The 53,920-nt window shown below is 62.5% G+C and carries 61 protein-coding genes and 1 tRNA gene (2 of these 62 running past the window's edge); 29 read left to right on the top strand and 33 right to left on the bottom strand.

All coding sequences use genetic code 11. The annotated features are described in order from the left end of the window. The 4 genes in view from EK373_RS03475 to trpA are tightly spaced (at most 2 nt apart) and all read left to right on the top strand, a layout consistent with a single transcriptional unit that may run on beyond the window. A protein-coding gene (locus EK373_RS03475; RefSeq protein ID WP_129641341.1) for an indole-3-glycerol phosphate synthase TrpC crosses the window boundary here: on the top strand, positions 1–682 show its 3' portion. 191 nt of this gene lie to the left of the window's left edge; 682 of the gene's 873 nt are visible here — the last part of the coding sequence; its start codon lies beyond the left edge, outside the window; the stop codon is at positions 680–682. A 2-nt stretch (positions 683–684) separates the two neighbouring features. Beyond that, positions 685–1,284 carry a phosphoribosylanthranilate isomerase gene (locus EK373_RS03470; protein ID WP_129641340.1) on the top strand — a complete coding sequence of 200 codons (600 nt, stop codon included), beginning with the start codon at positions 685–687 and terminating at the stop codon, positions 1,282–1,284. Then, entirely contained in the window at positions 1,281–2,525 is a 1,245-nt protein-coding gene (gene trpB, locus EK373_RS03465; protein WP_129641339.1) for a tryptophan synthase subunit beta, read from the top strand. Before EK373_RS03470 ends, trpB begins: the two co-directional genes overlap by 4 nt. Next, the gene (gene trpA, locus EK373_RS03460; protein ID WP_129641338.1) at positions 2,525–3,295 is read left to right on the top strand and encodes a tryptophan synthase subunit alpha; all 771 of its coding nucleotides are present in this window, start codon (positions 2,525–2,527) and stop codon (positions 3,293–3,295) included. The genes trpB and trpA overlap by 1 nt, the downstream gene beginning before the upstream one ends. A gap of 532 nt (positions 3,296–3,827) precedes the next feature. Here trpA and EK373_RS03455 read toward each other — a convergent pair. Next, a complete protein-coding gene (locus EK373_RS03455) occupies positions 3,828–5,324 on the bottom strand; it encodes a putative bifunctional diguanylate cyclase/phosphodiesterase (protein ID WP_198683046.1) in 1,497 nt (498 codons plus the stop codon). Positions 5,325–5,513: 189 nt separating this feature from the next. On the opposite strand from EK373_RS03455, the gene EK373_RS03450 reads away from it, so the two are divergent. The 3 genes from EK373_RS03450 (at position 5,514) to EK373_RS03440 (ending at position 7,215) form a co-directional block, all read left to right on the top strand. Continuing rightward, positions 5,514–6,074, top strand: coding sequence for a TIGR00730 family Rossman fold protein (locus EK373_RS03450; protein ID WP_129641336.1), 561 nt, complete (start codon positions 5,514–5,516; stop codon positions 6,072–6,074). Positions 6,075–6,177: 103 nt separating this feature from the next. After that, on the top strand, positions 6,178–6,549 hold the full coding sequence (panD, locus tag EK373_RS03445) for an aspartate 1-decarboxylase (protein ID WP_129641335.1): 372 nt from the start codon (positions 6,178–6,180) through the stop codon (positions 6,547–6,549). 12 nt (positions 6,550–6,561) lie between these two features. Next, entirely contained in the window at positions 6,562–7,215 is a 654-nt protein-coding gene (locus tag EK373_RS03440) for a DedA family protein (RefSeq protein WP_129641334.1), read from the top strand. Between the two features lie 83 nt (positions 7,216–7,298). Here EK373_RS03440 and ubiB read toward each other — a convergent pair whose 3' ends face one another. Genes ubiB through dapF form a run of 9 tightly spaced genes read right to left on the bottom strand, consistent with a single transcriptional unit; the run spans position 7,299 to position 15,198 of the window. Further along, entirely contained in the window at positions 7,299–8,936 is a 1,638-nt protein-coding gene (gene ubiB, locus EK373_RS03435) for a ubiquinone biosynthesis regulatory protein kinase UbiB (RefSeq protein ID WP_198683045.1), read from the bottom strand. A 3-nt stretch (positions 8,937–8,939) separates the two neighbouring features. Beyond that, the gene (locus tag EK373_RS03430) at positions 8,940–9,533 is read right to left on the bottom strand and encodes a ubiquinone biosynthesis accessory factor UbiJ (protein ID WP_129641333.1); all 594 of its coding nucleotides are present in this window, start codon (positions 9,531–9,533) and stop codon (positions 8,940–8,942) included. 1 nt (position 9,534) lies between these two features. Continuing rightward, positions 9,535–10,302 (bottom strand): bifunctional demethylmenaquinone methyltransferase/2-methoxy-6-polyprenyl-1,4-benzoquinol methylase UbiE, encoded by a 768-nt coding sequence (gene ubiE, locus EK373_RS03425; protein ID WP_129641332.1) that lies wholly within the window; start codon positions 10,300–10,302, stop codon positions 9,535–9,537. A 42-nt stretch (positions 10,303–10,344) separates the two neighbouring features. Then, a complete protein-coding gene (locus EK373_RS03420; protein ID WP_129641331.1) occupies positions 10,345–10,746 on the bottom strand; it encodes a gamma-butyrobetaine hydroxylase-like domain-containing protein in 402 nt (133 codons plus the stop codon). A 25-nt stretch (positions 10,747–10,771) separates the two neighbouring features. Then, positions 10,772–12,100 (bottom strand): ATP-dependent protease ATPase subunit HslU, encoded by a 1,329-nt coding sequence (hslU, locus tag EK373_RS03415; protein WP_129641330.1) that lies wholly within the window; start codon positions 12,098–12,100, stop codon positions 10,772–10,774. A gap of 19 nt (positions 12,101–12,119) precedes the next feature. After that, positions 12,120–12,656, bottom strand: coding sequence for an ATP-dependent protease subunit HslV (gene hslV, locus EK373_RS03410; RefSeq protein ID WP_129641329.1), 537 nt, complete (start codon positions 12,654–12,656; stop codon positions 12,120–12,122). Positions 12,657–12,676: 20 nt separating this feature from the next. Further along, positions 12,677–13,579 carry a tyrosine recombinase XerC gene (gene xerC / locus EK373_RS03405; protein ID WP_129641328.1) on the bottom strand — a complete coding sequence of 301 codons (903 nt, stop codon included), beginning with the start codon at positions 13,577–13,579 and terminating at the stop codon, positions 12,677–12,679. Between the two features lie 24 nt (positions 13,580–13,603). Continuing rightward, the gene (locus EK373_RS03400; protein ID WP_129641327.1) at positions 13,604–14,344 is read right to left on the bottom strand and encodes a DUF484 family protein; all 741 of its coding nucleotides are present in this window, start codon (positions 14,342–14,344) and stop codon (positions 13,604–13,606) included. 35 nt (positions 14,345–14,379) lie between these two features. Continuing rightward, positions 14,380–15,198 carry a diaminopimelate epimerase gene (gene dapF / locus EK373_RS03395; RefSeq protein ID WP_198683304.1) on the bottom strand — a complete coding sequence of 273 codons (819 nt, stop codon included), beginning with the start codon at positions 15,196–15,198 and terminating at the stop codon, positions 14,380–14,382. Positions 15,199–15,303: 105 nt separating this feature from the next. On the opposite strand from dapF, the gene EK373_RS03390 reads away from it, so the two are divergent. Next, positions 15,304–15,945 (top strand): ParA family protein, encoded by a 642-nt coding sequence (locus EK373_RS03390; RefSeq protein WP_129641325.1) that lies wholly within the window; start codon positions 15,304–15,306, stop codon positions 15,943–15,945. On the opposite strand, the gene EK373_RS03385 is transcribed toward EK373_RS03390, so the two are convergent. Continuing rightward, positions 15,942–16,823, bottom strand: a complete 882-nt coding sequence (locus EK373_RS03385) for an SDR family oxidoreductase (protein WP_129641324.1) — start codon at positions 16,821–16,823, stop codon at positions 15,942–15,944. The genes EK373_RS03390 and EK373_RS03385 overlap by 4 nt on opposite strands. Positions 16,824–16,907: 84 nt before the next feature. Here EK373_RS03385 and EK373_RS03380 point away from each other — a divergent pair, with 84 nt between their 5' ends. Continuing rightward, positions 16,908–17,429: a GbsR/MarR family transcriptional regulator gene (locus EK373_RS03380; RefSeq protein WP_129641323.1), complete on the top strand. Its 522-nt coding sequence runs from the start codon at positions 16,908–16,910 to the stop codon at positions 17,427–17,429. Further along, complete coding sequence (locus tag EK373_RS03375; protein WP_129641322.1) at positions 17,426–18,400, top strand: TIGR01777 family oxidoreductase; 975 nt, start codon at positions 17,426–17,428, stop codon at positions 18,398–18,400. The genes EK373_RS03380 and EK373_RS03375 overlap by 4 nt, the downstream gene beginning before the upstream one ends. Here the strand turns inward: EK373_RS03375 and EK373_RS03370 are convergent. The 6 genes from EK373_RS03370 to EK373_RS03345 all read right to left on the bottom strand — a co-directional run bounded on the left by EK373_RS03370 (position 18,378) and on the right by EK373_RS03345 (position 24,688). Then, positions 18,378–19,457 (bottom strand): 2Fe-2S iron-sulfur cluster-binding protein, encoded by a 1,080-nt coding sequence (locus EK373_RS03370; RefSeq protein ID WP_129641321.1) that lies wholly within the window; start codon positions 19,455–19,457, stop codon positions 18,378–18,380. The genes EK373_RS03375 and EK373_RS03370 overlap by 23 nt on opposite strands. A gap of 9 nt (positions 19,458–19,466) precedes the next feature. Beyond that, positions 19,467–20,708, bottom strand: a complete 1,242-nt coding sequence (locus EK373_RS03365) for a heme biosynthesis HemY N-terminal domain-containing protein (RefSeq protein WP_129641320.1) — start codon at positions 20,706–20,708, stop codon at positions 19,467–19,469. A gap of 6 nt (positions 20,709–20,714) precedes the next feature. Continuing rightward, positions 20,715–21,689 (bottom strand): uroporphyrinogen-III C-methyltransferase, encoded by a 975-nt coding sequence (locus EK373_RS03360; RefSeq protein ID WP_157994200.1) that lies wholly within the window; start codon positions 21,687–21,689, stop codon positions 20,715–20,717. Between the two features lie 134 nt (positions 21,690–21,823). After that, positions 21,824–22,594 (bottom strand): uroporphyrinogen-III synthase, encoded by a 771-nt coding sequence (locus tag EK373_RS03355; protein WP_129641318.1) that lies wholly within the window; start codon positions 22,592–22,594, stop codon positions 21,824–21,826. Beyond that, a complete protein-coding gene (hemC, locus tag EK373_RS03350; RefSeq protein WP_198683303.1) occupies positions 22,591–23,526 on the bottom strand; it encodes a hydroxymethylbilane synthase in 936 nt (311 codons plus the stop codon). The genes EK373_RS03355 and hemC overlap by 4 nt, the downstream gene beginning before the upstream one ends. A 49-nt stretch (positions 23,527–23,575) precedes the next feature. Further along, entirely contained in the window at positions 23,576–24,688 is a 1,113-nt protein-coding gene (locus EK373_RS03345; RefSeq protein WP_129641316.1) for an AI-2E family transporter, read from the bottom strand. A gap of 113 nt (positions 24,689–24,801) precedes the next feature. Between EK373_RS03345 and EK373_RS03340 the strand changes: the two genes are divergently transcribed. Genes EK373_RS03340 through EK373_RS03330 form a run of 3 tightly spaced genes read left to right on the top strand, consistent with a single transcriptional unit; the run spans position 24,802 to position 25,867 of the window. Next, positions 24,802–25,113, top strand: coding sequence for a DUF883 family protein (locus EK373_RS03340; RefSeq protein ID WP_129641315.1), 312 nt, complete (start codon positions 24,802–24,804; stop codon positions 25,111–25,113). A gap of 26 nt (positions 25,114–25,139) precedes the next feature. After that, positions 25,140–25,577, top strand: a complete 438-nt coding sequence (locus EK373_RS03335) for a phage holin family protein (RefSeq protein ID WP_129641314.1) — start codon at positions 25,140–25,142, stop codon at positions 25,575–25,577. Beyond that, positions 25,574–25,867: a YqjK family protein gene (locus tag EK373_RS03330; RefSeq protein WP_129641313.1), complete on the top strand. Its 294-nt coding sequence runs from the start codon at positions 25,574–25,576 to the stop codon at positions 25,865–25,867. Before EK373_RS03335 ends, EK373_RS03330 begins: the two co-directional genes overlap by 4 nt. Here EK373_RS03330 and EK373_RS03325 read toward each other — a convergent pair. The 7 genes from EK373_RS03325 to EK373_RS03295 form a co-directional block, all read right to left on the bottom strand. Continuing rightward, positions 25,864–26,604 (bottom strand): LytR/AlgR family response regulator transcription factor, encoded by a 741-nt coding sequence (locus EK373_RS03325; RefSeq protein WP_129641312.1) that lies wholly within the window; start codon positions 26,602–26,604, stop codon positions 25,864–25,866. The genes EK373_RS03330 and EK373_RS03325 overlap by 4 nt on opposite strands. A gap of 23 nt (positions 26,605–26,627) precedes the next feature. Then, positions 26,628–27,743 (bottom strand): sensor histidine kinase, encoded by a 1,116-nt coding sequence (locus EK373_RS03320; RefSeq protein ID WP_129641311.1) that lies wholly within the window; start codon positions 27,741–27,743, stop codon positions 26,628–26,630. A gap of 12 nt (positions 27,744–27,755) precedes the next feature. Continuing rightward, positions 27,756–28,661 carry an NAD(P)-dependent oxidoreductase gene (locus EK373_RS03315; protein ID WP_232831006.1) on the bottom strand — a complete coding sequence of 302 codons (906 nt, stop codon included), beginning with the start codon at positions 28,659–28,661 and terminating at the stop codon, positions 27,756–27,758. Beyond that, positions 28,658–29,107 carry a DUF4124 domain-containing protein gene (locus EK373_RS03310; RefSeq protein WP_129641310.1) on the bottom strand — a complete coding sequence of 150 codons (450 nt, stop codon included), beginning with the start codon at positions 29,105–29,107 and terminating at the stop codon, positions 28,658–28,660. Before EK373_RS03310 ends, EK373_RS03315 begins: the two co-directional genes overlap by 4 nt. 24 nt (positions 29,108–29,131) lie before the next feature. Next, positions 29,132–29,470 (bottom strand): P-II family nitrogen regulator, encoded by a 339-nt coding sequence (locus EK373_RS03305; RefSeq protein WP_129641309.1) that lies wholly within the window; start codon positions 29,468–29,470, stop codon positions 29,132–29,134. Positions 29,471–29,651: 181 nt separating this feature from the next. Beyond that, positions 29,652–31,088 (bottom strand): ammonium transporter, encoded by a 1,437-nt coding sequence (locus EK373_RS03300; RefSeq protein ID WP_129643296.1) that lies wholly within the window; start codon positions 31,086–31,088, stop codon positions 29,652–29,654. A gap of 154 nt (positions 31,089–31,242) precedes the next feature. Continuing rightward, a complete protein-coding gene (locus EK373_RS03295; protein WP_116807584.1) occupies positions 31,243–31,581 on the bottom strand; it encodes a P-II family nitrogen regulator in 339 nt (112 codons plus the stop codon). Positions 31,582–31,863: 282 nt separating this feature from the next. Between EK373_RS03295 and ubiK the strand changes: the two genes are divergently transcribed. Then, entirely contained in the window at positions 31,864–32,142 is a 279-nt protein-coding gene (ubiK, locus tag EK373_RS03290) for a ubiquinone biosynthesis accessory factor UbiK (RefSeq protein WP_129641308.1), read from the top strand. A 115-nt stretch (positions 32,143–32,257) separates the two neighbouring features. Beyond that, positions 32,258–33,817: a YifB family Mg chelatase-like AAA ATPase gene (locus EK373_RS03285; RefSeq protein ID WP_129641307.1), complete on the top strand. Its 1,560-nt coding sequence runs from the start codon at positions 32,258–32,260 to the stop codon at positions 33,815–33,817. A 105-nt stretch (positions 33,818–33,922) separates the two neighbouring features. Here the strand turns inward: EK373_RS03285 and EK373_RS03280 are convergent, their stop codons facing one another. After that, on the bottom strand, positions 33,923–34,432 hold the full coding sequence (locus EK373_RS03280) for a c-type cytochrome (protein WP_198683043.1): 510 nt from the start codon (positions 34,430–34,432) through the stop codon (positions 33,923–33,925). 242 nt (positions 34,433–34,674) lie between these two features. Between EK373_RS03280 and EK373_RS03275 the strand changes: the two genes are divergently transcribed. Continuing rightward, a tRNA-Arg gene (locus EK373_RS03275) sits at positions 34,675–34,751 on the top strand. Between the two features lie 76 nt (positions 34,752–34,827). Here the strand turns inward: EK373_RS03275 and EK373_RS03270 are convergent. The 5 genes from EK373_RS03270 to EK373_RS03250 form a co-directional block, all read right to left on the bottom strand. Next, positions 34,828–35,199: a response regulator gene (locus EK373_RS03270; protein WP_129641306.1), complete on the bottom strand. Its 372-nt coding sequence runs from the start codon at positions 35,197–35,199 to the stop codon at positions 34,828–34,830. Positions 35,200–35,345: 146 nt separating this feature from the next. Then, the gene (locus EK373_RS03265; protein WP_129641305.1) at positions 35,346–35,870 is read right to left on the bottom strand and encodes a response regulator; all 525 of its coding nucleotides are present in this window, start codon (positions 35,868–35,870) and stop codon (positions 35,346–35,348) included. Positions 35,871–36,083: 213 nt separating this feature from the next. Further along, positions 36,084–36,503: a hypothetical protein gene (locus tag EK373_RS03260; RefSeq protein ID WP_129641304.1), complete on the bottom strand. Its 420-nt coding sequence runs from the start codon at positions 36,501–36,503 to the stop codon at positions 36,084–36,086. A gap of 9 nt (positions 36,504–36,512) precedes the next feature. Beyond that, positions 36,513–37,730 carry a hypothetical protein gene (locus tag EK373_RS03255; RefSeq protein ID WP_129641303.1) on the bottom strand — a complete coding sequence of 406 codons (1,218 nt, stop codon included), beginning with the start codon at positions 37,728–37,730 and terminating at the stop codon, positions 36,513–36,515. Between the two features lie 228 nt (positions 37,731–37,958). Then, a complete protein-coding gene (locus EK373_RS03250; RefSeq protein WP_129641302.1) occupies positions 37,959–38,855 on the bottom strand; it encodes a LysR family transcriptional regulator in 897 nt (298 codons plus the stop codon). A gap of 86 nt (positions 38,856–38,941) precedes the next feature. Here EK373_RS03250 and EK373_RS03245 point away from each other — a divergent pair, with 86 nt between their 5' ends. Together EK373_RS03245 and EK373_RS03240 are read left to right on the top strand one after the other, a co-directional pair. Continuing rightward, complete coding sequence (locus tag EK373_RS03245; RefSeq protein WP_129641301.1) at positions 38,942–39,724, top strand: NAD(P)H-dependent oxidoreductase; 783 nt, start codon at positions 38,942–38,944, stop codon at positions 39,722–39,724. 219 nt (positions 39,725–39,943) lie between these two features. After that, positions 39,944–40,312 (top strand): RidA family protein, encoded by a 369-nt coding sequence (locus tag EK373_RS03240; protein ID WP_129641300.1) that lies wholly within the window; start codon positions 39,944–39,946, stop codon positions 40,310–40,312. On the opposite strand, the gene EK373_RS03235 is transcribed toward EK373_RS03240, so the two are convergent. Further along, the gene (locus EK373_RS03235) at positions 40,309–40,725 is read right to left on the bottom strand and encodes an Lrp/AsnC family transcriptional regulator (RefSeq protein WP_129641299.1); all 417 of its coding nucleotides are present in this window, start codon (positions 40,723–40,725) and stop codon (positions 40,309–40,311) included. The genes EK373_RS03240 and EK373_RS03235 overlap by 4 nt on opposite strands. Between EK373_RS03235 and EK373_RS03230 the strand changes: the two genes are divergently transcribed. From EK373_RS03230 to EK373_RS03210, 5 genes are all read left to right on the top strand, one after another. Further along, complete coding sequence (locus EK373_RS03230) at positions 40,709–41,602, top strand: TolB-like translocation protein (RefSeq protein WP_198683042.1); 894 nt, start codon at positions 40,709–40,711, stop codon at positions 41,600–41,602. The two genes, EK373_RS03235 and EK373_RS03230, sit on opposite strands and share 17 nt — an antisense overlap. Positions 41,603–41,618: 16 nt before the next feature. Continuing rightward, positions 41,619–42,446 carry a uroporphyrinogen-III synthase gene (locus EK373_RS03225; RefSeq protein WP_129641297.1) on the top strand — a complete coding sequence of 276 codons (828 nt, stop codon included), beginning with the start codon at positions 41,619–41,621 and terminating at the stop codon, positions 42,444–42,446. Positions 42,447–42,636: 190 nt separating this feature from the next. Continuing rightward, on the top strand, positions 42,637–43,350 hold the full coding sequence (locus EK373_RS03220) for a response regulator (protein ID WP_129641296.1): 714 nt from the start codon (positions 42,637–42,639) through the stop codon (positions 43,348–43,350). Further along, on the top strand, positions 43,347–44,714 hold the full coding sequence (locus tag EK373_RS03215; RefSeq protein ID WP_198683041.1) for a sensor histidine kinase: 1,368 nt from the start codon (positions 43,347–43,349) through the stop codon (positions 44,712–44,714). Before EK373_RS03220 ends, EK373_RS03215 begins: the two co-directional genes overlap by 4 nt. A gap of 341 nt (positions 44,715–45,055) precedes the next feature. Next, positions 45,056–48,013, top strand: a complete 2,958-nt coding sequence (locus EK373_RS03210) for a TonB-dependent receptor domain-containing protein (RefSeq protein WP_129641295.1) — start codon at positions 45,056–45,058, stop codon at positions 48,011–48,013. A 57-nt stretch (positions 48,014–48,070) separates the two neighbouring features. Here EK373_RS03210 and EK373_RS03205 read toward each other — a convergent pair whose 3' ends face one another. Continuing rightward, positions 48,071–48,994, bottom strand: a complete 924-nt coding sequence (locus EK373_RS03205; protein ID WP_129641294.1) for a LysR family transcriptional regulator — start codon at positions 48,992–48,994, stop codon at positions 48,071–48,073. Positions 48,995–49,112: 118 nt separating this feature from the next. On the opposite strand from EK373_RS03205, the gene EK373_RS03200 reads away from it, so the two are divergent. Further along, positions 49,113–49,475: a rhodanese-like domain-containing protein gene (locus tag EK373_RS03200; RefSeq protein WP_129641293.1), complete on the top strand. Its 363-nt coding sequence runs from the start codon at positions 49,113–49,115 to the stop codon at positions 49,473–49,475. Between the two features lie 58 nt (positions 49,476–49,533). Further along, positions 49,534–49,950 (top strand): DoxX family protein, encoded by a 417-nt coding sequence (locus tag EK373_RS03195; RefSeq protein ID WP_129641292.1) that lies wholly within the window; start codon positions 49,534–49,536, stop codon positions 49,948–49,950. Between the two features lie 70 nt (positions 49,951–50,020). Here EK373_RS03195 and gcvA read toward each other — a convergent pair whose 3' ends face one another. Next, complete coding sequence (gene gcvA, locus EK373_RS03190) at positions 50,021–50,941, bottom strand: transcriptional regulator GcvA (protein ID WP_129641291.1); 921 nt, start codon at positions 50,939–50,941, stop codon at positions 50,021–50,023. Between the two features lie 143 nt (positions 50,942–51,084). On the opposite strand from gcvA, the gene EK373_RS03185 reads away from it, so the two are divergent. From EK373_RS03185 to EK373_RS03170, 4 genes are all read left to right on the top strand, one after another. Beyond that, positions 51,085–51,576, top strand: a complete 492-nt coding sequence (locus EK373_RS03185) for a GNAT family N-acetyltransferase (RefSeq protein ID WP_129641290.1) — start codon at positions 51,085–51,087, stop codon at positions 51,574–51,576. A gap of 145 nt (positions 51,577–51,721) precedes the next feature. Continuing rightward, complete coding sequence (locus EK373_RS03180) at positions 51,722–52,048, top strand: LysR family transcriptional regulator (protein WP_129641289.1); 327 nt, start codon at positions 51,722–51,724, stop codon at positions 52,046–52,048. A 65-nt stretch (positions 52,049–52,113) separates the two neighbouring features. Continuing rightward, positions 52,114–53,334, top strand: a complete 1,221-nt coding sequence (locus tag EK373_RS03175) for a cytochrome-c peroxidase (RefSeq protein ID WP_129641288.1) — start codon at positions 52,114–52,116, stop codon at positions 53,332–53,334. 1 nt (position 53,335) lies between these two features. Next, positions 53,336–53,920, top strand: the 5' portion of a protein-coding gene (locus tag EK373_RS03170) for a metallophosphoesterase family protein (RefSeq protein ID WP_129641287.1). Its footprint extends 489 nt past the window's final position; the window shows 585 of its 1,074 coding nt (coding positions 1–585); it begins with the start codon at positions 53,336–53,338; its stop codon lies off the right edge, out of view.

Raw genomic sequence — 53,920 nt, 5'->3', positions numbered from 1 at the left:
GTCCGCCAATACCAGCGATGTCGAAAGTCGCGTCACCGAATATGCATGTGGTGGTGCATGCGCCGTGTCGGTGCTCACCGAGCCGCTGCGCTTCGGGGGTCAGCTGGAACACCTGACGCAAGCAGCCCGCGTGCTCGCTCCTCACAACGTCCCGGTGATGCGCAAAGACTTTCTCGTCGATCCTTATCAGGTGATGGAAGGTCGCGCCGCAGGTGCAGGCGGTGTGCTGGTCATCGTGCGCATGCTCGACAAGAGCCGCATCACGGCGCTGCTCGACTGTGCGTGCATGTTGAAGATGTTTGTGTTGCTCGAAGCGTTCGACGCCGCCGATCTGCAGATCGCTCGCGAAGTGCTGGCGCTGCGTCGGGGCCACGACGAAACGATCCTGGTGGGGCTGAATTGCCGCGATCTCGACAAGCTCACCGTCGAGCTGTCGCGCTTGTCCGAACTGGCCGATAGCATGCCGCCGGGTTTTGCGCCGGTCGCCGAAAGCGGTGTGAATACGCTCGATGACGTGACGAAGATCGTCAGTCTGGGTTATCGCGTCGCCTTGATCGGCACGACGCTGATGAAGGCGCCGCAACCGCGAGAGCTGCTGGGCAAGATGCTTTCAGCCGGTCGCCAGACCGCGATGGGCATGGCCACTCGCAAGCTGCGCATAGCGAAGGGCGAAGTGAGCTGAGGATGATGTGGGTCAAAGTCTGTGGGCTGACCACAGCTGATGCCGTTGCGGCGGCGGTCGACGCCGGCGTGAACGCAGTCGGTTTCGTATTCGCCGAGTCGAAGCGGAAGGTCACGCCCGGCCAGGCGGCCGAGCTCGCCCGCGATGTGCCACGTGACATCTTGCGTGTCGCGGTGATGTTGCACCCGTCGCAGGCGCAGCTCGACCAGGTGTGGTCGCAGTTCAAGCCGGACGTTTTGCAAACGGACGTTGCCGATCTCGCGAGCTTGCAGGTGCCCGCCGGCTTGCAAGTGACGCCAGTGTTTCGCGCAGGTCGCGCGTTGCCGGCAACGTTGCCGACGAGGTTGCTGTTCGAAGGGCCGGTTAGCGGCACCGGCGAGACGACGGACTGGTCGGCGGCCGCCGAGCTCGCTGCACGAACGCAGTTGATTCTGGCGGGCGGACTGCAGCCCGCGAACGTCGCCGAGGCGATTTCGATCGCTCGCCCGTTCGGCGTCGACGTGAGCAGCGGCGTGGAAGCGCGGCCCGGTGTGAAGGATCCGCAGAAGATTTATGACTTTGTCCGTAACGCACGTGCGGCGGGCAACGGAGTAGTGAAATGAAACATTCCTTGAGCAAGAGCGAACAGCAGGCGCTGATCGCCAATGTCCAGCAGGACGCCTATCCCGACGAGCGCGGTCGCTTCGGGCCGTTCGGCGGCCGCTACATTCCAGAAACGCTGGTGCCGGCGCTCGATCGGCTGCAGGTCGGCGTCGACCGCTATCTGCGCGATCCGGACTTCCTGCGCGAGTTTCACGACGAGCTGCACAACTGGGTCGGTCGCGCGACGCCGCTGACTTTTGCGCGGACGCTGTCCGAAAAGTGGGGTGCGGAAATCTGGTTGAAGCGCGAAGATCTCGCGCACACCGGCGCGCACAAGATCAACAACTCCATCGGCCAGGTGCTGCTGGCGAAGAAGCTCGGTGCGAAGCGAGTGATCGCTGAAACCGGCGCGGGTCAACACGGTGTAGCGTCGGCTGCCGCCTGCGCGCGTCTGGGCATGCCTTGCACTGTATATATGGGCTCGGTCGACATGGAGCGCCAGGCGCCCAACGTCGGTCGCATGAAGTTGCTGGGCGCCACCGTCGTTCCTGTCACCAGCGGCGATAAGACACTGCGCGCTGCGGTCGATGAAGCGTTGCGCGACTGGGTGTCCGATCCCAATGGCACCTACTACTGCCTGGGCTCGGCAATCGGCCCGCATCCGTATCCTTACATCGTGCGCGAGTTGCAGTCGGTCATCGGCCGTGAAGCTCGCGTGCAGATTCTCGAGCGCACCGGCAAGCTGCCCGACCTGGTCGTCGCCTGCGTCGGCGGCGGCTCGAACGCGATCGGCATGTTCCATCCGTTCGTCAAAGACAAAGACGTGCAGATGCTGGGTCTCGAAGCCGGCGGCAGCGGTTCAGGGCTCGGTCAGAACGCGGCCTCGATTGCGTACGGCACACCCGGTGTTCTGCAAGGCTGCTTCTCGTTGTTGTTACAGGACGAGAATGGCCAGATCCAGGAAACGCATTCCGTGTCGGCCGGTCTCGACTATCCCGGTGTCGGTCCCGAGCATGCCTTGCTGGCAAGCATCGATCGGGTGAAGTACGAAGCCGTGAACGACGACGACGCGCTCGCTGCGCTGGCCGAGTGTTGTGCGGCCGAAGGCATTCTGCCGGCGATCGAATCGTCGCACGCGCTGGCCGGTGCGAAACGTTACGCGCTCGCCAATCCGGGCAAGCGCATCCTGATCGCGCTCTCGGGCCGCGGCGACAAAGACATGCCGACGCTGCAACGTACCCTGTTGAAGGATGTGCTCTGATGCCTGCTCGTGATCTCATCAGCACCGCGATTCGCAATCGGCGCGAGACCGGCCAACCGGCGCTGATCGCTTACATCACCGCGGGCTTTCCCAAGAAGGAAGGCTTCATTCGGCAACTGAACGCGGTCGGAGCCGTGGCCGATGTCGTCGAAGTCGGCGTGCCATTCACCGATCCCATGGCGGACGGCACGACGATTCAGCGTTCCAGCCGCGCAGCTCTGGAGCAAGGGGTGTCGTTGCGGTGGATTCTGCAGGAGCTGACGCGTGCGGAAGTGAAGCCTCGAGCGCCGTTGCTGTTGATGAGCTATCTGAACCCACTGCTCGCTTACGGCATCGACAAGCTCCCCGAGGATGCGGCCGGTGCCGGCATCTCGGGCTTCATCGTTCCCGACCTGCCGTTCGAGGAAAGTCACGAGCTGCGCAATGCGCTGGACGCACGCGGTCTCGCCCTCGTTCAGTTTGTCACGCCGGTGACGCCCACCGAGCGAATGCAGATGCTGACCGAAGGCAGCGGCGGATTTATCTATGCGGTTACCATGACTGGCACCACTGGCAAGAACGTCGCGGTGCCCGAAGAAGTGCTGGAGTACTTCGATCGCGTGAAGAAGCTTTCGCCGGTGCCGGTGTGCGCGGGCTTCGGCATTCGCAGTCGCGAGCAGGTTCAGCGGCTGGCGCCGTTCATCGACGGCGCGATCGTGGGCTCGGCGCTGGTCGAAGTGCTGGAGCGGGGCGACGATCCGGCGCAATTCCTTCGATCGCTGCGCGAGTAGGTCGCCCTGTCGCGCGCGAGCGACGGTAAATATTTCCAATTGATGAACGAGCTGCTGCAGCTTCACGATGCAGCGGCGCGCTCGCCCCATCGTTCACTTGCGCTGTAGGCGCGAGCTAGGAACAATCCGCGGCCTCGATTCTTAAGAACGTCAGTGGGTGCATTGCACGTTCGACGTGTTCAGGCGGGAGTGATGGCGTCGAAAACTCCAGGATTCTTCGCAGCGCTGTTTGGGGCCAAGAAAGTCCCGGAACAGCGCCCGACGGTTTCCCAAACCAAAACCAATCCTTATCACGCCGTTTCCGTTCTGCCCGGCACCGATGCGTGCGCCGCGGCCTATCGCTTTTCCGGCCAGCGCTTCTTATCCCGGCAGGCGCCGCGTTTGCCTCTGCCGAGCTGCGATGTCGCGACTTGCGGCTGTCGCTTCAAACATCATAAGGATCGCCGCTCGGGTCCGAGACGAAACAGCGACGTGGGCATGATCATGGCGGGGTATTCCGGGAACGAGCGCCGCCAGTCCCGCGGCCGTCGCTCTACCGATCACTACTAGCGCTTTCCGGCGAGAACGCCGACAAGCGGCTCTGCGTGCGGAGCATGTCGGCTTCGGTCAGCTCCGGAAGATCGGCGCGCAGCTTTTGCAATAGCGCTTCGAACGCCGACGGCGGCACCGCCGGGCTGCAAAAGAAACCTTGATACTGATCGCAACCGAGCTCGCGCAGGTAGCCGAGTTGCTCGGCGGTTTCGACGCCTTCGGCGACGACTCGCAGCCGCAAGTTGTGAGCAAGCGAGATGATGGCTTTGACGATGGACGCGTCCGCCGGGTTGGACATCAGGTCGCGCACGAAGCTGCGATCGATCTTGAGCTTGTCGAGCGGGAAGCGGCGCAGGTAACTCAGGCTGGAGTAGCCGGTGCCGAAGTCGTCGATGGAAATGTGCACGCCCATGGTGCTCAGGAATTCCAGGGTCGATGCGGATTTCTCGGCGTCGTCCATGATCGCGCTTTCGGTCAGTTCGAGCTCCAGATAGCCGGGTTGCAATTGGGCTTCTTCGAGCGCCGAACGAACTACCGCGACCAGATCGACGTGCCGAAACTGCTTCGCCGAAAGATTTACCGCCACGCGCACCGGCGACATTCCTGAATCGATCCAGGCACGCACCTGGCGGCAGGACTCGCGCAGCACCCATTCGCCGATCTGCACGATCAGCCCCGTGTCCTCGGCGATGGGAATAAAAACACCCGGCGGCACGAGGCCGCGCGTGGGATGGCGCCAACGCAGCAGTGCTTCGGCGCTTCGGATGCGATTCGTGCCGATATCGACCTTGGGTTGATAGTGCAGCTCCAGCTGGCCCAGCTCGACCGCGCGACGCAGATCATTTTCCAGCGACACGCGTTCGTCCGCGGCGTTCGACATTTCCTGCGCGTAGAAACGATAGCTGCCGCGACTCGCCGCCTTCGCTACGCGCAAAGCCATTTCCGCTCGGCGCAGCAGGAGGTCGAACGTGTCGCCATCGAGCGGATACATGCTGACGCCCATGGTCAGCGAGGTGTGAATATCGAACGAAGCGATCACGAACGGTTCGCGTACCGCCTCGGTAAGTTTGTTCACGATCGCTTCCGCTTCGCGCGGTCCCTTGAGCTCGCGCGCAATGATCGTGAATTCGTCGCCCGCCAGTCGGGCCAGCACATGGTTGTGACCGAGTGTCGCGCGCAATCGCTGTGACAACCCGAGCAGCAGCTCGTCGCCGGCCTGATGACCCAGGGAATCGTTGATGGGTTTGAGACGATCGACGTTCAGGACGATGACGGCGAACTCGTTGGCGCTGTGCCTGGCATCGACGATGGCTTGCGAGGCCACGGTGGCCGCAGCGCGTCGGGTGGGCAGGCCGGTCAGGTAATCGGCGCCGTCGCGCCGGCGCAGGACCCGCTCGCGATGCAGCTGGATCGCAAACCAAGTGGCGATGGCCGTTGGCGCCGCGAGAATCGCGAGCAGCGGCAAGTACGCCAGCCAGTATTGAAGAGTCCCTTGCATGTACTCAGACGGTCGTCGTGCCCCGCGGCCGCGAGACATCTGTTGAACATATCGGGCACTGGCCACCCGGCTTGAGAGCCAGTGCTCCAAAGAACACTGACAGGCACGGTCCAAGGCGCGAAGTGTGCGCTGGTTCGCACGCCTCGTCGTCTCGATTAACGTAACGGGCTCTCGGTTAGAATCAGGGCCATGCGCTCAATCTGTGTGTTTTGCGGCTCCAGCCCCGGCAATCGACCCGAATATATGGACCTGGCCCGGGCTACCGGCCGCTTGATTGCCGAGCGACAGCTCACGCTGGTCTATGGCGGCGGCAAAGTGGGGCTGATGGGCGCCCTGGCGGATGCGGCGCTGGCGGCCGGCGGGCGAGTCATCGGCATCATTCCGCAGATGCTGCTGGATCGCGAAGCCGGCCATCGCGGGCTGACCGAGCTGCGCGTCGTCAGCTCCCTGTCCGAGCGCAAGTTCGTGATGGGCGTGCTGTCCGACGCGTTTCTGAGCCTGCCGGGCGGCATCGGCACCCTGGACGAGCTGTTCGAGGCCTGGAGCTGGTTTCAACTGGGATTGCACAAGAAGCCGAGCGGACTGCTGAATTTCCAGGGCTACTATGATCATCTGGTGCAGTTTCTCGACCTGGCGGTGACCGAGGGCTTCCAGAATCCCCGACATCGGGCGGCATTGCTGGTCGGAACAGAGATCGAGTCACTGCTCGATCAGCTAATGGCTGCTTCCCAAGGCGCGCCATCGACGTAATTCTGCTGCCATGTGTCACCTTGACACTGATGTCCCCTGCCTGCAGCCTTCGGGCCGCCATCTGCAGGGGCCGGCCCCTGGCCCACTGACTTAAGAGGACCCCATGCTCCGAACCATGCTCCAGGCCAAGCTGCACCGAGTGCGCGTGACCCAGGCCGACCTCGACTACGAAGGCTCGTGCGGCATTGACGAAGGTCTGCTGGAAGCGTCCGGGCTACGGGAAAATCAGTACATCGAGCTCTATAACGTCAACAACGGCGAGCGCTTTTCGACGTACATCATCAAGGCGCCCCGCGGTTCGGGCGCGATCTCGTTGAATGGCGCCGCGGCGCGCCGGGCGATGGTCGGCGACCTGCTGATCATCTGCGCTTACTCGCAATATTCCGATGCCGAAGTCGAGAAGCACGAGCCCATCGTCGTGCTGGTCGATGAGAACAACCAGCCGCGCGTGAAGCCGCTGCGAGCCGCGTCCTGAGGCGCCGACCGCATGGAGCTGATCACGTGGTTCATTGATTTCATCCTGCACCTCGACAAGCACCTCATCGAGCTCATCGCCAATTATCACCACTGGATCTACGCGATCCTGTTCCTGATCATTTTCTGCGAGACCGGCGTGGTGGTGACGCCGATTCTCCCGGGCGACTCGTTATTGTTTGCTCTCGGCGCGCTGGCAGCGGTCGATACCACGGGGACGCTCAACGCGCCGGCGTTGTGGGCGTTGTTGATGGTGGCGGCCTGGCTGGGCGACGCGACCAACTTCCGTATCGGCCGGGCGATCGGGCCGCGAGCGTTCAGCGGCACCATTCCCTGGTTGAAAAAGGAATATCTGGATCGGACGCACGCGTTCTACGAGAAGTACGGCGGCAAGACCATCGTGCTGGCGCGCTTCGTGCCGATCGTGCGTACGTTCGCTCCGTTCGTGGCGGGCGTGGGGGACATGAACCGGGCGAAGTTCTTCACCTATAACCTGCTGGGCGGGTTCCTGTGGGTGACGATTTTCATCTGGGGCGGCTACCTGTTCGGCAACGTGCCGCTGATCAAGGAGAACTTCGGCCTGGTCACGATTGCGATCATCGTGATTTCGTTGATGCCGGTGGTGTGGGAGCTGATCCGTGGCGGGCAGAAGCCCGCCGGCGCATAACGCCGCCACGGTGGTTTTATTTTGGCCTGCGGCCGGCCCAGATGGCGCCAGCCGCAGGCCAAGAAAAAAACAAGGTTGCTGCGTTATTTGCGTAGCGTGAACAAGCCCACGATGCTGGCTCCGAGCAAGGTAAAGCCCAACCACTCCGGGCCGGTATCGGTCGCAAGCAGAATGATGCTGCTGAGCACGCCGATCGCACCCACCAAGGTCACGTCGCGGCGGCGGCCGTCCTCCTTGATCGTCTGTTTCAGCCGCTCGATCTCCGTCGTATCGATGGGCACTCTGAACCGCCCGTCCGATGCGCGTTGAACCGCGTTCTCCACCAGCGGCGGTAACTGATGTAACGCCTGCAGCATATCGGGCAGTTGTTTGCGCACATCCCGGGCCAGGGCTCGCAGGCTCCAGCGTTCGGCCATCCACTGACGCAGCAGTGGCTGTGCCGTCTTCCACAAATCCAGATCCGGATACAGCTGACGGCCGACACCTTCGATCTGCAGCAGCGTCTTTTGGATCAGCATCAACTGCGGCTGCAACTGCGCATCGAAGCGTTGGGCCGCTTCGAACAAGCTGATCAGCACCTGGCCGAAGGAAATCTCCCGCAGCGGCTTGTTCGCAATGGGCTCGCACACCGTGCGCACCGCCGACTCCAGTTCATCGACGCGAACATGCGCGGGAATCCACCCCGAATCGATGTGCAGCTGAGCGATCCGGCGATAATCGTGCTCGAAGAACGCGAGAAAATTCTCCGCGAGATAGTGCTGATCCCGTGGCGCCAGTGTGCCGACGATGCCGAAGTCGACCGCCGCGTATTGCGGCTGCTCGGGATTGTCGAGCAACACGAAGATGTTGCCTGGGTGCATATCGGCGTGGAAAAAGTTATGGCGGAACGCCTGGGTGAAAAAGATCTCCACGCCGTTCTCTGCCAGGCGCTGAATGTTGGCGCCGCGCCTCTGCAGCTCTGCAATATCGTTGACCAGCACGCCTTGCACGCGCTCCATCACCATTACGTTGTGGCGTGTGTAGTCCCAGTAGACCTCGGGCACATACAGCAAGCGTGAGTTGACGAAATTGCGTTTGAGCTGCTGCGCGTTGGCCGCCTCGCGCTTCAGATCCAGCTCATCGATGATGGTCTTCTCGTACTCACGGACCAGCTCGACCGGCCGCAGGCGCGGCGCGTCGCTCCAGTACCGGTTCGCGAGATCCGCGAGCGCGTACAGCACTTCGACATCCCGCTCGATGAGCGCGCGAATGCCGGGCCGCACGATTTTTACGACGACTTCCTTGCCGTCCTTGAGCTGCGCGCCGTGCACTTGAGCAATCGTCGCCGCCGCCAGCGGAGCGGCGTCGAAACGAGCGAATACATCGCTGGTTGGGCGCTCATACGCGGCCTCGACAATGGCGCGAGCAGCGTCATTCGAAAACGGCGGCACGCGGTCCTGCAGTTTCTCCAGCTCGTCTGCAATATCCCGCGGCAGCAGGTCGCGACGCGTCGAGAGCGTCTGACCGAACTTCATGAAGATCGGTCCCAGCTCCTCGAGCGCCAGACGCAAGCGTTCGCCGCGCGACAGCAAGGCTTTGCGCCGGAACCAGGTGTTCGGCGAAAGATAGAACGCGAACCGAACCGGCCGGAACAGATGCGTCGCGAGAATGATCTCGTCCAGGCGATGGCGCACCAGGACGCGTTGAATCTGCAGCAGCCGTGAAATAACTCTCAGGCGCATGCGTCAACCGCGCTTGCGTTCGAGCAGTGACAGGCGCGCCTCGAAGCGATCGACATCGTCGCGCAGCTTGTCGACGCCAGTAATGAACTCATCCGCCTCGGTCCGGCTCGGAGCATCGCGCCCTTCTTCTTGGAGGTACTCAGAAACATTCTGTGCAAACGTGTCCACGGCCCGGCGTGCGAATCCAAGCGCCGAGCGCGCCGCATTGCCGACCTGATGAGCAGCCACGTCGCCAATGACCCGGGACAGCTCTTCTTCCAGATCGGGCCGCGCCTGCTTGAGCAGCTCGCTGAACGTTTGCGCGACCTCGGCATCGCCATGAATGTGCACCGACCCTGTTCGCAACGCCGCTTCGGGCGCTGGGCCGGCCATACGCAGCAGCGACAAGGGCGTGCCCGACAACGTCGCGCTTGGCGTGCCTTCGTGCTGCGTGTCCAGCGACATTTGCTCGCCGTTCGCTTTGAAATAGATGCTGAGCGGCATGCCCTCGACGTGCAGCGCCATCACCTTGGTATCCAAGCGACGGCACAACGCGCGCGCCGCTGACGAAGCGGCGATATTCCGATTGAGCAGCGATTCCAGCGGCGTCAGACGCATGTCAGAAACGATAGCCCCGATGCAGGGCGACGATGCCGCCGGTGAGGTTGTGGTACTTGCAGTTCTCCAAGCCCGCCGCCTGCATCATTTCGATCAGCTCCTGCTGCTTGGGGAACTTGCGAATCGACTCGGCGAGATAGCGATAGCTGTCTGCATCGCGCGCGACAACCTTGCCGAGCCATGGCAACACCGAAAACGAATACGCGTCGTACAACGGCTTCAATCCGGGGACGACGGGATGCGAGAACTCCAGAATCAACAGCTGTCCGCCCGGCTTCAGCACGCGCTGCATGGAGCGCAGAGCCGCCGCCTTATCAGTGACGTTGCGCAGGCCAAAGCCAATGGTCACGCAGTCGAAGCTGCTGTCGGGAAACGGTAAGCGCTCGGCATTGGCGAGCGAGAATCGAACGTTGTTGACGAAGCCGCGGTCGGTCATCGCGTCGCGGCCTTCAGCCAACATGGCGGCATTGATGTCGGTCAGCACGACCAGGCCATTTCCACCCACCTGCTTGCACATGCCCGCCGAGAGGTCGCCCGTGCCGCCGGCCACATCGAGCGCGCGCTGGCCGGGGCGCAATCCCGTCTGCGACAGCGTGAACCGCTTCCACAGTCGGTGCGTGCCCGCCGACATGAGATCGTTCATCAGGTCGTAGTTGCTCGCGACCGATTCGAAAACGGCTCGAACCCGCGCCTGCTTTTCCGCGACCGGCACCTGCTGGTAGCCGAAGTCGGTGGTCGCGTTCGGGGGAGGGGTGGCGTTGGCAGTCATGGGTCGTCGCTGGCTGTGACGACCCATTCTAATCGTTTTGCGCTAGGGGCGCGGCGGCTTCAGTGAGAACGGTGCGGGCTTCTTCGGCAGCACGGTAGGGTAGGCAATGCCCAATTCCTTCAGCCGGTCCAGGTAGTTCTGCCATTTCTGCGCGCGGTCCCGGCCCAGTTCGTACAGGTAGGCCCAGGTATAGAGGCCGGTATTGTGGCCGTCGTCGAACACCAGCTGGACGGCGTAGTTGCCCACCGGCTTGACCTCGGTGATCGCGACCTCGTGCTTGCCAAGCTGCAACTGCTCCTGCCCGGGCCCATGGCCGCGCACCTCGGCCGAAGGCGAGTACACCCGCAAATATTCATACGGCAGCTCGAACACCGAGCCGTCGTCGAAACTGACTTCCAGTACGCGCGACTTGGTGCGCGATTTGATGTTGGTCGGATGCGGCATGGCCGGCCTCAGCAAGGGACGATAACTACAGAATGTAGCGCGTCAGGTCCTCGTCCTTCACCAGCTCGCCCAGGTACTGATCGACGTATTCCTGGTTGATCGTGACGCTGAAGCCATTCTTATCGGCGGCTTCATACGACAGCACTTCGAGCAGTCGCTCCAACACGGTGTGCAAACGGCGTGCGCCGATGTTCTCGGTGCGCTCGTTCACTTGATGAGCGACCTCGGCGATGCGCCGGACCCCGCTGGCGTCGAAATCCAGCGTCACGCCTTCAGTGGCGAGCAACGCCTTGTATTGCGTGCAGAGCGAGGCGTCGGGCTCGGTCAGGATGCGAATGAACTCTTCGACCTTCAGCGCATCGAGCTCCACGCGAATCGGAAAGCGGCCCTGCAGCTCGGGGATCAGATCCGATGGCTTGGACATGTGAAACGCGCCGGAGGCGATGAACAGAATATGGTCCGTCTTCACCATGCCGTGCTTGGTAGTGACGGTGCTGCCTTCCACGAGCGGCAGCAGGTCGCGCTGCACACCTTCACGCGATACGTCGGCGCCGTGGGTTTCCTGGCGACGAGCGATCTTGTCGATCTCGTCGATGAACACGATGCCGTTCTGCTCGGCGTTCTGTAACGCGCGCATCTTCAGCTCTTCTTCGTTGACCATTTTCGCGGCTTCTTCATCCGTGAGCAGCTTGAAAGCTTCACGAACTTTCACCTTGCGAGTCTTGGTGCGCGCGCCGCCGAGGTTGGAGAACATGCTCTGCAATTGGTTGGTGAGATCTTCCATGCCGGCGGGCGCCATGATTTCCACGCCCACAGGCAAGGCGCGAACTTCGATTTCGATCTCACGATCGTCGAGCTGACCTTCGCGCAGCATCTTGCGGAACTTCTGCCGCGTATCGCCGTCGCGAGGATTGGGTTCGGGCTCGGCGGTGAAGCCGAGCGACTTCGGCCGAGGCAGCAAGGCATCGAGCACGCGCTCCTCGGCGGCGTCCATGGCGCGATGGCGCACCTTTTCCATCTCTTCCTCGCGAGTCATCTTGACCGCGACGTCCATCAGATCCTTGATGATGGAATCGACCTCGCGGCCGACGTAACCGACTTCGGTGAACTTGGTGGCTTCGACCTTGATGAACGGCGCACGAGCGAGGCGAGCGAGCCGCCGGGCGATCTCGGTCTTGCCGACGCCGGTGGGGCCGATCATCAGAATGTTTTTGGGCGTGATCTCGGCGCGCAGCGCTTCGGTGACCTGCATGCGGCGCCAACGGTTACGCAGCGCGATGGCGACTGCGCGCTTGGCGGCGCCTTGTCCGACGATGTGCTTGTCGAGCTCTTGAACGATTTCGCGGGGAGTCATTGACATACAATTGGAAGAGTTACTTCAACTCTTCGATCGTGAGATTACGATTGGTGTAGATACAAATGTCGGCGGCAATGTTCAACGCCTTCTCGACGATCGTGCGGGCATCGAGCTGGGTGTTCTGTAACAACGCGCGCGCGGCGGATTGAGCGAACGCGCCGCCGGAGCCGATGGCCATGATATCGTCTTCGGGCTCGATGACGTCGCCGTTGCCCGAAATAATGAACGAGCTTTTGGTGTCGGCGACGCACAGCAAGGCTTCCAGCCGTCGCAAGCTGCGATCGCTGCGCCAATCCTTCGCGAGCTCGATGGCGGCGCGCGTCAGATTGCCGTACTGCTGCAGCTTGGTTTCGAAGCGCTCGAACAGCGTGAACGCATCGGCGGTGCCGCCGGCGAATCCTGCCAGCACTTTACCGTCGTACAACCGCCGCACTTTGCGGGCGTTGCCCTTCATCACGGTGTTCCCTAACGAGACCTGCCCGTCGCCGCCGATGCAGACGACACCGTTGCGGCGGACGGAGAGAATGGTAGTTGCGTGGGGTGATTCGCTCATGGTGTCTGCTTTTCGCGCTGTCAGGTCTTTTTGCGCGCCCGTGGATGGGCCGCATCGTAGATCTTGGCGAGGTGCTGAAAATCAAGGTGCGTGTAGATCTGAGTGGTTGCTATGTTCGCGTGGCCCAGCAGTTCCTGCACGCCGCGCAGGTCCTGGCTGGATTCCAGCAGATGGGTGGCGAACGAGTGGCGGAACATGTGCGGATGGACGTGCACGCCGAGGCCCTGGTGCTTTGCCCACGCTGCGACCTGTTTTTGAACGGAGCGCGGGCTGATGCGATCGCCGAGCTTGCCGACGAATAGCGCGGGATTTCCTACGCCAGCGAGCTTGGTGCGCTCGAGCAGCCACCGGCTGATGGCTTCGACGGCGTGACGGCCAACCGGGACCACGCGCGCCTTGCTGCCTTTGCCTAGCACGCGGACGGTTCGGTCCGCGAGGTCGATGTCGGTGAGATCCAGGCCGACCAGTTCGGACAAGCGCAGGCCGGAGGAATAAAACAATTCCATGATGGCCTTGTCGCGCACGCTGATTTCTTCGTCGGTGCGGAAGCTCAGCAGTCGATTCATCTGGTCCACGTCGATGGTCGCGGGCAAACGTTTCTTCGCCTTCGGCGCCTGCACTTCGATCGCAGGGTTGAGCTTGGCCGCGCCTTCGCGCAACAAGAAGTTATAAAAACTCCTGAGCGCGCTCAAACGTCGTTGAATGGTTCGCGGCGAGGCGCCGACGCGATGCTCGGCCGCGGCGAAGGAGCGAACGTGCTGACCGTCGACGCGCGACCACTCGGTCACGCCGCTTTTATCGCAATGAGCGACGAAACGTTTCAGGTCGCGGCGATAGTTGGAATCCGTGTGCGGCGACATGCGCCGCTCCACGGACAGGTGGTTGAAGAACTTTGGCAGCCAGGCGAGGGCGGATTCATCCATCGATCGACGCCCACGACCGCGAAATCAAGCGGCCGCGACGGCCTCGCTCACCAGATCGCCGATGCGCGCCAGGAAGTCGGTGCTCATGGTCGGGTGGAAACGTTGCGCGTCCGGGCTGCCGATCGCGAGCAGGCCAAAGCCGGCTTCACGGCCGAGCGGCACGAGCGCGGCGGAGCCGATCTCGACGGTGCCGGCGCCGAACAGGAAGTCACGTTGGCTGTCGCGAATCTGGCCGCAGCGTGGGCGGGCGGATTCGAACAGCGTGTCGAACATTTTCAACTCGGCGGCGTTCGCATCGATCAGGCGCAGATGACGGCTGTCGATGCCGCTGAAACCGGTCGGACGATTGGGTGCGAGCAGCAGCAACCATTCGGAAGCGCCGAAGTCCTCGCGCAGCGATGTTTCCATTGAGTCCAGCAACGTGGCGGCGGAGCGTGCGCGAACCAAGCGACACGCGAGGCGGTGGATCTTCGCAGCGAGCACGTCGTTGCTCCGGGCCACATCGATCAGCTCACGCAGGCGCGCTTCCAAGGTCTGATTCTTGTCGCGAAGCGCCGAGACCTGACGCTCGACCAGCGACACGGTGGCGTTGCCGCGGCTGTGCGGGAGCTTCAGCTTGGTCAGCAGCGCCGCGTGGCGCTCGAAGAAGTCGACATTGTTCTGCAGGTAGTCAGCGATCTCGGTCTCGCTGGGCCCACTGTCATCCAGCTTGCCGCTGACCGCGGGGGTGAGGTTCTCCACATCGCGGACCGGTTGCTTGCTCATACAGGTGCCTTGTTCTTCCGCCTGATTCCTAACGCTCAAACTTCCACCGTCCCTTCGAAAACGGTGACCGCCGGGCCGGTGAGCCACAGCGCTTCGCCTGGACCCGGCCAGCGCACGATCATGCGACCGCCCGGTGCGTCCACCTGCACTTCCTCCTGCAGCAGCCCCCAGCGTCGTCCGATGGCGACGGCCGCACAGGCGCCAGTGCCGCAGGCTTGCGTCTCCCCGACGCCGCGCTCGAACACCCGCAAGCGGATGTGAGTCGGGCTCACCACTTCCATGAAGCCCACGTTGGTGCGCTTGGCGAAGCGGGAATGATTCTCTACCGCGGGACCCAGTGTGTCCACGGCGGCATCCCGCACCGAGGGCACTTGCATGACCGCGTGCGGATTGCCCATCGACACCGCGCCGATCTGCAGTTCCTTTTCACCCACACGCAGCGGATACACGTCGGCTTCGCGTGAAGCGTCGAACGGCAGCGCTGCCGGAGAAAAGTTGGGCACACCCATATCGACGGACACCAGGCCGTCATCCCTCAAGAAGCCGCTGATCTGGCCGCCGGGGCTGTCCATCTGCACGCTGGCTTTGCCGAGCTTGCGCGCGACCAGGCTGGCGATACAGCGGGCGCCGTTGCCACACTGCTCGACCTCGGAGCCATCGGCATTGAAGATGCGATAGAACACATCGAAGCCGTCTTTGGACGGCGGCATCAGCACCAAGGCCTGATCGAAACCGATGCCGAGACGGCGGTCGGCGAGGCGGCGAAACACTTCGCTGGAAGGTAATTCGGTGCCGGCGGGAGCCTCGAACACGATGAAATCGTTGCCCAGGCCGTGCATCTTGGTGAAAGACAGGCGCATGCCCGAAGCATATCATTCGCAACAACGCGAAACCCAGCACAGTCCGGCCTGCCCCGACGGGCCCAAGATTGTTTTCTTTCCGGCGAAGCGAGGATTTTCATGCGCCACTTGATGGTAATGAACTCCAAGGGCGGCAGCGGCAAGAGCACCCTGGCGACCAACATCGCTTGTTACTTTGCAGGCCAGGACGCCAAAGTCGCCATTGCGGACTACGATCCGCAGCGGTCCAGCCTCGACTGGCTGGCGATGCGCCCGGACGATCTGCCCAAGATCACCGGCGTGCCGGCCTATGACGAAGGAATACGAGGCGTGCCGCGCGATACCGAGGTGCTGGTGATCGACGCTCCAGCCCGGACGCATGGCGCGGAGATGAACGAGCTGGTCCGGCGGGCCGAGACCATCATCATTCCGGTGATGCCGTCACCCATCGATATGAAAGCCTCGGCGCGCTTCATGGAAGAGCTGCTCGAGCTGGGCAAGGTGCAACGTCAACAGGCGCGCTTGGGCATGGTCGCGAACCGCGTGCGAGAGAACACCCTGCTGTTCGACGAGCTCGATCAGTACCTCGAGAAGCTCAAGGTGCCGTATCTGGGTCAGCTGCGTCAGTCGACCAACTATCTGCGGGCCTATCAGCGTGGCATGAGCATTTTCGAGCTGCCCGAATATCTGGCCAGCCCGGACTGGGAGCAGTGGAAGCCCATCACCAAATGGCTCGATAGTAAAAAGAGCCAGCCGAGTTAGCTGCCCAGGCTGGCGCGAATGCCGGCCTCGGGGTCGGTGTAGCGCAGCTTCACGCCAAGGTGCTTCAGCATGCGATCGTTGCTGACCCGGCGCGATTCGTTGAGGAATGACAGGCGTTCGGGGCTGAACGTGAGCTGGGCTTCTTCCATCGAAACGCGCGGCGGCGGCGGCAGGCCGGTGATCTTTGCGACCAGGTCGATGAACGCGGTCGAACTGATGGAGTTGCCATCGGTGACGTTGTAAACGCCACGCGCTTCTTTGTTCTCGATCGCTGCTTCACAGGCTGCCACCAGGTCATCGACATGGATGCGGTTGCTGATGCCGGCGTCTTCTGGCCGCACCACGGGCTCTGACTTTCGCAATCGTTCCAGCGGCAACCGCTCGGGACCATAGATCCCAGGCACTCGTAGCACGACGCGCCGAACGCGTCGTTCGTGACACCACACCCGGGTCATTTCCTCGGCGCTGACCCGTCGGCGGGCGCGATCCGTCCGCGGCATCACCGGCGTGCTTTCGTCGACCAACCCACCTTCGGCGTCGCCGTACACGCCGGTCGTGCTCATATAAACGAAGCTCTTCGGCGGCACGAACGCCAGGTGCAGGAAACGATCGAGGCGCAGGTCGCTCTCGCCCGAGTTGGGCGGCGGAGCCAGGTAGACGATGGCTTCCTGATCCAGGCGCTCGGGCAGGCTGGCGCCGGCACGCACCCGATCCAGGTCGATGACGATGGTTTTCAATCCGTGGCGCTCCAGCGCGGCGCCCTTGTCGTTCGCGCGGACCAGGGCCGTGACCTCATAACGGTCACGCAGGCGGGCGGCCAGGCGCTGGCCCACATAGCCACACCCGGCAATCAGGATATGAGGACGGGCCGCGCTCATGCGCGCCCTCGGACCATCGACTTGACACGGCGTCGGTGCATATTTAAATTTCAGAAAAGACAGAAATTACGGATGGATCTAGCAATGCAGCTTACGCCTACCATGCATCGTTGCGTGCTCCATTGGGGCGAAATGGCCAGCCGTTGGGGCGTCAGCCGCTCCGTGGCTCAAATCCATGCCTTGCTGTTCCTGGCGCCGTCGCCGCTGACTGCGGACGAGATTGCGGAAACGCTCAATGTGGCGCGCTCCAATGTCAGCGTCAGCATCAAGGAGCTGCAGGCGTGGGATCTGGTCAGCGTGACTCATCAACTGGGCGATCGGCGCGACTACTTCCAGGCGCGCAAGGATATATGGGAAGTGCTCACCATGATCATGGATGGGCGTAAGAAGCGCGAGATCGACCCGACTCTGCAAATGTTGCGTGAGGCTACCGCCGACGCCGGGAAGGACCACGAGACGCCCGAGCAGGTGAAGCAGCGCATTGCCGACATGCTCGAGTTCGTCGAAGAGCTATCGGGTTGGTACGACCAGATCCGCACCATGCCGCGGCCCACGCTCTTGAAGCTCATGCGCATGGGCACGAAGGTCGCCAAGATCGTCACATGAGCCGGCCGGAGTGGCAACGCGTGCCGCGGCGTGTGGTCCGTTCGGACGCGCCGGCCATCGTGTTGGTCACGGGTGCGACGGGTTTCATCGGTCGCCGGCTCTGCCGCAGGTTGCTTGCCGATGGTCACAGCGTCGTTGCGCTGACTCGCAATGGTCAGCGTGCGCGCGACGTGTTCGGCTCCATGGTGCGGGTGATTACTTCGCTCGACGAAATTCTTTCGGGCGAGCGCATCGATGTGATCGTCAACCTTGCCGGCGCGCCCATCATCGCGCAGCCGTGGACTCCAGCGCGTCGCGCTGAATTGCTCGATAGCCGGTTGAGCGTCACCAACAGAATCACCGACCTGATCGCTCGGCTCGAACACAAGCCAGACGTGCTGATCAATGCATCGGCGATCGGCTATTACGGGGTGCGCGGCGACGAGGAAATCACCGAAGCGGCGCGTGGCCAGCCGATCTTTCAATCGCATCTCTGCCAGGCCTGGGAGCTGGCTGCGCAAGCGGCCGAGCGATATGACGTTCGCGTGTGTCGCCTGCGATTCGGCATCGTGCTGGGGATGTCGGGTGGCATGCTGCCGAAATTGATTCCGTCCGCTCGTATGCGTCTGCGTGTGGTGCTTGGGACCGGGCAGCAATGGCAGTCGTGGATCCACATCGACGATCTGCTCGACCTGTTGTGGTTCTGTATCAAGCAGGAAGACATGAGCGGCGGCATCAACGCCACTTCGCCGCAGCCGGTTCGACAGCAGAAGTTTGCGGAGACATTGTCCGCCCAGTTCGGCTGGTCGATTCCGGTGCGCGTGCCGGCCGGAATCCTGCGAGCCACGATCGGCGAAATGTCACAACTGCTGCTCGAGGGGCAGAAGGTGCTGCCGACCAAAGCACTGAGCGCCGGCTTCGCGTTCCGCTATCCCGAGTTGAACGCGGCGCTCGCCGATCTGTTGCGAACTAAAGATCCTGTGAAGGCATGAGCGCGCTGCCGAGCTTGGCCAGCGCGTCCGGCGCGTAATCGAACGAATCAAAAAACAGTTGTTCGGGCGGCAGGCCGCGGCTCGTGAACTCGTGGCGGATCGTTTCGACCATCACGGGCGGGCCGCTGGCGTAAACATCCAGCTTGGCGAGATCGGGATGATCCTCCAGCGCCGCGGCGTGAACCCAGCCTGTTCGGCCTTGCCACTGATCATCGGGGCGCGGCGCCGAGAGCACGGGGACGTAGTGCAGATTCGGATGTTGCTGGCACAGCGCTCGCAGGTGCGCGTCCTCGTAAAGATCTGGCGCTGCCTGCGCGCCCCAATAGAGATACAGTTGCCGGCGATCGCCGACTTCGAGCAGGCTGTGAAGCATCGAGCGCAGCGGCGCATAGCCGGTGCCGCCGCCCACCAGCAACGCCGGTCGCGGCGACTCGCGGCGGAACCAGAATTGTCCGAGCGGCCCTTCGATCCGCAGCAGCGCTTTTTCCAGCGTGCCATCGAACAGCTGCTGGGTGAATTCGCCGCTCGACACGCGACGGATATGCAGTTCGAGCAGCTTGCCGTCGCCCGGCGTGCTCGCAATCGAGAAGCTGCGCCGTCGGTTCTGCGGCAGCATGACGTCCAGATATTGACCGGGTGCGAAATGGAAATATTCGCTGGCCGGCACGCGCAGGAACACCGCGATGATTTCCGGCGTGAGACGCTCCAGCCGCTCGATGCGACAGGGCAGGCTCTTGACGACGATCTCCGGCACCGGCGGCCGGATCTCGCGCACTTCGATGGTGAGATCTTCGCTCGCCGCGTGCGCCTGACAGAGCAGGGCGTAGCCGTCGCGCTCTTCATCCGCCATCAATCCGAGCGGGCGGCCGTGCGGATAACTCACCTCGCCCTGCCGGATGCGAGCGCGGCACGACGAACAATGCCCGCCCTTGCAGCTATGAGGAAGATTCAATCCCGCGCGTAACGCAGCATCGAGAATGGTCTCACCACGTTCGACAGTGAGGATCTGCTGCGACGGTAGCAGCGTGACGCGAGCGTAAGGCCGAGGAGCGGACATGAGAAAAGCCTAGCTTCTCCGCCGATCGCTCTGTCTGCGCTCTTGCCAGCGGCGCGCGCGGATCTTCGGGAGGTTGGCTTTGCGGCCCACGGCGAACGCCAGAGCGTCGTTCAGCGCCTTCACTGAGCGCTCGCGCTCGCCCAGCTGTTCCATCAGGCTCGCGAGCAGTTGATACGCCTCCAGGCGCGGGCGGATGGCGATGCTGGTTTCGAGGAAGCTGCGTGCTTTGCCGTAGAGCTCTGCACGAGTTGCGAGTTGCGCGCATGTGAACAACAACGCCGCATCTTCGCCGTGTTCCGACAGCCAGCCTTCCGCACGATCCAGCGTCTTCAGCGGCTCGTCGGTTTCCAGCTCGCCGTACGCCAGCACCGCGGACTCGTTCCATTGTTTGTTGATGCAATCGCGCAGGGCCGATTCCGCAGCCTCGTGGTCGCCACACGCCATCGACGCGCGGGCGTACGCAACGACGATTTCCGGATGCTTGGCCAGCGATCGGGATGTTTCTTTCCAGGCGGCTTTCAATTCGTTCAGATCGCACTTGGTGCCGGCGTCTTTCAGACGGTCCAGATGAACCTGCGCGACGGTTTCGTCAGCCATCGCAGCGGTGATGCCTCGGGTGCTGCGGAGTCGCGGTTCCAGTGCCTGCAACTTTTGCCAATCGCCGAGCTGTCGATACACGCGAGCCAGCAGCAGCAAGCCTCGCGCATTTTGTTCTTTGGTCGCTTCGAGCTGTTCGAGCGTGGTCAGCGCAGCCTGCAGTTGCTTGTGCTTGAGCAACACCTCGGCCTGCATGACCAGCGCCGGTGCCCGACGATCGGGCGCAACTTCCAAAGCACGCTGCAGAAGCTCATCGCGCCGTTCCGCCGCACCTTGCAGGTCCGCAGCGCGAGCGGCTGTCAGATAGTGAGCGGCGGGATACTCTGCTTCACGCACATTGCGGGTGAGAGTGGTCTCGGCCGCTTCCCAGTTGCCCTCGGACAATTCCAGGATGCCTTGAGCAAAGCTGCGACGTGCGCGCTCATGGCGACGTGCTTCCTGAGATTCCTTCCAGGCGCGGCGCGCGGTGATGAGCTTGATCAACAGTCTCACCACGAAGTAGCCGGCGATCAGCACCAGGCCGAACGTGACCGCCGACATTTCGATCAGCCGCCCGGCGAAGCGCAGAGCCACGTAACCCGGATCGCCCAACACGATGTTGGCGAGCAGACCGGCGATGATCATCGCCGCGGCGATATAAAGGCCGCTTCTCATCCGTGCTTACTCCGGACCTCGGCGCGACGGGACCATCCGGCGCAGGGCATTGGTCGAGCCGGATACGCTGGGCAGCTGGGGATCGACATTGACCGGTTCGAGCGCCTGCACCTCGTTCAACAGCGCCTGCGTCTCGGGCTTGGAGAGATCGAAGAATTCTCCGAGCGAGCGGCGTGCGCCCGCCAATGCCGTGCGATAGGCCTGCTCGTCATGACGGATCACGGCTGTGCGGGCCGCAAAAAATAACAACTGCAGGTGCTGGCGCCTCAGCAACGCTTCCTCAGCCGTGATCACGCTGCCGGACACTCCGTCCACTTTGCGCACGAGGATGAGATTCGAGAAGGTCTGGCTGAGAATGGCGGCGGCGCGAGCAAACATTCCGTCCGGCAGCTTGCTGCGATCGAGCCCGTTGCGCTCGGTCAGCAGGATGCCTTTCACCGGAGCTTTGCTGGCGCGCTCTTCGGCGCTGATCAGGCGGGAGAGAATGCCAGTGGTGTCGGGCAGCTGCACGGCGCGCAGCGCTTGCAGCTCCTTGGCGATCTCCTGGCGAACGCCGGCGAACGATGCGTCCCGCAGCGATGCCAGGCGCAGATCCGCCGATTCCAGTGCGACGATCGCGGTCTCGACGTCACGCTCCAGGGTCAGTCGGCGCTGCGCCAGCTCGAGAAGAAACAACGCCTCGGAACGTGACCATGCGCGCTCCGGCCCTTCGGCGCGACCGCGCAGTTCCTCGACCGAAGAAGCCAGTTCCTGCAGTTGTTGAGGCGCGTCGTTGAGCGTATCGAGACGGCGGTTCAGATCGCGATGCGCCTGCCGCTCGCGGCTGGCCTGGCTCTTCACTTCGGCGCGCAGCAGCTCGCGATCCGAATTGGATGCGGCCAGCGTGTCGTTGGCGGTGTCGAGCTTGTCCCGCATCGAGTCCAGACGGAACAGGCTATAGCCGGCGATGGCCAGCGCGAGCACGGCGATAGCTGTGGTCAATCGACTGTACGTGTGTGCACGACGGGTCCTCGACGAATCGCCGGGAGCAGACGAGCTGATAGTTTCAGGACCGGTTTCGGCCATAGGAGAGGACGCTGCTTGCGACCGGCGTATCCTAACACGCAGCGCCGTTTTCAAGCCGCCCGGGCACGGGTCCTCCAGCGGGCCAAAGCGCCAATCATCGAGACATCGTCGGCGCCGTTCGCGACAATCAGCGTCCCGTTCATGCCAGCAGCCTGGGCTGCTTCAGCGATGCGCCGGCTGGCCACCAGCAGCGTGGTTTCGCGCAGAAGTGCGCGACCGTGCTCGGACAGCATCTCGATCAGGTTGTGCAAGGTTTCGATGCTGGTCGCCGTGACTACGTCGATGCCTTCCTGCCGCCAGCGTGTTTCGAGCGCGTCGCGCGTGGCGTCGTCGATCGACGGGCGAATGCGCCGATATACGTCGCGAGTTTCGACGACAAAACCGCGCGCAGTGAATGTCTCCTGCATCAGCTCGCGACCGCTCGAGCCGCGCACGATGAGCACCTTCGCGCCGTCCGGCAATGTGAGATCGGGATGCGCCAGCAGAGCTTCGCTGTTGAAGCCAGCTTCTGGAACGATGTCGGCGGGCAACGATGTTTCTTTCAATGCCGCCGCGGTCGCCTTGCCAATGGCGGCGATGCGCGCCGTCGCACTCTTCTCGATCAAGTGCACACCGTGAGCGACGGCATTGACGCTCACAAATATGATCAAGTCGTGCCCGCGGGCCGCTTCGGCCGTGACCGGTGCAATCTCGACCGCGGGAAATGCGATGGCGGTCGCGCCATGGCGCTGGATTTGTTCGCACAGGCTCGCTGCTTGGGACGCGGGACGCGTAACGAGAACCGTGAGCTCGGCCAGCGGCGGCATGACTTTCGGAATCATGGCGACTCCTGGCGCAGGCGTTCGAGCAGTGGGCCGGCGCCATCTTTCAACAATTCCTCGGCCAGCCGGGCGCCGATCGCTTCGGCATCGTCGATGCTGCCGATGTGCGAGCCGCGATACATTTCTTTGCCGTCGGGTGAACCGATCACACCGTGCAATCGCAGCTGTGCGCCGCTGAGCGTGGCGAATCCGGCGATCGGAGATTGGCAGCTGCCTTCGAGTCGCTGCGCGAACGCACGCTCGGCGACACAACATTGCCATGACTCAGTGTCGTTCAGTGCGCGCACATAGGCGATATTGCGCGCATCGTCATCGCGGCATTCGATGCCGATGATGCCTTGCCCGACCGCCGGCACCGATTGCTCGGGTTGGAAATATTCGGTGATGCGGCTCTCCAGGCCGAGGCGGATCAAGCCCGCGGCGGCGAGGATGATCGCGTCGTACTGGTTTTCATCGAGCTTGCGCAACCGGGTGTCGACATTGCCGCGCAGAGTAATGAGCTCGAGATCCGGTCGCGCACTCTTCAACTGACATTGTCGACGCAAACTCGACGTGCCGACGCGCGCGCCCTGCGGGAGGCTCGCAAAATCCTTGTAGCGGGTAGAAACAAACGCGTCTCGGGGATCGGCACGCGGCAGCATCGCGGCCAGCGTGAAGCCCGGCGGCATATCGCTCGGCACATCTTTCATGGAGTGCACGGCGATATCGGCACGATGCTCCGACATGGCCAGCTCGAGCTCCTTGATGAACAGCCCTTTGCCGCCGATGTTGGCCAGCGGGCGATCCAGGATGCGATCGCCTTGCGTGGTCATGGGGACCAGCTCCACCTTCAGGCCCGGATGCTTGGTTCTGAGCAAGGCCGCGACGTGCTCGGCCTGCCACAGGGCCAGGCGGCTCTGCCGCGTGGCGATGCGCAATGTATGTTCGGAGATACTCATGACAATTCTTTAAACGAGCCCGCAAGGCACACGCCAGGGCGAATCATTCCGCCGACAAGGCCTTTGCTGCTACTTCCGCGCGCCGCATTTCGAGCCTGAAACGAATCAGCGCGATGATCAGCGCGAGCACCACCGGCCCGAGGAACAGGCCGATGGCGCCGAACGCAGCCAGCCCGCCCAGCACGCCGATGAATACGGTGAGCGTACCGACATTGGCGCGTCCCGACACCAGCATCGGCCGCACCACGTTGTCGACCAGCGATACCAGGATCGCACCCCATGCCAGCATGAAGATGGCCCAACCCCAGCGGCCCTGCACCGCCAGCACCACCGCCGCCGGGCCCCAGACCAGTGCGGTGCCGCCGAACGGCAGCAAGGCGAACAGCGCGGCGATCACGCCGAAGACGATGGGCGAGGGCAGATTCGCGATCAGAAAGGCAATGCCCACCAGCGCTCCCTGAATGAGCGCCGTCATGCCGGTGCCATACACCATGGCGCGGGTTACCGCGGCCAGGTGGTCGAACAGCTTGGCCTTGTGCGCTTCGGCCATGGGAATCAGCTCGCGCGCGGTCTGCACCATCTCGCCGCCGTCGCGAATGAAAAAGAACAGCATGAACTGCATCAGCACGAAGCCGACCACCGTGCCGATCGCGCCTATGAACGCCTTGCCAGTCAAGGACGCCAGGGTCTGCAGGGTCTCTTTCGAGCCTTGCGTGATCCAGCTTTGCAGCTGCGCAAGATCGATGTCGAGGGTGTTGTTGAGCCAGTTCAGGCCCTGCCGCACCCAGGGAACATTCGCCAGATTCAACACGTTGCCAGTTGTCTGGCCGGCGACTTTGTCTTGCACGATCTGCAGCAGGTCGCCGACCTGAGCCGCGAATGCCGCGCTCAGCGCGGTCAGCGGACCGATGATGACGACGAATGTGAGCACGGTCAGTAACGCCGCCGACCATTGGGGTTTGCCACGCAGCCGGGCGGCCAGCCGTACATGCAGCGGATAAAGCAGAAACGCAATGAAGATCGCCCACAGCAGCGGACCCAGGAACGGCTGCACGATCTTGAACAAGGCCAGGCCCAGCACCAGGCACGTCACCAATGCGAACGTGCGTGCGTAGAACCGATCTTTCACCGGTGCGACGCGTGGCGGCTGGGTCATGGGTCTTGCATTCCGTGTGGCCGCGGGCGCGCGGCAAAGGTCGCCATGCTAGCACCGCCGCACGCTCACTGGTTTGCTAACATCTGCAGCTTGCAGCTCGAGAGGAACGACTCATGAATGCCCGAGTAGAAGTGACTACCGATCAACTGGTCGCCGACTTGAAGACCGTCATGGAGGACGCCGAAGCGCTGCTCAAGGCGACCTCGACGCTGACCGGCGAAAAGGTCCAGGAAGTGCGCGCCCGCGCCGAAGAATCGTTGCGCCAGGCCAAGGTGCGCCTGAGCGAAGTCGAGGAAGAGGCGATGCGCCGCGCGCGCGAGATCGCCGACGCCGCCGATGAGTACGTTCAAGAGAACCCGTGGCAGGCGGTCGGCATCGCAGCCGGTGTCGGCCTGGTGTTGGGGCTGCTGCTCGCCCGTCGCTGAGCGCGGCTCGCCAGGCGACTCCAACCATGGCCGTGGAAACGCACGATCCGCACATCACCGCCCACGCCCGGAGCGCGGAGGAAACTTCGCGACCGGTCCACGGCCTGTTTCAGTCGCTCAACAATTTCCTGGCGACCTTTGTCGCCATCGTGCACACCCGGCTGGAGCTGCTGACCACCGAGTTGCAGGAAGAGGTGCGCCAGGTCGGCGCGATTTTGCTGTGGGCCTTCGTCGCGGCGTTCGCGGCGATGATGGGTTTGTTCCTGGTCGCGCTGGCGGTGATCTTCGTGTTCTGGGACACGCACCGGCTGGCCGCATCGGTGGCCATGATCGGAATGTTCATTGCGGTGGCGGTGGTGGCAGGCTTGATCCTGCGTCACAAGCTGGTGACCAAGCCGCCATTGCTCGACGATACGCTGGCTGAGCTCGCCAAGGATCGGGACCAGCTCAAGGCCCGTTTGTGAGCGAACGTTTCAACCAGCTGGCGGCGAAACATTCCAACCTGCGCTTGCGGGCAGCGGTGCAGCGTCGTGAGCTCGGCTCGACCATGAACGAGATCGAGCACCATTTGAGCGGCCTGGATCGAGGCCTCGGCGCCGCGCAACGGCTGGCGAAAAATCCCGCGGTGCTGATTGGCGGCGTGGCCGTGGTCGCGTTGATCGGGCCGAAACGGCTGATGACGTGGGTGAGTCGCGGCGCCTTGATATATTCGACCGCCCGGCGCGTCATGCGCCTGCGGCAGCAGCGGGGTTAGTGGCTCTCGCCGCGAATGCGCCGGAGCAGCTCCGAAGCATGGCGCCGGCTCACTTCCAGCACGTCGCCGCATTCACGAACTCGCACCACGTATTGACCTGAATCCGTGCGCTCCACGGCGGAGATGTATTTCTCCGCAATCAAGGCATTGCGATGGATGCGCACGAAGTCCGGTGCGAACTCTTCCGCCAGCGCCTTGAGCGATTCGTCGATCAGGCTCTCGCCGCCCTTGTGGCGCACGGTCACGTACTTCTGATCGGCGTTGAAATAATAAATATCCGCCAGCGGGATCAGCTTGAGCGTTTCGCCGAGCCGCGCGCAGATCTGTTCGCGACGATGTTCGAGCCGGGCCGATTCGGCGACTTTCACCAGACGGTTCGGAGAAATGCGCGACGCGTGGCGCAAGGCGTGCGCGAGCTTTTCCTTACGAACCGGCTTGAGCAGATACCCGACCGCTTCGGTCTCGAACGCTTCCACGGCGTATTGATCGTAAGCGGTGGTAAAGATCACCGCCGGCGGGTCTTGCAGCGAATCGATGTGCCGCGCCACCTGAATGCCGGACAAGCCTGGCATGCGCACGTCGAGCAGCACGACGTCGGGACGCAGCTCGCCGCACGTCGCCAGTGCCTGCTCGCCGTTGTCGGCTTCGCCGACGACTTCGCAGTCTTCGATTTCTTCCAACAGTCGCCGCAACCGCTCCCGCGCAGGCGACTCGTCATCGACAATTAACAGACGCATCTGTGTTGGTTACCCGACCCCGGCTAGCCGTTTACCATATCCTCGCCAGCATACGGAAAGATCAGCCGGGCGCAAAATTCCCCGTCCCGCTGCTCGGTCTCGACCCTGGCGCGGCCGGGCCAGGCCAGCTCCAGGCGCTGCCGGATGTTCTCCAGCGCCATCCGGTTGCCTTCGCGATTGACGTAGCCGGACTGGGCCAGGATGGGGTTGCGCACTTCGATGTGCACCTGATCGTCGTGGCGCCGGCCGACGATCGAGACTTCGCCGCCGCGCGGCAAGGTTTCGACGCCGTGATACACGGCATTTTCGAGCAGCGGTTGCACGATCAGGCTAGGCACGAGCGCGCGCATCGGCAACTCATCCACGTCCCAATGCACCGTGAGTCGATCGCCCAGGCGCAGCTGCTCGATGCGTTGGTGGGTGCGCGCAATGTCCAGCTCGTCCTTCAGTGAAATGCGGGCGCTGGCATCGCTCAAACTGGCGCGAAACAAATCGGCGAGATCTTCCACCGCCTGCTCGGCGCGCTCCGGACTGGAACGGGTCAGCGCGGCGATGGTGTTCATGCTGTTGAACAGGAAGTGCGGGCGGATGCGTGCTTGCAGAGCGCGGATGCGGGCGAGCGCCTCCAGCTCGATGGTGCGCTTCCACTCGGCGCTGACATAGAAATATCGCAGCGCCAGTGCGCTCACGATGAAGCCGACCGCAACGTTTCTGAGCACGAAGCTGGCATGCTCGCGCGGGAAGAAGCTCGGACCGGCGCCGTCGATGTCGCCGCTCCAGATACGACCTACCTGAAACACGGCTTCCGAAACGATGCCGATGGTGAGCACCAGCATGGCGATGGCGATCATGGCCGCACGCGCCGGCGGCATCGTTTGCAGCCACGCGCGCGAGCGACAGAGCACAGCCGAGCAGGTGAGCCCGATCCACAGTAGGAACATCGAGCTGCCGGCGAGGTCCATCCAGAAATTGTCGTGCAACGCCTGCCGGGCCAGCGCGATCACCAGCGCCACCAGCTCGCCGATCAACACCACTACGAACACGGCCGGCGAGGCGCAGAAGTCCGGCAGGAAGAAAGTTGGCGCCTTGGAGGCCGGCGATGACGGCGTGGCGCGGGAGTCGGAGACGGACGCCGCCATGACTGCAGAGAATCAGGGTTTGTGTCGCGGCGTGTCGCTGTCCCGGGCTGCGGCGAACATCGCATCCTTGAGGCGGAACAGCGTGGAGATGTCCTCATCGCCATGACCTTGCTCGATCAGGCGCCGGTAGTGAACCAGCGTCATCTCGATCAAGGGCAACTGCACGCCGTGGCGGGCGGCCATCGCGCGGCAGATTTTCAGATCTTTCTCGTGCAGCTTCACGCGGAAACCGGCGGGATAGCTGTCTCGCAGGATGTTCGGCGCTCGATTCACGAAGTACCAGCTGGAGCCGGCGCCTTTGCCGAGCGTGTCGATCAGCCGATCGAGCGGCAGGTCCTCGGATTTCGCGAACGCCATGGCTTCGGCGACCGCCTGAATCACGCCCGCACACATGATCTGGTTCGTAGCCTTCGCCGCCTGGCCCGAGCCGCTGGCGCCGAAGTGCGTGACTGCCTTGCCCATCGCCTGCAACACAGGCTGCGTGCGTTCGAAAGCTTTTTCGTCGCCGCCGACCATAACAGCGAGCGTGCCGTCGCGCGCACCTTCGGTGCCCCCGCTGACGGGCGCATCGAGAAACTGCGCGCCGGCTTTGTGCAGCCGATGAGCAGCGGTTCGCGCCGTGTCGGCGCTGACCGTGGAGCAGTCGATGACGATGGTGTCCGGCTTGATGACCGGCAAGAGCTCATCGATCACTGCGAGCACATCCGCATCGGCGGACACGCAAGTCACTATGACATCGCACAGGGGTGCGAGCTCGGCGAGTTTGCCGACGGCCTTGCAGCCAGTCTCTTGAGCGAGCGCTGTGGCCTTTTCAGCCGTGCGATTCCATACGGCGCTCAGCAGTCCCTGCTTGTGAAGGTTGCGGGCCATGCCCAGGCCCATTGCGCCCAGGCCGACAAATCCAGCTCGCAGGGTCACTGGCACAGCACATCCATGGAGGACTTGGCCGAGGCGCGCGCGGCATCGAGCTCGGCGTCGCTCAGATAGCGCCGCTCGCCGTCCTTACCTTCCTCATACAGTCTTTGCGAAGCCATGTATTGATCGTAACGCTCGCGCGCCTTGATGCAACGGTCGGCTTTGTCCTTAGCGGTCGCGGCGGCGGCCGCCTTCTGTTCGGCGGGCGAGTTGCCCGCTGCCGGCGGCGCGCTGGTATTGGCCTTGATGGCTGCTTGCGAGCGCTCCTGGGCGGCGACGATGTCGGTGCGCTGGGATTGCACGTTGAGCCGCTCGGCCGGCAACGACGGCGGCTTGTCGGTGTACTGAATGTTGCCCTTCTCGTCCTGGTACTTGTAGACGTCGGCATGCGCGGCGCCGGCGGCCAGCGAAGCCGCGGCCAGGGTCAGCAACAAGACGGGTCTGAGCATGGCAGTCTCCAAACAGTCTCTTTCTTAAATGGCCCGGGCGTCCGTTTCACCGGTGCGAATGCGGACGGCGTGACCCAGCGGGATCACGAAGATCTTGCCGTCGCCGATCCGGCCGGTATTGGCGACCTGCACGATGGTCTCCAGCACCTGGTCGACCCGATCGTCGTCGATCGCCACTTCGATCTTGCACTTGGGCAGGAAGTCGACGACGTACTCGGCGCCACGGTACAGCTCAGTGTGCCCGCGCTGACGCCCGAAGCCTTTGACCTCCGTCACCGTTACGCCGGCCACACCGGCTTCCGATAGCGCCTCCCGCACCTCGTCCACTTTGAAGGGCTTGATGATGGCGACTATCAGTTTCACGCCGCAGTCCTATGTAAAAAGCCCCGGCAGTTTAGCAGGAGGACTCCAGAGGAGGGATTAAGACAGTCCCTGTCATGCAGCAGGACTGAGGAGTGGTTCACGTTTGTAGGGAAAGAACGGCACAAAAGAAAACGGGCGCCGTAGCGCCCGTTTTCACCCATGCCAACCAGACGAAGCAGCGTTAGAGGTTGTAGCCCCGCTCGCCGTGCTCGGTCGTATCCAGGCCTTCGGTCTCGACTTCGTCGCTGACCCGCAGCCCGATGACCACATCGATGATCTTGAAGGCGATGAAGGACACGATGCCCGACCAGACGATGGTCGTGCCCACGCCCCACAGCTGGGCCATGACCTGCTTGCCCATGCCCGCGTAACCCCAGGTGCCGGCGACGTAGTCGTAGATGCCGGTGCCGCCGAGGGAGGGGCTGTTGAATACGCCGGTCAGGATGGCGCCGAGGATGCCGCCGACGCAGTGCACGCCGAACACGTCCAGCGAGTCGTCGTAGCCCAGCGCTGCTTTCAACTTGGTGACCGCGAACAAGCAGACCACACCGGCGATCAGGCCGATGACGATCGCGCCCATCGGACCCACCCAGCCGCAGGCCGGAGTGATGGCGACCAGGCCGGCCACCGCACCCGAAGCCGCACCGAGCATCGTCGGCGTGCCGCGGAAGATCCACTCAGCGAAGGTCCAGGCGATGACCGCGGCGGCGGTGGCGACGAAGGTGTTGATGAACACCTGCGCGGCGAACGCATTCGACTCGAGGTTCGAGCCGACGTTGAAGCCGAACCAGCCCACCCACAGCAGCGAGGCGCCGATCATGATCAGCGGCACGTTGTGCGGCGTCATCGCCGTGGTGCCGTAGCCCTTGCGCTTGCCGACCAGGATGCAGCCGACCAGGCCGGCGATGCCCGCGTTGATGTGCACGACCGTGCCGCCCGCGAAGTCGAGCGCGCCTTTCTGGAAGAGGAAGCCCGCGGTTGCAGTCGCAGCTTCAGCGGCGGCCGCGTCGGTGTACGCGTCCGGACCGGCCCAGAACCAAACCATGTGCGCGACCGGCAGGTAGGAGAAAGTGAACCACAGCACCACGAACGCCAGCACCGCGGAGAACTTCATGCGCTCGGCGAACGCGCCGACGATCAGACACGACGTGATGCCCGCGAAGGTCATCTGGAACGCGGCGTAGAGATACTCGGGAATGTAGACGCCCTTGCTGAAGGTCGCTGCCGCCGTCAGGTTGCCGGCCGCATCCAGCATGCCCGCCAGGAACATGCGATCGAAGCCGCCGAAGAATGCGTTACCGCCGGTGAATGCGACGCTGTAGCCGTAGATCGCCCACAGCACCGACAGCAGGCTGAAGACCACGAACACCTGCATCGATATGGACAGCACGTTCTTCGAACGGACCATGCCGCCGTAGAACAGCGCCAGGCCGGGAATGGTCATCAGGATGACCAGCAGCGTGCTGGTCATGACCCAGGAAATATCGCCCTTGTCGAACGTCGGCGCGGCCGGCGCAGCGGCTGCTTCTTCCGCTGGAGCAGCAGCTTCGGCCGGTGCAGCTTCCGCAGCCACGGCGGCTGCAGGTTCCGCGGCCGGAGCGTCTTGCGCGAGCGCCATGTCGGGCGCTGCGACTATCGCGAACGCGACGAGCGCGAGACTCCATAGGTAGGTGAGCACGCGGCTCGTTGCCAAGGGTTTTTTCACTGTCGTTCTCCTACGCAAGAGATAGATCGTTGTTGCTGCCAGGTGCTGCTGTTGGAAACAAAGAGATTCACACTGCCTCGACGCCGGTCTCGCCGGTGCGGATGCGCACGGCTTGAGCGAGGTCGATGACGAAAATCTTGCCGTCGCCGATTTTTCCCGTGCGCGCGACGTTGGTGATGGCTTCGACCACTTGCTCGGCGATCGAATCGTCCACTGCCAGCTCGATCTTGGTCTTCGGCAGAAAATCCACGCGGTACTCGGCTCCGCGATACAGCTCGGTGTGACCGCGCTGGCGCCCGAAGCCCTGCACCTCCGTGACCGTGATGCCTTGAACCCCGATATCCGCGACGGCCTGTCGGACGTCATCCAGCTTGAAGGGCTTGATGATCGCGGTTATCAGCTTCATTGCATTCCGGCTCCGGGTTCATGGGCGCGTGCTCGGGACTAGTAAAACTAGTCGTAGTAATTCCCCGCTTCCCGGGCGCGCCGCATCGGAAATGCATCATCTGTGCCACGAATTCGTGCAAGCAAACCAACGCCGCCGTGGCCGACAACGGGGCACTGGCGCACTTTCTCGGTGCGAAAATTCCGGCGCTTTGCTTCAACTCGGAGCAAAATGCCGCCAACCTTGGACTGACTGCCCCGTAACCGTGGACCGACCACCACGGACGGGCGATTTTGAGGCTTAATGCCGTCCCGACCTGTTTTGTTAGGAGTCTGCCCCGTGGACCCTCGTTCGCTCGATGAGCTCGCCCGTCGTCTCGCTGCCGCCGTTCCGCCGGGCGTGCAGGCGCTGCGCCGTGACCTGGAAGAAAACTTCAAGGCCGTGCTGCAAGCGGGCTTGAGCAAGCTCGATCTGGTGTCGCGCCAGGAATTCGATGTGCAAGCCGGCGTGCTGCGCCGGACCCGCGAGAAACTCGAGGCGCTCGAAGCCCGCCTCGCCGAGTTGGAAAAGAAAAATCCCTAACCGATTTACCCGCTCGCCGCGCTGCTATTTAGCGGCGATTCGGCGTGATATGCGCGCTCGCAGCGCGCGGCCCTCTTGAAAGAATCAGCAAACGTTTCTTTGTGGAGGGCCAGCAATGGCGATGGCGACTGTCTTGAGTCGCGCGCAGCATGGAATGGAAGCGCCGCTGGTACGCGTCGAGGTGGATCTCGGCCCGGGCTTGCCGCGCTTCGCCATCGTCGGTCTTGCTGAAGCCGTTGTAAAAGAAAGCCGCGACCGAGTGCGCGCGGCTATCACCAACTGTAAATTCACGTGGCCGGAAGGTCGCGTCACGGTGAACCTTTCACCGGCGGACCTTCCGAAAGATGGCGGTCGCTACGACTTGCCGATTGCGCTCGGCATCCTGCTCGCATCGGACCAGCTGCCGGCCGACTCGCTGCGCGATTGTGAGTTCTATGGCGAGCTCTCGCTCAACGGCGAAGTGCAATCGATGCAGGGCGTGCTGCTCGCGGCGGTAGCGGCTGCGCGAGACAAACATTCCATTTTTGTTCCGCGTGCGAACGTTGCCGAGGCGGCGTTGGTCACGGGATGCCGAATCGCGATTGCCTCCAGCCTTCCCGATGTCGTTGCTCACGGCAACGGCAAAGCGCCGCTGTCTTTCATTACGGGCGCTGCACCCGAGAGTGCCGCTGGCATCGAAGCGGATCTATGCGAGGTGCGCGGTCAAGAGATCGCCAAGCGCGCTCTGGAAATTGCCGCTGCCGGCGCACACTCGCTGCTCTTCATCGGCCCTCCCGGCACCGGCAAGAGCATGCTCGCGCAACGGCTGCCAGGCTTGCTGCCGCAAATGAGCGAAGGGGAAGCGTTGGAGGTGGCTTCCGTGCGGAGCGTGGCGCGGCTTCCGATCGATACATCGCGCTGGCGGACGCGGCCGTTCCGCACGCCCCACCACTCTGCGTCTTCAGTTGCTCTGGTCGGCGGCGGCTCGCGGCCGCGTCCCGGCGAGATCTCACTCGCCCATCACGGCGTGTTGTTCCTGGATGAGTTGCCCGAGTACGAGCGCGCGGCGCTCGAAGTTCTGCGCGAGCCGCTGGAGACGGGCGTCATCACCATCTCGCGCGCCGCTCAGCAGGCCGAATTCCCGGCCTCGTTTCAATTTGTGGCGGCGATGAATCCTTGCCCGTGCGGCTACCTGGGTGACGAGCGTGGCATCTGCCACTGCACGTCCGAGCAAGTTCGCAAATACAGAAACCGCCTGTCAGGTCCGCTGATCGATCGTCTCGATCTGCACGTCGAGGTGCTGCGCGTTCCGCACGAAACGCTGCGTGTGCCTGATCCTCACGCTGAAACGACCGCAACCGTATCGGCGCGCGTCGTTCGTGTCCGTGAGCTTCAGCTCGCTCGGCAGGGATGCGCGAACGCACGCCTTTTGACGCGTGAAATCGAACGGCTGTGCAACCCCACAGCGCGCGCTCGCAACCTGCTCGATCAAGCTGCTAACAAGTTCTGTTTTTCCGCGCGTGCGTATCACCGGGTTCTGAAAGTGGCGCGCACAATTGCCGATCTGGCCCACGTCGAGCGCATCGACACGGCGCATGTCAGCGAGGCGATGATGCTGAGGAAGCTTGATCGCGCCGATCAGCCGGCGCACCGAACCAGAGTGGGCATCACTCGCGGCGATCAAGGCGAGCGATAAGGAGGCGGAATCGGCAGGACGCCGTGTGGATTTGGCCGGCGCTCGACGGCCCGGCGGAGATTGCTGCGCTCGGCACATCCGAGCGCAGCAACTCGAACTGCGGGATTACTTCGAGCCAGCGACCATGTAGTCGACGGCATTGATGATCGACTTGTCGGCCAGGTCCGCGCGGCCACCTTTCGGCGGCATGAAGCCGGCGGTGCCCTGGAAGCCTTCGATCGCGTGCTTGTGTAGCGTCTCCGCGCCCTTGGCGATACGCGGGCCCCAGGCAGCCTTGTCACCCATCTTCGGCGCGCCGGCGACGCCGGCGCCGTGGCAGGCCATGCACGCCATGTTGAACACTTCCTCGCCACCCAGCTCCTTGGCCGGTTCCGCAGCCGCCGCCTGAACCGGCGCCAGCGCCGAGTTGTCCTGGCCCGCGACCGCAACCTTGGCCACCGGCGCAATGCGCTCGGCCACCACGGCCTGGTTCACCGGATCGGTGATCACATGCTGTTCCTGCGTACCGGACGCGATGATGCGCGCCAACACATATAGAAGGATGGCAATGCCGATCAAAATGCCGAGTACCAGCATGAAGGTGTCAAAGAACTTTCTATCGTGCTCGGCGCTCACTTCGGCTCCAACAACAGGCTACAGGGCGGGGAAAGCCACATGGCAAAACGGCGCGCAGTATAGCGGCGTCGCCGCTCCCGATAAACTCAGCAGGCTAACTCTCTGATCGGCCGGAGATTCTGCCGCTGGCCTTGGGCTGGCGGCCCAGGCCGGCTATGATTCGCGCCCCGCTCGCCGGCGCTGTCCGGCCAGGGATAAGCCGGCGAGGCTCGCCGGCGGGACTGCTACAATCGTCCCCGCACGCGCCCGTAGCTCAGTTGGATAGAGTATCGGTTTCCGAAGCCGAGGGTCACTGGTTCGAATCCAGTCGGGCGCGCCATCCTTTCGCCGAGTTGCCTGGCGTCGAAGCTCAACTAGCTGGTTGAGCGTCTTTGCGACTCTGGTCTTGCCAGCGATCAGGCGTGCGCTTCGGTGAGCAGCACCGATCTCAACAATTCGACCAGCGTGGCGTCGTCGAACGGTTTGGCCAGGATGATCAATTCGTGATCCGCGGCGAAACGGCGGGTCTCGGGCGTCTCCAGTCCCGTGGTGAGAATCACAGGCAACTGCGGCTGCTGATGCAGCAGGTGCTGCACCACCGTCGCGCCGTTGCGATCGGGCAATGCCATATCGACCAGCGCGGCATCCCATTCAACGCCGACTCTGTCATCGATCACTGTGCTGCCTAGGTAAGCGCAGTCGACATCGAAACCCGCATCGACGAGTGCTTCGCGGAGCGAGAGCGCGACGAGGAGTTCATCTTCCACAATCAAGATGCGCGCAGTCATGGCGATGACTTCACTATCTAACCGCTGATCCGACAGGCCGTTTTATTTAGTCGGCTGAGTAGTGCCAGATGTATCGAATTACGCGCGTCTGGAGATCAGAGATTATGCGTACGCGTGCAGGGCACGCAGATGCCTATAAACATAGGTTAAGCGTGACCAGCGATCTCAGGCAGAGGTAGTTGCGGTCTTCGCCAGCGTGAGCCTGGAGATGGGCGTGGCGAACGCGCGGACTCCGTTCCGTAGGGTCGAAGCGCCCAGGGAAGCCAGCGTTGGGTGCAGGCCTCGATCACCGCACAGTAACGCTGGAAGTCGCAAGGCAACGTCAGATACGCGTTGGCGTCGAATTTGTTATAGCGTCGATGGATATCCGGGTTGCCCTCGATGCTCGCCAGTATTACGGGCACCGCGCAAGTGAGCGGATGGGCCCGCATCAGGTCGAGCACGCACAAGCCGCCGATACTGGTCATTTCCAGACTGAGAATCACCAGCTGCGGCATACAGGCCGGCCGGCCTGCAAACACTCCCGTCGAAAACAGGTAGTGCAGAGCCTCGCTGCCGTCCATCAGGTGCAATACGCGAGCGCGCGGCGCCACTTGCTCAAAAGCCACGAGCGTGGTCTGCGCGTCCAGCAGGTGGTCGTTGACGACGAGAACATCGGCGCTTGGAACCATACGAAAACTCACTGTGAAAAGGAGTCGATGGCATCAATGGAAAGGCTGCCCGCGCCAATGAAGTTCCGCTTGGAATGAATCTCGCTGAAAAGCGCGCTTCGGCGCTGCCCGCTGCGCAAATAGAGCCGAAAATGCTCAATCCGAAAGCAAGCGGCCCCGGTGCGCGCTGAGTCGCACCGGGGCCGCTTACATCAACAACTCACAATCGTTCGATTACAGCTTCGCGACCGCTTTGACAGAGCCGTCCACCGCGCTCGAATCGATGTAGCCGATCGCCTTCGGATCGGAGGCGACCCAGGCTTTCACCTCGGCATCGCTCTTCAGCTCTTTCGGCGGAGTCGCTTTGCCCGTGAAAGTCAGCCGCGCCCAAGTGGCTTTCGCCTGCGCGCTCGAGCGACCGGTGGCCTTCTGATAGAAGTCACCGCGAATACCCGCCGCTTCCGGCTGATCGGCCAGCGCCGCAGTGCTGCCGTCCGGGAACGTCGTGCTGTTGCCGAGATACAGAGCAGAAACCTGCTCCGCGCTCAGGCTGGCCGCCGCGTTTTTCGGATTGACGATCACCACCACTTCCGCATTCGCAGCGCCGGCGCCGAGCGCCAGGGCGGCGAGCACGCACCATTTCGAATTACGCATGGCTCACCTTTAGAACAAGAAGTCGGCCGTGAGGGTGTACATGTTGACGCTGTCACTGAATCCAGCCGGTGCGGCGCTCAGGAAACCCTTGCCGCCGTCCTTCGGATTGATGCGATCGAATTGGCCCTTCAACACCGCGCCCTTGAGGAACGCGAACGCGGGCAGTTCGTAGCGCACGCCAACGGCGTAACTGTCCTGATCGCTGGTGCCGGCGGCGAGGCTGTCGAGCTGGGTGTCGAGCACGATGCCGGCGAGCGAAGTACGCGGAATCAGATTCGTGGAACGAGGGCTGTCCACGGTCAACGTCGCGTAAGTCACATACGGCGCAAAGCTGCCGAAGCGATGACCCGCCGTCACGTAAGCGCCGCTGAGTTCCGGCACGATAACGCGCTCGCTGCCGCGCTTGGCGAACTCGGAAATCACGAACGTGCTGCCATTGTCGTACTGCAGGCCGAGGTTGAAGATCGGCGACTTGTTGCCGTCGAAGCCCACTTGCTTCGCCTGCTCGACATAGCCGGCGCCGGCAATCGCGTTGACCAGCCCCTGCGTGCTGCGCATCTCGCCGTCATACGTCTTGGTGTGATAGCCGATGCGGCCGGTGAACGAGCCGATTTCGCCGCTCACAGCCAGACCGTACCAATCCTTCACGTCGATGGAGGCGTCGCCGCCAGCGGCAATGGGCAGCGTCAGTTCGCCGACGCCCGCATACGGCTGCACGGTGACTTTCACCGGGCCGGCGTTCACGCTCCACACCGCATCGACACCAGTCATCTGATACACGGGGCTGATGCCGTAAACTTCCAGCGGCGGACGCGCCCAGGTGTTGGCATAGCCGAGATACACGGAGTCGGAGAACATAAAGGTCGGCGGACGGGTCAGACCGCCGCGGATCGCCAGGTTCGACAGCGGCTGCCACTTCACGTACGCCCAGTCGAGGCTAGGGCCGAAGTCGCCATCGGGCTGAGTCTTCACGACGCCCTGCGCCGTAACCGACCACTGGTCATCGAAGCGCACGGTGCCCTGCACGCCGAGGATCGAGTCGTATTCCAGCGAGCCCGAAGAATCGATGGCTTCCTTGTTGGTGGAGGAACGGTACAGCACGCCGTCTTTGTCCACTTCGGAGTAACCCGCCGTGCTGAAGCCGCTGTAGTGAAAATCCACTGCCGAGCTGACCGTCGGCAGCGCGGCGCAAACTGCCACCGCTAGAATTGAACCGCGCAAACGCATGAGATAAATGCTCCTGAACGAAATCGTCGCGAAACCAGGTCGTAGATGAACCGGACTCTCAATCGAGTCGCGTATCGGGAAGCAGGCGACGGTTCTTGAGCGGCGCTGTAGCGGCGTTGCGCAACCCACCAACTGGCTCACAACAGGTGGCGCGCGATCGCCTCATTCGCGGCTTAGACGAAACCCTAAGCCAGTGCTTTTCTCATTGACGTTGCAGCGACGCTGCAATCAGACCGCGCGAACGATCTGTTCGCGCAGCCACTGTTGTGCGGGGTCGACATGGCTGCGCTCGTGCCAGACCATGCCCATTTCGTAGCCCGGCACAGGGAGGGGAGGGGAAACCACGAGGAGCTCTTCGGTGTGTTGCCGAACCAGTCGTGCGGGAACCAGCGCAACCAGATCGCTCTGGGCAACGAGCTCCGGAACGAACAAGAAATGCTGAGTGGACAGCACGACGCGACGTTTGCGGCCGCGGCTCTCGAGTGCAGTGTCGGTCACGCCGCGGAAGCCGCCGCCATCCGGCGAGACGAGCACATGATCGAGCTCGCAGAAGCGATCGAGCGTCAGTTTGCGTTTGAAGGCGGGATGTTTCTTGCGGGCGATCAGCACATAGTGTTCCCGATACAGCACCTGACGGTGCAGATGCTCGGGTGCCGCCTCCATCGCAAGCAGAGCGACATCGAGGGCGCCGTTCTCCAGTTGCTTGAACATTCGACTGTGACTGGCCTGGTGCGCGGCGACCCTCGACAGCGGTGCTGCACGTCGTAGCTTCGGCAAGAGCGGCAGCAGGATCGCCTGTTCCGCGTAGTCCGCGGCGGCGATCTGCCAGATCACGTTCGCCTCCTTCGGATCGAAGACGTGACTCTTGTTCAGAACCTTTCTGACTTCGGCCAGAGCAGCCTGCACGGCGGGAAGCAGCGCCTGACCACGGGCTGTCGGGATCATCCCGCCGGCGGCGGGAGATAACAGCGGATCGGCAAACAACTCTCGAAGCTTGCGCAGCTGCACGCTCACTGAAGGCTGGCTCAAATGCAGCCGCTGCGCTGCGCGCGTCACGTTGCGTTCGGTGAGCAGCGTTTCCAACGTCACCAGCAGATTCAGATCGATGCCGCGTAAATTGTTCATCGCTATAGCCCGTATCAAAACTATTCATTTCCGCTATGGCGACGAGCATTGCACAGTGCGCCTCGGAACGCATCGACAGGTGATTCATGAAAGTATTGATGGTGTATGCGCATCCCGAGCCTCGCTCCTTGAACGGAGCCCTGCGGGACTTTGCAGTCGCGCATCTGCGTGCCTCCGGGCACGAGGTGCTGGTGTCGGATCTGTACGCGATGGGCTGGAAGGCCGCGCTCGACGGCGATGACTTTCTGAATCGAGACGCGAGCGCGCCTCTGAAAGTGGAGCTGGCGTCGAAGTATGCCTTCGAGGAGAACGCACAGTCCGCGGACATCGCGAACGAGCAGAAGAAGCTATTGGCGGCCGACGCCGTGATTCTTCAGTTCCCGCTGTGGTGGTTCACCATGCCAGCGATCCTCAAGGGTTGGGTGGAGCGCGTGTACGCTTATGGTTTTGGTTACGGGGTGGGCGAGCACTCGGATCGCAGATGGGGCGATCGATACGGCGAAGGTACGTTCAAAGGCAAGCGTGCGATGCTGATCGTGACCGCTGGAGGCTGGGCCGAGCATTACGCGGAGCGTGGCATCAATGGACGCATCGACGACCTGCTGTTCCCGATCAATCACGGCGTGCTCCATTATCCCGGCTTCGACGTACTGCCGTCGTTCGTGATCTATCGGACGGGACGCATGGACGAGGCTCGTTATCTGCGGACCCGGGCCGAGCTGGGCGAACGGCTGGATACGCTATGGAGCGCCGAGCCGATTCCTTATCGCACGCAGAATGGCGGCGATTATGAGATTCCGTCGATGCAGCTGAAGAGCGGGCTGGGCATTGGCCGGCTGGGATTGGACATCCATCTCGCCGATCGCTGAACTGGTCAGGGCGCTGTGTAGCTCCAGTGCAGCGCCAGTAAGCCGCGCGCGAAAGCGCAGGCCTTTCGCATCGATTGCCGCCGAAGTGGCGGCGGGGCCGTCAATTGGCCGGCCGGTACTCCCGTTCACATACGGCAAACTTCATCCATGCAACGACGACACGTGTGCGCGAGCATTTTGGGTGGAGTGGTATTTCCGGGTTCCATGGCGGCGACGGCGATGAGTAATAGAGCAATCAACTCCAGCGGCCTCTCTTACGCGCAGGCTTGTCTGGTCGAGCGACCGAGCAAGCTCCTGTTCATCAGCGGTCAGGTTCCCGCCGATGCGGAAGGCAAAGTGCCCGAGCGCTTCGAAGATCAGTGCCGCCTCGTCTGGCGCAACATCGAAGCCCAACTCATCGCCGCGGGCATGAAGCTGACCGACCTGGTCAAAGTCACGGTGTTTCTCTCCGATCGACAGTACCGCGCAGCCAACGCGGCCGTGCGCAAGGAGGTCCTCGGGACGCACGCGCCGGCGCTGACCATCATCATCACCGGCATCTACGACGAAGAGTGGTTGCTCGAGATCGAAGCGATCGCTGCTGCCTAGGCATCCTTGTCGCGTTTGAGAATCAGTGAAGTGGTAACGTCGATCACGTCCGGCAAAGTGGCAATGTGGTCGCGGGTCGAGTTGAGCTGCGAGGTCGCGCGCGCCTCGATCTCGACCGCAAGATCGATGTCGCCACTCAGTGAATAGCAGCGGCGAACGTCTGGCAATCCCGTGATGGCAGCCACAGTTTTCGGCGCCGGCGTCTTTGAAAGTTTCAGCAGCAGCAGCGCGGACAAGCCATCAGCGTCGGCAATACGAGCGTGATAACCAATAATGACGCCAGACTCTTCCAGCTTCACCAAACGCTCGCGGACCGTGCTCCGCGCCAGCTTTACTTTGGCTGCAATGGTTTTCAACGGCATCCGCGCGTTCGTGCGCAGAAGCGAGACAATCTGCATGTCGATCGTATCCATCGTCGCTCTCCGCTGCCTTCACTGGGCAGCCGCCAGCATTTTCGTCGTCAGTATTGCTTGGTCGCAACCAGTGGCCACGCCGAAACGCTGGACACCGCCCGCGATCTCGTCGTCCGGCTACGAATCGTCGCCAACCTTCACGCCCGACGGTCGCGAGATGTACTTCCTCAGCGCCGACACCAACTTCGACAAGTATCGAGTCATGGTGTCCCGATGCGAGCGCGGCGCATGGAGCAAACCGGAAGTCCCATCGTTCGCCCAGTCGCTGCCCGCGGTCGAAGCGGATCCGTTCGTGACCTATGACGGCCGTCGCTTGTACTACATCTCGACGCGCCAGGACCCCAAGCATGAGGACTTCGACATCTGGATGGTCGAGCGCTCGACCAACGGTGCGTGGAGTGAGCCGAAGCGTTTGCCTGAACCGGTGAATTCGTCGACGTCGGAGCTGCTGCCCCGTGAGGACATGCGAGGTCGCTTGTACTTCGGCTCCGCTCGTGAGGGCGGCGCAGGTCAGGGTGACATTTACATGGCCACGCGTCAGACCGACGGTAATTGGCAGGTCGAAAACGTCGGCCCGCCGGTGAACACGCCGTCGTTCGAGTATGAAGCGGAAGTGTCACGCGATGGCAGCACCATGATCGTGGTCGCGCATCGCACCGAGCGATCGCATCTATATCAATATAAGTGGCGCGACGATCGCTGGGTGGAGGTCGGAGAGATTCCGGCGCTGGCGGAGCAATTTCAGGTCGGGCCGTTGCTGTCACCGACCGGCGATCGGCTGCTGTTCGCGCAGCGTGATGGCGAGCGGTCTGGCGAGATGTTCCTGGTCGATCTCGCACCGAAGGCCGCGGAGGTCTGGCCTCCGCGCTGCCGTTGATGGTATAGCAGGAGGAATGGCAACACTCACTGGTCGCACCATCGCGGTCCCCGAAACCCGGGAGCTGGATGTCTTCTCTGCAATGCTCGAACGCCGGGGCGCGACGGTCCTGCGCTGTCCGCTCGTGGCGATTCTGGATGCGCCCGATCCCAAGCCCGTGCTCGATTGGCTGCACGCTTTCAGTGCCGGCTCCTGCGACGACTTGATCCTGCTGACGGGCGAAGGTCTGCGTCGCTTGCTCAGCTGCATCGACAAGAACGAGCCCTCGCTGCGCGATCCGTTCGTGCAGCGCTTGGGCGCGGTGAGAAAGATCACGCGAGGCCCGAAGCCGGCGCGAGCTTTGCGAGAATTGGGACTCAAGCCCGAGGTCGCAGCAGAGTCGCCGACCACGCAAGGCGTGATCGATTCGCTGCGCGCCGAAAATCTGCAAGGTCGCGCAGTGGGTGTGCAGTTGTATGGCACTGAACCCAATCGGCCACTGATAGAGTTCCTGCAATCCGCGGGCGCGCAGGTGCGGACGGTCGCCCCTTATGTGTACGCCGATAAGCTTGCCGACGACGCGGTTCGCGACCTCATGCAAAAGATGGCGGCGGGCAGTGTGGACATCATCGCGTTCACCAGCACCCCGCAAATCGAGCGCCTGTTCAACGTCGGCCCGCCAGAACTGGTGCGAGCCGCGTTTGAGAAAACCGAGGTCGCAGCGATTGGCCCGGTAGTGGCCGATGCGCTGAAGCGGCACGATATTCCCGTCAGGTTGATGCCAGAGGACTCGTTCTTCATGAAGCCGCTGACCACGGCGATCGAGCAGGGCATCGGCACGCCGAACGGCGCGTCGCAAAGTTAAAAGACCGGCCGTCCCTGGCCGCCGGCGGCAGCGGGCCTGAAGTGGGGATCAGGCCGGTGCCAACCAAGTGCGCTCAAGCGTGCCTGTTTCGTACTGCAGTTTGTTTGGCGTTTGGTCAATGACGTGTAACAGTCTGTAACTGCGTGCGCCGTGCTTGAGAATTGCCAGGGGCCTGCCGTACAAGAGCGGGATGCGAGCCGCCGCCAACTTACTCATTGTCGAAGACGACCCCGAAATCCGGCAGATGGTTGCCGATCTCATGCGCCGTGAAGGCTTCGAGGTCGACGCAGCCGAGGATGCGCGGGGCATGGATGATGTGCTCGCACGCCGCCGACCGGATCTGATCGTGCTGGACCTGATGCTGCCGGGCGAAGATGGCTTGAGCATCTGTCGCCGCCTGCGGGCCCATAGCAACTTGCCCATCCTCATGCTCACGGCGAAGAGCGACGAAGTCGATCGCGTCGTCGGCCTGGAAATGGGCGCCGACGACTATCTCGTCAAACCCTTCGGGCCGCGTGAGTTGTTGGCGAGAGTGCGAGCGCTACTACGGCGAGGCGCGTCGACGCCGCCGACCGCGCGTGAGCGGCGCTTCTCGTTCGGCGGCTTCGTCATCGATCTCGATGCGCGCGAGCTGGTCGATCAGAACAGAACGCCGGTCGCGTTGACCGCCGCCGAATTCGATCTGCTTGCGTGCTTCATTCAGCACCCGCGACGCGTGCTGACCCGTGAGCAGATTCTGAGTTGGACGCGCGGGCGCATGGCCGATCCGTTCGACCGGACGGTGGACATGCAGATCTCCCGCTTGCGACGCAAGCTCGATACAGCCAGTCCGTCTGCCAAGCTGATCACGACCGTGCGCAACGGTGGCTACCTGTTCACTGCGCACGTCGGCAATGTCGCATGATCACGCGACTCACATTCGCCTCGCGACTCGGCTTGATCGTCGTGCTGAGCCTGATCGTCGGCTGGATCGCGTCGACGGCCATCTTCTACATGGCGACCGCCAGGGAAGACGGAGAGTCACGGCCACTGCCGTTGCCCCGGCAGATTGCGGCAATCGTTCAACTGCTCGAGCAAGCCAGCGGCAGCACGGAGCGTTTGCTGATCATTCGCGCTGTCGGCTCGCCGAAGTTCAGCGTGCAGCTCGTGAGCGCATTACCGCTGCTGCTAACGCCGCAGACCCGTCCTTTCGAGTTGCGCGCGCAACTACTCGAGAAGGCGCTCGACGAAATTGGCGGACGACCGTTCAGCCTCACGTTCGACGCAGCGGCCGGCCATGACAAGCGGCCGCCGCAGTTCTCCTACATGACGCCGACCGATCTGGAGCTGCGCGTCCGCTTGAAGACGGGAGAAACATTGGTGATTCGCGGCTATCACCGGCCGACGACCAACGTGTATGGCATGCCGATCGGGTTCATTGCCGGTCTGGTCGGCACGCTCACGGGCTTGATGGCGTTGATCATCATGCATCGACAGACCCGGCCGCTCGCGCGGCTGGCGGCAACGGTCGATCAGTTCGACTTCTCCGGTCAGCCGACGATGCTGGCGGAAACACGTTCGGCTGCGCCTGAGATTCGCGCGCTGATTGCTGCGTTCAATCGTTTGCAGGCTCGGCTGGCGCAACTGCTGCGTGCACGAATGGCAATGCTCGGCGGCATTTCTCACGATGTACGAACATTTGCCACGCGCCTGCGCCTGCGTGTCGATCACATTCCCGACAAGGCGGATCGCGAGCGCGCCGTCGCCGATATCGACGACATGATTCGTCTGCTCGATGACGCTCTGCTCGCCAGTCGAGCCGGCGCCGGCGAGCTCATCGAGGAATTGGTCGAATTCAGGCAGGTTGTGCGAGACGAAGTCGACGATCGTTCCGCGGAGCGAGCGCCGATCCATTTGCAGTCGGTGACGGCCCAACAAGATGCCATCGTGCTCGGCGATCGAGTGGCGCTGCGTCGAGTCGTAGCAAATCTGATCGACAACGCTCTGCAGTACGGGCGTGCCGCGCACGTACACGTGGCTGCAAGCGATCGATCCGTGCAGCTCACGGTCGATGACGAAGGTCCCGGCATTCCCATCGAGCAGCGGGAAGCTTTGCTCGAGCCATTCGTTCGTTTGGAAACATCTCGTAATCGCCGCACCGGCGGCGCCGGGCTCGGGCTCGCCGTCGTGCGCAGCCTGGTAGAAGCGCACGGTGGCGCAATCAACATCGGTGACGCGCCGACGGGTGGCGCGCGCTTCACGGTCAGTCTGCCGCTCTTTCACGCTTGACCGCCTCGACGAGCGAAACCGATCTGTATCATTTTTGACGCCGATTCCGACGTACAGAATCACAACCAGATTGTCACGTCGGAATTCGCAAATTTCTTGCGCGCCATTGCAATGATTTATTAAGCGCGTTGACCCTCGCTGACACTGTCACGTACAACAGTTCGAGTGCTTCACAAAGCGCGGTCATGACCGCCACGGCAAGCACCAAACAAAGTTCGCGGCGACGACGAGCGATGCAACGTGCGCCTCGCGAGGATGCTGCGAACGACTGACGATAGAACACATACCAGCAGTGTTCGCCCAGGCGGCGGGTCACGGCCGCGGATGTAGTGGGGGATAATATGAAGTCGAATCGTAGCCCGTGGGTCCGGCGCGTCCGCACGTCGCGTGACGTCGTCGCCATCAATCAGAAGTTGCGGGATGGTGTGCGCGGTGTGCTGGCAGGCTCGCTCCTGCTCGGCAGTGGCGCGGTCATGGCGCAACAGGCTGGCGTCGAAGAGCTCGAAGTCATCGTGGTGACCGGCTCATATATTCAAGGCACGGCCGAAGACGCCGCGCTGCCTGTCGACGTGTTCACCGCCGACGATTTGCAGATGCAAGGCTCGCCGACGATGGTGGACCTGGTGAAGTCCATTCCCGCCGTGCAGGGTGTGCTCGGCGAGTCGAATCAATTCGGTTCGGCGCAATCCACGGGTAGCAGCAACATCAATTTGCGCGGTATCGGCGCGGTGCGCACGCTGGTGCTGATGAACGGTCGTCGTATCGCAGGCTCGCCGACGGGCAGCGGCGTCGACACCAACTTGTTGCCGATGGCAGCGATCGGTCGCATCGAAGTACTGAAAGACGGCGCCGCCGCGACGTACGGTTCCGACGCGGTCGCGGGTGTCGTCAACTTCATCACCAAGAGCAATGTCGAAGGTCTGTCGCTCGATGCTTCATACAGCTACATCGATGGCTCCGATGGCGACTACCATGCAAATGCCTTATGGGGCCATCGCGCCGACACATGGAATGTCATGGTCGCCGCGGGCTATCGCCATCGTTCCGAGTTGAACACCACAGAGCGCGACTGGGCGGTGCGCTCCTACGATGTGAACCCGCAAGGTGGTTACTCCGGATTCGGCAACCCGGGGCAGTACAACACCACAGCGTTCACAGCACCGGACGGCACGGTAGACGCCGCAGGGTCGTTCCGAGATCCAGGTTGTACGGCCCTGGGCGGATTCGAAGTTCTCCCTGGGGATGGCTGCCGCTTTCAGTACATCACTTTCGACAATCTCGCCGAGCGCGAAGAGCACTACCAGCTCTACAGCGAATTCAACATGGATATCGGCGAGAAGACCGCGTTCCACCTGGAAGCGCTGTATGCGGTTCACGATGCGCCGGAAGAAAATTCTTCGCCGTCCTACGGTCCGCAGCAGGGCGCGAATCTGACTGCGACGCGGACCACCGGGCTGCTGTCACCGAATTACATCATTCCGCTCAGCAATCCGGGCTTGCAAGCTATCCTGCCGCTCCTCGGCGCAGATGATCGTGGCGACGTGTTGGCGCGTCGCTTCGTGGTCGCGAGCGGCCTGCAGTGGCGTCCTTTGGGCAACGGCGGCAATCCGCTCACGGGTGAGGGTAAGAAAGACGAGCGTTTGTTCGATGGCTTCCGCGTGTCGGCGGGCCTGAATGGCGAATTCGGTCCCGACATCGGCTGGGATGCGGCTGTGACCTTCAGCGAGAACACTCGCGAGGTGAATACGCCCGACATCCTTGCGTACCGTCTGCAACTCGCGTTGAACGGCCTGGGCGGTCCGAACTGTTCCGGCGGCGTCGCGGGCCAGGGCGGATGTTTGTTCTTCAATCCGTTCTCGAATGCGTTCGCGGGCAATCCCTCGACCGGCGCAGTCAACAACCTCAACTACAACCCGGCGCTGGCGAACGATCCGGCGGTGGTCGACTGGATGTTCGAGGACACCGGCGCGACGGATACTTCCTCGACGCTGGCAGTCGATCTGGTGTTCAACGGCGAGTTGCCGTTGTCGCTGCCGGGTGGCGCCATCGGTTGGGCGGCCGGCGGCCAGTATCGTGACGAAGGTTACGAGCGCGACGTCAATTTCTGGTCCGACATCGACCAGAATCCCTGCGTCGATACGCCGGTGAACGGCAACATGGGTTGCACGACCCAGTTCGGTGTATTCACGTTCTTCGGTCCACAGCGCAATCAGGACCTGAGCCGCGATGTGTTCGGCGTGTTCGGCGAAGTGAATCTGCCGCTGCTCGAGTCGCTGCAGGCGCAAGTCGCGTTGCGTTACGAGGACTACGGCGGCCTGGTCGGCTCCACCACCAATCCGAAGATATCGATGCGTTGGCAGGCGCTCGATTGGCTGGCCTTCCGTGGCTCGGCCGGCAGCACGTTCCGCGGTCCGCAGCAGACCCAATTGTTGGACGGCTTCAGCACCACCCTGGTCTACACGGGCGTCAATCGGGGCTACAAGCCCTATGACAATTACGGCAATCCGGACCTGAAGCCGGAAGAGGCCGATACGTTCAACTTCGGCACCCTGGTGCAGGCCGGCAACTTCAAGGCCACACTGGATTACTGGAGGTTCAACTTCGATAATCCGATCGGCACCGAGGGCGGCACCGAACTGGTCGCAACGTTCTTTGGCGTGAATCCGGGCGATCCGAACCGTTGCAACGACGCGGCCTACGATGCGTTGCAGACTCGCTTCACGTTCACGAGCCCGACGGCTTGCAGCGCTGCCGCACTGATTCGTACTCGCGTCGATGTGATCAACGGACCGGAAGAAAAGATCTCCGGCCTGGACGCCAGCTTGTCCTATCTGTTCGAAGGCGTGGCGGGCGGCGAGTTGCTCGTGGGCGCGGACGGCTCATACACCTTGAAGTACGAGCGAGATGCATTGTTCGTCGAGGGTGTGCTGATTCAAGAAAAGGACGACTACGCTGGCACTCGTGGCGGCGCAGGCACCGGCTCCCTGCCCAAACTGCGCGGCTCGACATATCTGGATTACAGTCTCGGCAACCACGCTTTGCGTTGGACGACCCGTTACATCGATGGCGTAACGGATGTGCGCTCGAGCGTGCCGGATGGGCGGCGTGAAATCGGCTCGTTCCTGACGCACGATCTGGTGTATCGCCTGCAGCTGCCGGCGCAGACCACGTTCGTTGCGTCCGTGATCAACCTGACGGATCGCGATCCGCCGCTGGCGCTGCTGGATCTGAGCTACGACCCGTTCATCGGCAATCCGCTCGGGCGCTACTTCAAGGTGGCTGCGACTAAGCAGTTCTGATTCAGCGGTAGACCGAAACAAAACGCCGCTCGATCTCGAGCGGCGTATTTATTGGCGTCAGTCCTCCAGCGACCAGCCTTTCTCCCACGGCGGCTCCGGCCCGAAGGTGTTCGCGACGAAATCGACGAACGCGCGCACCTTCGGCATCAGATTGCGCCGCTCCGGATAGACCGCATGCACGGCAATCTCCGGTGGACTGAACTTGCAAAGCAGCGGCTTCAACTCGCCCGAGCGCAGTTGATCGCCCAAATAAAAAGTCGGTAGCTGGATGATGCCGCCGCCCGCGATGGCCGCTGCACGGTTCACGAGCCCGTTGTTGGTATGAAGATTCCCGTTTACCGGCACCACGTGTTCCTGACCGTCGCTATCGGTGAAGCGCCATTCGCGCGGCGTGCTCAGCGGCGTATAGAGAATGCAGTTGTGCTCGAGCAGGTCTTCGGGCCGCTCCGGTGTGCCGTGCTTCGCGAGGTACGCGGGCGATGCACAGATGACCTGGCGCGTGGGCGCGATCTTGCGCGCGATCAAGTTTGAATCGCGCAAGCGTCCGATGCGGATCGCGACGTCGAAACCTTCTTCGACCAGATCGACTTGACGATCGTCCAGGCTCAGCTCGACGGTCACGCCCGGATAACGCTCCATGAATGTTTGTATTGCCGGGCCGAGCTGCAGGATGCTGAAAGACATCGGTGCGGAAACGCGCAGCGTGCCGCGCGGCTCGGTTTGAAAGCGCGCTACTTCGAGCTCGGCGTTCTCGATCTCACGCAGCGCGCTGCCGCTGCGCCGATACAACTCGGCGCCTGCTTCGGTGAGGCTGAGCCGGCGTGTCGTGCGATTCAACAATCGCGCGCCCAGCTTCTCCTCCAGGCGGGTGACGGCCTTGCTGACCACGGGCTGCGACATCTCCAGCGCCTCGGCCGCGGCCGTGAAGCTGGAGAGCTCGACTACTTTGACGAAGATGGCGATGTCGGTGAGGTTTTGCATTGCGTCGATTCGTGGAATAAATCCCATGCCGCCAGGGCCGATGATCCGGCGCCGGCGCTGGGACTACCGTAGCACCCATCAGGTCGGGCGTCGCCCGGCCACCAAATCAGGTGCTGTCATGTCCACTCAGGATACCCTCCAGGCGCGGGATTTTTTCGCCCAGAAGCTGGCTTTTCTCACCGGCCCGTACGAGCTCAGCGGTCAGATGCGCCGGAACGAGCCCATCGTCATCGTCGATGTCCGGCTGCCCAGCGACTATCAGGCCGGCCACATTCCCGGCGCCATCAACCTGCCTCAAGGCAAGTGGCACACGCTCGCCGGCCTTCGAAAAGATCGCACGGCTGTTCTTTATTGCTACAGCCAGACCTGCAAGCTTGCCGCAGCCGCGGCCGTCGAGTTGGCTTCGGCCGGCATTCCGGTCGTCGAGATGGAAGGCGGCTTCGAGGCTTGGGTCAAGAACGATTTGCCCGTCGAACGCTGAGCGCGTCTCGAGATAAATCCCGATTTCATCGATCGATCATCATTCAAGAGGTGTTGTCATGTTCACTGGTCCGCAACAGGCCGGCAATGCGTTGTTACGTATCTCGCTGGGCCTCATGTTCATCGCTCACGGTCTGATCCTGAAGTTCTTCACGTTCACGCTCGCCGGCACAGCGCAGTACTTCGCGTCTATCGGTTTGCCGGGGGCGCTCGCGTATGTGGTGTTCGCGTTGGAAACAGTCGGCGGCGTGTTGTTGGTGATCAATTACCGCACGCGCTGGGTTGCGTTGGGATTGATTCCGGTGCTGTTGGGCGCGCTGTGGGTGCACATCGGCAACGGCTGGGTATTCAGCAATGCCGGCGGCGGTTGGGAATATCCCGTGTTCTTGATTGTGATCAGTGCGGTGGTAGCGCTGCAGGCTGCGCCCGCGCGCGTGAAGAGTACGCTCGGTTCGGCTACGCCGACCCTCGCGTAAGAGATTCCTTGGATATGCGCCCCGCCTTCGGGCGGGCGCGTCACGCTGAGAGCGGTCGTGTTGGCCGCTCTTACTGTGGCTCCAGCCTCTCGCCTTCCGGCGGCGGAAATTCGCTGCAGACTTCGCGTAACCAATCGCGGAAGCGAATCACTTTCGGCACTTCGAAGTTGTGCGCCGGTGCGACGAAGTAATACGAGTTGTGCTGCCTCACGCTCTGCGTCGACGGGCGCACCAACCGACCTGACGCGAGATCGCCCGCGACCAGCGACCATCTCGCCAGCACCAAGCCATGACCTTGTTCTGCCGCCGCTAACACCGAGGCGGAGTCGTCGAGGATCGGGCCCCGCTCGATACGCGTCGTGTCCCCGCCGACGCGTCGAAGCCAATCCATCCACGGCTCGCTCGCGCTGTGAAGCAGCGGGTACTTGTTCAGATCACCCAACGTCGCAATCGGGCCGAGCTTGGCGTGCAGCGCCGGGCTCGCGACCGGGAACACCCAATCGTCGAGCATCTTCTCCGCCTGCAGTTGCGGCCAGCTGCCCGAACCATAGCGAACCGCCGCGTGAAAGTCCGTCTGCATGAAGTCGACCAGCTCGCGACTGGCGCTGAAGCGCAGGTCGACCTCGGGGTGCTTCTGATAGAAATCGCCGAGTCGCGGCAGCAGCCATTTCTGCAGGAACGAGCCGAGCAGACTGATGTTCAGCAGACCGCTGCTGCGATCGAGGCGCAATTGATCGACGGCGCGGGTCAGCTCGCCCATGCCTCGTTGCACGCCAGGCAGCAAGCGCGCACCCTGTGGCGTGAGGCGCACCGAACGGCTGTGCCGGACGAACAGTGGAGTCTCGAGGAATTCTTCGAGGGACTTGATGTGCGAGCTGACGGCCGCGGTCGTGACGTTCAGCGACTGTGCCGCGCCCGTGAAGCTCAAATGGGCGGCAACGGCCTCGAAGGCCCGCAGGGCATTCAAAGGCAATTTGTTGTCAGCGCTCATCGTTCCGCCGCTTCGTTCAAAATTCTTTTAATCCATGAACCCGAAACGCTACACGAACCCTCGCATGCGCAGCGAAAATATATCGATTCACTTAATGATGCAAGGTACGATGCCTGGGGTTCCAAGCGAGGTGGGAGCGAGCCATGACCAGCCTGCACATTGAGCCGGCGACGCCGGCCGACGTGCCGATGATCCTGCAGTTGATTCGCGAGCTCGCGGAGTTCGAGCGGCTGCTGCACGAGGTGACGGCCACCGAAGAGCAGTTGCACGAGCAGCTGTTCGGTCCGAAGCCGAAGGCCGAAGTGATCATGGGGCGACTGCAGCCGGGCGGCGAAGTCGCGGGCTTCGCGCTGTACTTCCACAACTTCTCGACCTTCCTGGCGAAGCCCGGCATCTATCTCGAAGACTTGTATGTCCGTCAGCCATATCGGGGCCGTGGTTTTGGCGAGCAGCTGCTGCGTCGTCTGGCGGGCATCGCGCTCGAGCGTAATTGCGGTCGGCTCGAATGGTCGGTGCTCGATTGGAATCAGCGCGCCATCGATTTCTACAAGAGCCTGGGGGCGGCGCCGATGCACGAGTGGACGATCTATCGCGTCACCGGGTCGGCCTTACAAAAGCTCGGCAATGGGGGCTGAAGAGCGCGCGCAATCGATTCTTTCGATCGGACTGATTGGAAATAACTGCCGGGGAATCGGCCGCGATTGTGTTTAACGTGCTGGCGGCTGACACGGACGCGGTGTATTTTCGGGCGCAATCAGGGGTTCGAATAACGAGGGTCGCATGTCCATTCGCGCCTTGCGGTACCTCATCGCACTTGCCGAGTGCTTGAACTTCACTCGCGCGGCGGAGCGCTGCTCCGTCACTCAATCCACCCTGAGCATTCAGTTGCGCAAGCTCGAAGAATATCTCGGTGTGCGTTTGTTCGAGCGTGATCGCGCGCATGTCGCACTCACCGATGACGGTCGCAAAGTGCTTCGTTTCGCTCGCGTCGCTGTGCGTGCAGCCGATCGCATCGTCTCCGTCAGCCGCGATGGCCGTACTCGCTCGGCTGTTACCACGGAGGCTCTTATTGAAGAGATCAATTGTCAGCGCTTGCCCATTGATTAGACTAAATCTAATTTAGACAAGGGCTACGACTCAAAAACGAGCGGAGCCCGCAGGGGAGACACAGCATGGGACCGCCGATTCACACCGTGCGCGTGGTGACGTGCGCCAGCATTTTGTCTGGCCTGTTTGCAATGGGAGCCGCGCTCGCCCAACCGTTGGGCCTGCCTCCCGTGCCCGTCCCAGCGGACAATCCGCAAACGCCCGAGAAGATCGCGCTCGGCGACAAGCTCTTCAACGACAAGCGTTTCAGCAGCACCGGCGAGGTGAGCTGCGCGACTTGTCACGATCCGAAGAAGGCGTTCACCGATAGTCCGCTCGTCACATCCGAAGGCATCAACAAGCTCACCGGCACGCGCAACGCGCCGACGGTGATCAACTCCGCGTACTACAAGCTGTTCTTCTGGGATGGCCGTTCGCTCGACATGGAGGACCAGGCTCAGCACCCCATCGTCAATCCGGTGGAGATGGGCCTGGTGAATCACGATCCGGTGCTGAAGATCGTGCGCACCGATCCCGACTACGTGGCGCGCTTCAAGAAAGTCTTCGACAAGGAAGGCGAGCAGGTCACGATGAAGGAAGTGCAGCAGGCCATCGCCAGCTTCGAGCGCACCATCGTCTCGGGCGATTCGCCTTGGGATCGCTGGTATTACGGCGGCGATCAAAAGGCCATCAGCGAGCAGGCCAAGCGCGGCTTCAATGTCTTTCTGACCAAGGGACGTTGCGTGTCCTGTCATGCCATCGAGCAGGACTACGCGCTGTTCACCGACAACCGCTTCCATAACATCGGCGTCGGTGTGAATCGCATTCAGCAGGAAATCCCGCAGTTTGCGCCGGCATTCCTGACCGCGAAGAGCGCGGGTACGGACGTCGACAAAGCAGTGCTCACCAATCCGAAAGTGTCTGAGCTCGGCCGCTTCGCGGTGACCGAGGCGCTCGATGAGATCGGTGCATTCAAGACTTCGACGCTGCGTAACGTCGCGGTGACCGCGCCGTTCATGCACGACGGCAGCTTGAAGACGCTGCGCGACGTGGTCGAGCACTACAACAACGGCGGCGTGACCAAGAAGGACGATCCGGTGAACGACTTCCTGAGCGGCGGCATCCGTCCGCTCAATCTCACCGACGATGAGATCAGCGACCTGGTCGCGTTCATGGAATCGTTGACCAGCCCGCAGTTCGCCGCGCAGAAGGCCGCATCGGCGAATCCTGTTTCCTGCAATGTGAAGACCACGACGGTGGCGAACGCCAGTCCGGTGACATCCGGCAGCGGCGGAGAGGGGATGTAACATGGACATCAAATACGATCGCCGCAGTTTCATCAAAACATCGACGATGAGTGTCGGCGCCGCGGCGCTGCCGCTGACCATGGTGGAGCTGGCGTTCGCGGAGCCGAGCGACAACTTCACGTTCGCGTACATCTCGGACTCGCACATTCAGCAGATCAAAGGCACGCAGTTCGTGCGCAACTGGGATCGCGGTTTGATCCGCGCAGTCGCCGAGACCAATCTGCTCACGCCCAAGCCGGATTTCGTGATTTTCGGCGGCGACCTGGCGCAGATGGGCAGCAAGCCGGAGCTCGATCACGGTGCGGAGCTGTTGTCGAAGCTCAATGGCAAGGTCTACCACGTGATGGGCGAGCACGATTACTACCTCGACCTGGGCGAATACTGGTCCAAGCTGTTCGGCAAGCAGTACTACAGCTTCAACCACAAGGGCGTGCACTTCGTGGTGTTGAACAGCATCCTCACCTACGATGAGTGGACCTTCAACCGCTGGCCCACCAACGAGCAGCGCATGGCCGAGATGGCCGGTCTCGACAACCCGAACGGCTCGCCGTTCATGGTCGGCGACAAGCAGCGCGAATGGTTGAAG

The sequence above is a fragment of the Peristeroidobacter agariperforans genome (assembly GCF_004138335.1).
Classification (GTDB): Bacteria; Pseudomonadota; Gammaproteobacteria; order Steroidobacterales; family Steroidobacteraceae; genus Steroidobacter; species Steroidobacter agariperforans.
The sequence above is the reverse complement of the archived record's forward strand: the minus strand, read 5'-3'. Positions and strand labels throughout refer to the sequence as shown.

Bases quoted from the DNA above. Each gene is read 5' to 3' on its own strand.
- EK373_RS03470 (WP_129641340.1), top strand. From the start codon at position 685: ATGATGTGGGTCAAAGTCTGTGGGCTGACCACAGCTGATGCCGTTGCG.
- trpB (WP_129641339.1), top strand. From the start codon at position 1,281: ATGAAACATTCCTTGAGCAAGAGCGAACAGCAGGCGCTGATCGCCAAT.
- trpA (WP_129641338.1), top strand. From the start codon at position 2,525: ATGCCTGCTCGTGATCTCATCAGCACCGCGATTCGCAATCGGCGCGAG.
- EK373_RS03455 (WP_198683046.1), bottom strand. From the start codon at position 5,324: ATGCAAGGGACTCTTCAATACTGGCTGGCGTACTTGCCGCTGCTCGCG.
- EK373_RS03450 (WP_129641336.1), top strand. From the start codon at position 5,514: ATGCGCTCAATCTGTGTGTTTTGCGGCTCCAGCCCCGGCAATCGACCC.
- panD (WP_129641335.1), top strand. From the start codon at position 6,178: ATGCTCCGAACCATGCTCCAGGCCAAGCTGCACCGAGTGCGCGTGACC.
- EK373_RS03440 (WP_129641334.1), top strand. From the start codon at position 6,562: ATGGAGCTGATCACGTGGTTCATTGATTTCATCCTGCACCTCGACAAG.
- ubiB (WP_198683045.1), bottom strand. From the start codon at position 8,936: ATGCGCCTGAGAGTTATTTCACGGCTGCTGCAGATTCAACGCGTCCTG.
- EK373_RS03430 (WP_129641333.1), bottom strand. From the start codon at position 9,533: ATGCGTCTGACGCCGCTGGAATCGCTGCTCAATCGGAATATCGCCGCT.
- ubiE (WP_129641332.1), bottom strand. From the start codon at position 10,302: ATGACTGCCAACGCCACCCCTCCCCCGAACGCGACCACCGACTTCGGC.
- EK373_RS03420 (WP_129641331.1), bottom strand. From the start codon at position 10,746: ATGCCGCATCCGACCAACATCAAATCGCGCACCAAGTCGCGCGTACTG.
- hslU (WP_129641330.1), bottom strand. From the start codon at position 12,100: ATGACTCCCCGCGAAATCGTTCAAGAGCTCGACAAGCACATCGTCGGA.
- hslV (WP_129641329.1), bottom strand. From the start codon at position 12,656: ATGAGCGAATCACCCCACGCAACTACCATTCTCTCCGTCCGCCGCAAC.
- xerC (WP_129641328.1), bottom strand. From the start codon at position 13,579: ATGGATGAATCCGCCCTCGCCTGGCTGCCAAAGTTCTTCAACCACCTG.
- EK373_RS03400 (WP_129641327.1), bottom strand. From the start codon at position 14,344: ATGAGCAAGCAACCGGTCCGCGATGTGGAGAACCTCACCCCCGCGGTC.
- EK373_RS03390 (WP_129641325.1), top strand. From the start codon at position 15,304: ATGCGCCACTTGATGGTAATGAACTCCAAGGGCGGCAGCGGCAAGAGC.
- EK373_RS03385 (WP_129641324.1), bottom strand. From the start codon at position 16,823: ATGAGCGCGGCCCGTCCTCATATCCTGATTGCCGGGTGTGGCTATGTG.
- EK373_RS03380 (WP_129641323.1), top strand. From the start codon at position 16,908: ATGCAGCTTACGCCTACCATGCATCGTTGCGTGCTCCATTGGGGCGAA.
- EK373_RS03375 (WP_129641322.1), top strand. From the start codon at position 17,426: ATGAGCCGGCCGGAGTGGCAACGCGTGCCGCGGCGTGTGGTCCGTTCG.
- EK373_RS03370 (WP_129641321.1), bottom strand. From the start codon at position 19,457: ATGTCCGCTCCTCGGCCTTACGCTCGCGTCACGCTGCTACCGTCGCAG.
- EK373_RS03365 (WP_129641320.1), bottom strand. From the start codon at position 20,708: ATGAGAAGCGGCCTTTATATCGCCGCGGCGATGATCATCGCCGGTCTG.
- EK373_RS03355 (WP_129641318.1), bottom strand. From the start codon at position 22,594: ATGATTCCGAAAGTCATGCCGCCGCTGGCCGAGCTCACGGTTCTCGTT.
- EK373_RS03345 (WP_129641316.1), bottom strand. From the start codon at position 24,688: ATGACCCAGCCGCCACGCGTCGCACCGGTGAAAGATCGGTTCTACGCA.
- EK373_RS03340 (WP_129641315.1), top strand. From the start codon at position 24,802: ATGAATGCCCGAGTAGAAGTGACTACCGATCAACTGGTCGCCGACTTG.
- EK373_RS03335 (WP_129641314.1), top strand. From the start codon at position 25,140: ATGGCCGTGGAAACGCACGATCCGCACATCACCGCCCACGCCCGGAGC.
- EK373_RS03325 (WP_129641312.1), bottom strand. From the start codon at position 26,604: ATGCGTCTGTTAATTGTCGATGACGAGTCGCCTGCGCGGGAGCGGTTG.
- EK373_RS03320 (WP_129641311.1), bottom strand. From the start codon at position 27,743: ATGGCGGCGTCCGTCTCCGACTCCCGCGCCACGCCGTCATCGCCGGCC.
- EK373_RS03310 (WP_129641310.1), bottom strand. From the start codon at position 29,107: ATGCTCAGACCCGTCTTGTTGCTGACCCTGGCCGCGGCTTCGCTGGCC.
- EK373_RS03300 (WP_129643296.1), bottom strand. From the start codon at position 31,088: ATGGCGCTCGCGCAAGACGCTCCGGCCGCGGAACCTGCAGCCGCCGTG.
- EK373_RS03295 (WP_116807584.1), bottom strand. From the start codon at position 31,581: ATGAAGCTGATAACCGCGATCATCAAGCCCTTCAAGCTGGATGACGTC.
- ubiK (WP_129641308.1), top strand. From the start codon at position 31,864: ATGCCGTCCCGACCTGTTTTGTTAGGAGTCTGCCCCGTGGACCCTCGT.
- EK373_RS03285 (WP_129641307.1), top strand. From the start codon at position 32,258: ATGGCGATGGCGACTGTCTTGAGTCGCGCGCAGCATGGAATGGAAGCG.
- EK373_RS03270 (WP_129641306.1), bottom strand. From the start codon at position 35,199: ATGACTGCGCGCATCTTGATTGTGGAAGATGAACTCCTCGTCGCGCTC.
- EK373_RS03265 (WP_129641305.1), bottom strand. From the start codon at position 35,870: ATGGTTCCAAGCGCCGATGTTCTCGTCGTCAACGACCACCTGCTGGAC.
- EK373_RS03260 (WP_129641304.1), bottom strand. From the start codon at position 36,503: ATGCGTAATTCGAAATGGTGCGTGCTCGCCGCCCTGGCGCTCGGCGCC.
- EK373_RS03255 (WP_129641303.1), bottom strand. From the start codon at position 37,730: ATGCGTTTGCGCGGTTCAATTCTAGCGGTGGCAGTTTGCGCCGCGCTG.
- EK373_RS03250 (WP_129641302.1), bottom strand. From the start codon at position 38,855: ATGAACAATTTACGCGGCATCGATCTGAATCTGCTGGTGACGTTGGAA.
- EK373_RS03245 (WP_129641301.1), top strand. From the start codon at position 38,942: ATGAAAGTATTGATGGTGTATGCGCATCCCGAGCCTCGCTCCTTGAAC.
- EK373_RS03240 (WP_129641300.1), top strand. From the start codon at position 39,944: ATGAGTAATAGAGCAATCAACTCCAGCGGCCTCTCTTACGCGCAGGCT.
- EK373_RS03230 (WP_198683042.1), top strand. From the start codon at position 40,709: ATGTCGATCGTATCCATCGTCGCTCTCCGCTGCCTTCACTGGGCAGCC.
- EK373_RS03235 (WP_129641299.1), bottom strand. From the start codon at position 40,725: ATGGATACGATCGACATGCAGATTGTCTCGCTTCTGCGCACGAACGCG.
- EK373_RS03225 (WP_129641297.1), top strand. From the start codon at position 41,619: ATGGCAACACTCACTGGTCGCACCATCGCGGTCCCCGAAACCCGGGAG.
- EK373_RS03220 (WP_129641296.1), top strand. From the start codon at position 42,637: ATGCGAGCCGCCGCCAACTTACTCATTGTCGAAGACGACCCCGAAATC.
- EK373_RS03215 (WP_198683041.1), top strand. From the start codon at position 43,347: ATGATCACGCGACTCACATTCGCCTCGCGACTCGGCTTGATCGTCGTG.
- EK373_RS03210 (WP_129641295.1), top strand. From the start codon at position 45,056: ATGAAGTCGAATCGTAGCCCGTGGGTCCGGCGCGTCCGCACGTCGCGT.
- EK373_RS03205 (WP_129641294.1), bottom strand. From the start codon at position 48,994: ATGCAAAACCTCACCGACATCGCCATCTTCGTCAAAGTAGTCGAGCTC.
- EK373_RS03200 (WP_129641293.1), top strand. From the start codon at position 49,113: ATGTCCACTCAGGATACCCTCCAGGCGCGGGATTTTTTCGCCCAGAAG.
- EK373_RS03195 (WP_129641292.1), top strand. From the start codon at position 49,534: ATGTTCACTGGTCCGCAACAGGCCGGCAATGCGTTGTTACGTATCTCG.
- gcvA (WP_129641291.1), bottom strand. From the start codon at position 50,941: ATGAGCGCTGACAACAAATTGCCTTTGAATGCCCTGCGGGCCTTCGAG.
- EK373_RS03185 (WP_129641290.1), top strand. From the start codon at position 51,085: ATGACCAGCCTGCACATTGAGCCGGCGACGCCGGCCGACGTGCCGATG.
- EK373_RS03180 (WP_129641289.1), top strand. From the start codon at position 51,722: ATGTCCATTCGCGCCTTGCGGTACCTCATCGCACTTGCCGAGTGCTTG.
- EK373_RS03175 (WP_129641288.1), top strand. From the start codon at position 52,114: ATGGGACCGCCGATTCACACCGTGCGCGTGGTGACGTGCGCCAGCATT.